Below are 54509 nucleotides of genomic sequence, written 5' to 3' on the forward strand. Positions count from 1 at the left end.
GGTGACGGATTCCACGTTCGTGCCGCTGCCGAAGGCCTCATGGGCGCAGCGATGGGCGCAGACCCGGTATGCGAGCGGCGCCCTGATTCTGCCGGTCGTCATCATCGGCGGAATCTATTTCGGGGTCTTCACCGCGACCGAGGCGGCGGGCGTCGGCGTGCTGTATTCTTTGGTGCTGACCCTGCTGATCTACCGCACCCTGAAGCTGCGGGACCTGTTTTCCGTCTTCATGGACAGCATGACCACCTCCTGCATGATCTTGTTCCTGGTCTCGTGCTCGGTGATCCTCGGCCACGCCGTCACCACGCTTCAGGTCAGCCAGAGCCTGATGTCGCTCATCAACGGCTTCGATCTGTCAGCCACCATGTTCATCCTCGCCGTGATGCTCATGCTGGTCATCCTCGGCTGCATTCTCGAAGTCATCTCGGTGATCTACATCGTCGTGCCGATCCTCTATCCGGCGATGGTGGCACTGGGCATCGATCCGATCTGGTTCGGCATCCTGTTCGTCATCAACATGGAGATCGCCCTGGTGACGCCGCCGGTCGGAATGGTGCTCTATGTGGTCACCGGCATCGCCAGGCGGCCGATCTCCGAAGTCATCTCCGGCGTCATGCCCTTCATCGTCCTGCTTTTCGTGTTCCTGGGACTCATGATCCTGTTTCCGCAGGTCGTGATGTTCCTGCCGGATTCGATCCGATAGGCGCCAGCGCGCCCCCGGAGCCGCAGGCGGTTTCATAAGATCGGCGCGGACATCCCGCATGGCGGGATCCGCAACGGCGCGGGCGCGCGCTGCCGCCCGTTTCGTGGACCAGAAGATGGGCCACGGCACCGGCGCGGCGCGGCGCGACGGCCCTGCCATGCGCTGCCCGGCGCGGCGCCAGCGGCGCATATCGCCACGGCGCCCATTACAATTTGTCATGTCCCGTCGGCCGCAAAGGTCGTTTGAAGCGGCTTGCGCAGGCGCGCAAAGTTGCCGGATGGCGTGGGGTGGCCGTCACCGCGGCCGGCCGCGACGGACGAGGGCCACCACGAGCGCCCGCAAAAAGAAAACGGAGGAAACATGACCCGCCCCTGGTTCGCGATGTCGGCTGCCGCCTTGGCAATGGCGGCATTCCTGCTCGGATCCCCCGTGCGCGCGGAGGAGGCCTACCCCACCAAGCCCATCCGCCTGATCGTCCCGCTGGCCCCCGGCGGCGTGACCGACATGGTCGCCCGTCTCGTCGGCCAGGCCATGACTCGCGACTGGGGCCAGCAGGTCGTCGTGGACAATGTCGCCGGGGCCGGCGGCACGCTCGGCGCCGAAGCGGCCGCCCGCGCCCCCGCGGACGGCTACACCCTGCTCATGGGCACGGTGAGCTCAAACGCCATCAACGCCTCGCTCTACAAGAACCTGCGCTATGACAACATCCGCGACTTCGAGCCGATCTCGCTGGTGGCGATGGGACCCAACATGCTGGTGGTCAATCCCAGCGTGCCGGCGACCACGGTCGCCGAGCTGATCGCCCTGCTGCGCGCGCACCCCAACCAATACAGCTACGGATCGACCGGGGTCGGGACCTCGGTCCATCTCCTGGCCGAGCGCTTCAAGACCATGACCGGCACCACGATGACCCATGTGCCGTACAAGGGCAGCGGCCCGATGACGGTGGACCTCACGGCCGGACACGTGCAGCTGAGCTTCGACAACATGCCGACCGCGCTGGCGCAGGTGAAGGCCGGCAAGCTCCGCGCCCTTGCCGTGACGAGCCCGCAGCGCTGGCCGACCCTGCCCGACGTGCCCACCGTGGCGGAGACGATCCCCGGCTTCGTCGGCATCTCCTGGCAGGGCCTGTTCGCGCCGAAGGGCGTGCCGGAGCCGATCCTCGACAAGCTCTCGGCCGAGGTGCGCAAGATCCTCGCGGAACCCGCCATCAAGGAACGCTTCCTCGAGCTCGGCACCCAGGCCGCCGGCAACACGCGCGCGGAATTCGCAGCCTTCGTTTCGACCGAAACCGGCCGCTGGGCCGAGATGGTCAAGATATCGGGCGCCGGCGTGAACTGAACCCGTCCGGCGGCGTGGCCGCGCGCACCGCGCGGCGGCCTGCCTCACCGATTTGACGTTGCACCCGCGAAGTCGCCCGGCCCAAAATGCCGGGCGAATCTCGGGATGCCAAGAAATCGCGCCGGCAATCGGCGCCATCGGGAGGAAATAGATGAAGTCGCTGCTGTCGGAGCGCGGGACGAAGACCCGTCGCGATGTTCTGGGTGCGGAATGGGTCGACCGCAACCTGGGAAGCACAACCGAATTCGACCGCGCCTGGCAGATGTACGTCACCAACATCAATTGGGCCGGCACCTGGTCACGCAACATCATCCCGCAGCAGCAGCTCAGCCTGATCAATCTCGCCATGCTGGCGGCCTCGGGCCAGATGAAGGAATTCGAGCACCATTTCCGCAACGCGCTGGTGCGCACGAAGGTCCCGCTGCCGCAATTGCGCGAGTTGCTGCTGCACGTGGCCCAGTATTGCGGCATTCCCACCGGCACCGACATGTTTCGCATCGCCCGGCACGTGTTCGCGGAAGAAGGGATCGACCTCTCCACGCTGGAGCCGCTGGACACCGCCTATCTCTACACGCTGGACGCGGACGCCTCCACCTGAGGCGGGGGGGCGGCAGGCCGGCGCGAGACCTCGGAAAGCCATTCGCGGAAGACCTGGATCTTGGGCGCGTCCGCGCGCTCTTGAGGCATCACGAGGTAATAGCCGAGGTCGCGCCGGAGCACGGTGTCGAACGGCTCGATCAGCCTGCCGCTCCTCAGATCGTCCTCCACATAGGAGCGCTGGCCGATGGCGATGCCGAGGTTCGCCCGCGCGCATTCGTAGACGATGCTGAGGTCCTCGAAATACAGATTGTCCCGCTGGTCTTCCGAAAGGTTCGCGCAGCGGCACCATTCGGCCCAGTCGTAGGGACGCAGATTGTGGTGCAGCAGGGTCGCGCCCCGCAGCAGCGCCTGGGGCGAGGTGCAGTCGCGCTGGGCGAAATAGTCCGGACTGCAGATGGGCGACAGCTCGTCGAGGAACAGGAGGTCGCAGCTCCAATGATGCCATTGCCCGCGCCCGTAGCGGATGCCCACGTCGACGGCGTCGCGGTCGAAGTCCACCGGGTCGGACGCCGCGACGAGGCGCACCTCGATCTCCGGATGCTGCCGCTGGAACTGCGGTAGCCGCGGGATCAGCCAACGGATGAAGAAGGTGGTGTAGCCGCGCACCGTGAGCACCGAATGGGTGTGGGTTGCGATCAGGTTGTCGGTCGCGCGGGCGATGCGCCCATAGGCATCCTCCAGCGACTGGGCGAACAGGCGGCTGCCGTGGCTGAGCTGGAGCCCCTGCGCGGTGCGGCTGAAGAGCGGGAAGCCGAGCCGCTGCTCCAAGGCGCGAATGTGACGGCTCACGGCACCCTGGGTGACACCGAGCTCCTCGGCCGCCTTGGTGAAGCTGCAGTGGCGCGCGGCGGCCTCGAACGCCCGAAGCTGGTTCAGGGGCAAAAGACGGCGATGCGGCCTGCTCATGAGTTTAGCTCACATGGTATCGGGACGAAAAATGACTTGTGGCCCCCGCCGATCGCCACCAAACTATTATATATACAACGAAATATCCCACTCAATGGAAAATGTGGGAGCGCGGCAAAGAGCCAGAGGGAAGCATTTTACTCATGCCCGTCGTCATTCAGCCGGGGGAAATGTTGTCCGCCAGAGGGCATCCGCGGGGCGGTGCCTGCCGGCGCCGGATCGGCCCGCGCGCGCTGGCTTCTCCAGCTACGCACTGAATGGAACGCCCAAGCGCACAAGGATCACAGATGCACTCGAACCTCAGCGACGAACAAAGACAGATGGTCTCGACCGTGCGGGATCTGGTCCAATCCGAGTTCAAGCCCGCGGCTCAGAAGTACATGGACGGCACGTTTCCGTGGGAGAATATCCGCAAGCTGGCCGACATCGGTGTGCTTGGCATGTCGGTGCCGCAGGAATTCGGCGGCCTCGGCCTGTCCGTGTTCGACAGCGCCCTGGTGCTCGAGGAGATTGCCAAGGGCTGCTACGTCACCGCCATGGCGGCGCTCGGCGAGGCGGGCGTCCAGACCCGGGTCATCGCCCACTACGCGCCGAAATCGATCCGCGACCGGATCCTGCCGAAGGTGGTGACCGGCGAGTGCATCCTCGCCATCTGCATGACCGAGCCCCATGCGGGCACCGACGTGGCCAATTACCGGACCAATGCGCGCGTGCTCGGCGACCGGGTGGTGCTCAACGGCGTGAAGACGCTCATCAGCCGGGCGCCCGAGGCCGGCATGTTCGTGGTCTTCACCCGCATCGACGGCCGGCCGGGCCGCGAGGGCATCGGCTGCGTGCTGGTGGAGCCCGGCACGCCCGGCTTCGAGGTCACCGGCACCTTCCACACCATGGGCGGCGAGAATCTCCACGAGGTGCAGTTCAACGACTGCGAGCTGCCGCTCGAGAACCTCGCCATCCGCGAGGACGGCTTCAGGAAGCTGCTGTCGGCCTTCAACACCCAACGCTGCCTCAACCCCTCCATCTCGCTCGGCCTCGCCGAAGGCGCGTTCGAGGAGGCGTGCCGCTACGTGCGCGACCGCACCGTGTTCGGCAAGGCGGTGGGCGATTTCCAGGGCGTGCGCTGGAAGCTCGCGGACATGTACCGCGAGATCGAGGCCGGCCGCTCCCTGCTCTACCGGGCCTGCGCGAGCGCCGACCCGTTCCCCGACCCCTTCCTGTCGGCGGTCGCCAAGATCACCTGCAACGAGATGTCGATCCGCGTCACCAGCGAGGCGGTCCAGCTGCATGGCGGCGTCGGCTTCACCGACGAATACGCGGTCTCGCGCTTCTACCGCGGCGCGCGCTACGGCTCGCTCGGCGGCGGCACCTCGGAGACCCTGCGCGATCTGATCGGCAAGAAGATCATGGAGGCCACCGCCTTCGGCGACGACCTGCTGAACTATTGCGCGCCCGGCCAGCGCGTTCCCAGCCCTGCCGAGGCGGCGGGCTTCGTCATGCCGGCGGAGTGAGCCGATGACCGAAGCCGCGGCGCCGCAGCGGACTGCGGCCGACGAGGTGCGGCGCGTGCGCGCCGTGATCGGCGGCGCGGCGGTCGATGGCGAGGAAACCTTCCGGACCATCGACCCCTATCGCCAGACCCCGGTCGCCGAGGTGACGCAGGCGGGCGGGCGCGAAGTGGCGGCCGCGGTCGCGGCTGCGCGGGCTGCGGCGCCCCAGGTTGCGGCCACGCCGGCCCGCGCGCGCGCCGCCATGCTGCGGCGGGCCGCCGCCGCGATCGAGGCCCGCGGCGAGGCCCTCGCCCAGATCATGGCGCTGGAGACCGGAAAGGCGATCCGCGACGCCCGCCGCGAGGTGGCGCGCTGCCCGGGGACCCTGGACTTGTGCGCCGAGGAAGCGGTGCGCATCGAGGGCGCCCACATCCCCATGGATGCGAGCGAAACCGGGGCCGGCAAGCTCGGCGTGGTGCTGCGCTTCCCGCTCGGCGTGGTGGCTGCGATCACGCCCTACAACGCCCCGCTCAACCTCGTCTGCCACAAGGTGGGGCCGGCGCTGGCCGCCGGCAACGCGGTGGTGCTCAAGCCCGCGCCCCAGGCGTCCGCCACCGTGGCGGCGCTAATGGAGGCGTTCCGCGAGGCCGATCTCCCGGACGGCTGGCTGAACACGATCTATGGCGACGCGGCCGGACGCCTTCTGGTGGAGGCGCCCGGCATCGACGCGGTCTCCTTCACCGGCTCGACCGCGGTCGGCGCGCGCATCCGCGCCGCCGTGCCGCTCAAGCCGGTGGTGCTGGAGCTCGGCGGCAACGGCTTCACCATCGTGCATCACGACGCGGATCTCGATGCCGCCGCCGGCCTTTGCGCGTCCAACGCCATGCGCCTTGCCGGCCAGAGCTGCATCTCGGTGCAGAACGTGTGCATCGCGCGGCCCGTGTTCGACCGCTTCGCGGCGCAGGTGCGCGCTCAGGTGGCGCGGCTGAAGGCCGGCGATCCCCTCGATGAGGACACCGATGTCGGCCCGGTGATCTCCGCGTCGGCGGCCGAGGCCATTGCCGCGCGGGTGGAGGCGGCGGCCAAGGCGGGTGCGGAGATTCTGTGCGGCGGCGGACGGCGCGGCGCGCTGGTCGAGCCCACCGTGCTGCGCCTCGGCGCGGCGGGCGGGCCGACGTTCGACGAGGAAGTGTTCGGCCCGGTGATGAACCTCGTCGCCTATGACGATCTCGCCGAGCCGGTCGCTTGGGTGAACCGCGGGCGCTACGGGCTCCAGGCCGGCGTCTTCACCGGCTCGCTCGCCGTCGGCATGCAGCTCGCCCGGTCGCTGCGGGTCGGCGGCGTGATCCTGAACGGCTCCTCGACCTGGCGCTCAGACCAGGCGCCCTACGGCGGCGTCAAGGACAGCGGCTCGGGCCGCGAGGGGCCGCGCTACGCCATCCGCGACATGACGGAAGAGCGCTTCCTCGTCATCAATCATTGAGGACCCGGACATGTTGTTGATCGAATGCGACGGCAAGGCCCTGTTCGAGGCCAGCGGCATTCCCGTTCCCGAACGCGTCGTGGTCACCGGCGGCGCCCGCCCCCCCTTGCCGGGCGAGGGCCCCTGGCTCGTGAAGGCCCAGGTGCCGGCGGGCGGCCGGGGCAAGGCCGGCGGCGTGGTCTTCTGCGCAACGCCGCAGGAGGTCGATCGGGCGCTCGCGCACCTGATCGGTCGCGCCCTGCTGGGCCACGTGGTGCAGGCCTGCCTCGTGGAACAGGCCGCGCGCGGGCGCGAGGCCTATCTGTCCTTGATGGTGGACCCGGCGGAAGGCGCGGCGCGGCTCTCGTTCAGCGACCAAGGCGGCGTGGATGTGGAGGCGGCCGCGCGGGACGGCGGCGCGCTGCTCACCGAGGTCTGCGCGGCCGAGCGGGAGGCGGTCGGCGACGCCATCGAGCGTCTCGCCGCCCGGCTCGGTGCGCAGAGCGCGGCGGGCTTGCGGGCGGTGGGGCCCGCGCTCGCCGACCTGTTCTTCTCCCGCGAACTGCTGCTCGCCGAGATCAACCCGCTGTTCCTCGAGGACGGGCGCCCCTGCGCCGGCGATGCCAAGGTGGTGGTGGATGCCAACGCCATCGGCCGCCAGCCCGAGATCCGGCGCCTCGTCGAGGCACGGCCCGCGGTCTATCCCGACATGTGGCGCAAGCTCAACGAGGGATTCGACTTCATCGACCTCGACCCGGACGGCACCATCGGCCTCGTCACCACCGGGGCCGGCCTCTCGATGATGCTGATCGACGAGCTGACCGCGCGCGGCGGGCGGCCGCTGAACTTCTGCGACCTGCGCACCGGGCAGATGCGCGGGCGCCCCGATCGCCTGATCCGGGTGCTCGACTGGCTCGCCGCCAAGCCGGGGCTCAAGGTGCTGTTCGTCAACATCTTCGCCGGGATCACCGACTTGTCCGAGTTCGCGCGGCTGCTCACCCAGGCGCTGACGCAGTTCCCGCGGCCGGACATTCCCGTCGTCGCCCGCCTCGTCGGCTCCGGCGAGGCCGCCGCGCGCGCCCATCTCGCGGCCGTCCGGCCGGACCTTGCCGCCTATACCGATCTCGACCAGGCCCTCCAGCACGTCATCGCGGTGTCCCGCCCATGATCTCCGCGCTCTTCGCCATCGACCGGAACACACCGGTGATCATCCAGGGCATCACCGGCCGCATGGGCCGGCGCCACGCCGCGCTCATGCGCGCTTATGGCACCAACATCGTCGGCGGCACCTCCGCCCGCGCCGGCGGCATCGCCGAGACGCCGGTGCCGGTCTTCGCCACCTGCGGCGAGGCGGCGGCGGCCACCGGCGCGCAGGCCTCGGTGGTCATGGTGCCGCCCGAGGACGTGCTTGCGGCCGCGAGCGAGGCCATCGCCGCCGGCATCGGTGTGGTGGTGACCGTCGCCGAGGGGGTGCCGGTACACGATGCCCTCAAGCTGAAGGCCCTGGCCGACGCCAGCGGCACGGTCTGGATCGGGCCCTCGACCCCCGGCATGGCCCGGCCGGGGATCGTGAAGCTCGGCTTCCTGCCGGACATCTCGCTCAATCCGGGCGACTGGGCGCTGCTCACCAAGAGCGGGACGCTGTCCTACGAGGTGGGATACCGGCTCGCCGCGCGCGGCCTCGGGCAGAGCATCTGGATCGGCGTCGGCGGCGAAGTGGTGAAGGGCGTGCGCTTCGCCGACCTCGTCGCGCCGCTCGCGGCGGACCCCGCCACCCGCGGCATCCTGCTGGTGGGAGAGGTCGGCGGCACCGAGGAGGAGGAATTCGCCGCGGCCCTGATCCGGCACCGGTTCACAAAGCCCGTGCTCGCCCTCCTCGCCGGCCGCGAGAGCAAGCAGGGCGTCGCCATGGGCCATGCCGGCGCCCTCACCTTCGGCGAGACCGGGACCTTGAGCTCCAAGCGCGACCGGCTGGAGGCAGCCGGCGCCGAGGTGTTCTTCTCCCTCGATGCACTGGCCGCGCGCGCGGCCGCGCTCGCCCCATCGTCCAATCAAGATCAATCCGAGGAACGCGCCCATGGCCGACCTGCAGCAGGCTGACCTCCAGACCGCCGAACCCAACGGCGCCGACGTCATCGTCGAGCACCTGATCGCCGAGGGCGTGCCCTATCTGTTCGGCCTGTGCGGCCACGGCATCGTCGGCCTGATGGAGGCGGCGCGGACGCGGTCGGACCGCATCTCCACCGTCAGCGTCCACAACGAGCAGATCGCCGGCTTCGCCGCGGACGCCTATTTCCGGCTCACCGGCCGCCCGGGCGCCACCTTCACCTCGTGCGGGCCGGGCTCGGTGAACATCCAGATGGCGATCGCCAACGCCATGTTCGATTCCTCGGCGGTGCTCGCCATCACCGGCAACATCCCGACCCAGCAGTTCAACAAGGGGCCGTTCCAGGAATTCGGGCACCACCATCAGGCCGATTTCGTCTCCGCCATGCGGCCCTACGTGAAGCGCAGCTACCAGGCGACGCGGCCCGACATGCTGGCGTCCATGATGCGCCACGCCTTCGGCACCATGCTGGCCGGCCGGCCCGGCCCGGTGCATCTCGACGTGCCGTTCAACGTGTTCCTGGAGACCGCCCCCGCCGCCGCCCCGGACGCGCACGCCTGGCGCGCCGGTCTCGATTTGCGCTCCGCCCCGCCGCCGGAGGCGCTCGACCGCGCGCTCGATTTGCTGGCGGCGGCCGAGCGCCCGCTGATCCTCGCCGGCCATGGCTGCCTGACGGGTGGCGCGGGCGCCGCGCTCGCGGCGCTGGCGCAGGAGCTCGACGTGCCGGTGGCGACGACGCCGCAGGGCAAGGGCGTCCTGCCCGACGACGAGGCGCTGCATCTCGGCCCCACCGGGCGCGACGGCGTCTACCCGGCCAATCGCGCCGCCCGCGGGGCCGACGTGGTGCTGGCGCTCGGCACCCGCTTCGGCGACCGCGGCACCAGCAGCTGGCACCCCGGCGTCACCCACGACTTTCCCCCCGCCCGGCTGATCCATGTGGATTGCGACCCCGCCGTGCTGGGCCGCAACTATCCCACCAGCCTCGGCGTGGTGGCCGACGCCGCGCTGTTCTGCCGGCTGCTGCGCGAGCGCGCGCGGGCGCGCGCCATCGCACCGTCGGCCGCGCGCCGGGCCTGGCTCGCCCGCGCGCAGTCGTGGAAGACACGCTGGCAGGCGGACGTGCAGGGCCAGGCCGCGAGCGCGGACCGCGCGCCCATGCATCCCGCCCGGGTGGTGGCGGAGATCGCCGCCGCGGTGCCGGACCACACGGTGCTGCTCTCCGACATCGGCGCGCACCATTCCTGGTGCGTCCAGCAGATGCCCATGCGGCGCGGCGGGCGCTTCCTGCAGTCGGGGGGCGGCGCGACCATGGGCTTCGGGGTGGGCGGCGCCATCGGCGCGCAATTCGCCATGCCGGACCGCCCGGTGGTGGCGGTGGTGGGCGACGGCGGCATGCTCATGCATGCGAGCGCCATCGCCACCGCCGTGGAGTATGAGCTGCCGGTGGTCTGGGTGGTGTGGAACAATTGCGGCTATGTCTCCATCCGCGACCTGCAGCGCGGCTTCCTCGGCGCCGAGGCGGAATTCCTGACGCGGTTCCGCAACATGCGCACCGGCGAGCTCAGGAGCACCGACTTCGCGGCGCTGGCGCGCGCCATGGGGGCGCAAGGCGTGCGGGCGGAAGCGCCCGCCGATCTCGGGGCCGCCATCGCCGAAGCCCTGCGCGCCGGCGGGCCGACGGTGATCGACGCCGCGGTCTCCGCCGACGCCGCCCGCATGACCGCCGGCAGCTGGGACATGCCGCCGGTCGCCGGGCCCATGCCGAACTATGATCCCGACCCGGTGGAAGGCTGAGCCATGGCGGACACGGTCTCGACTGCCGACGCCATCGCGCCGCCGAAGGGCGCCGCCCGCGCCGCGCCGGACACCGCCCGGACGGAGGTGCCGCGCCATGCCCTCGTGGTGGGGGCATCGGGCCTGCTGGGCGACAATCTCTGCCAGCGCATCGTCGCGACCCCGGGGTGGCAGCTGACGACCCTGTCGCGCCGGCCGCCGGCGGTCCGCGGCTCGGCGCACGTGGCGCTGGACCTGAAGGCGCACGACCACTGCCTCGCGCATGCGGGCGCGTTCGCCGACGTCACCCATGTGTTCTTCTGCGCGCGCGAGCTCTCGAAGGGCTACGGCATCAGCGTCGACGCCAATGGCGAGATGCTCGCCAACCTGATGGACGCGCTCGCCGCCGGCGCGCCCCGCCTGAAGCACGTGCAACTGATGCACGGGCTGAAATGGTACGGCACCCATGTCGGCCCGATCCGGATTCCCGCGCGGGAAACCGACCCGGCGCACACCGATTCGAGCTTCTATCTGCGCCAGCAGGAGGATCTGATCCGCCGCTGCGACAGCGCCGGCTGGAGCTGGTCCACCATCCGCCCGCACTTCCTGTGCGCCTTCGCCACCGGCAGTCCGAGCAACCTCGTTCTTCTGCTCGGGACCTTCGCCGGCCTCCTGCGGGAGATCGGGGACGAGCTCTGGTTTCCCGGCTCGGAAGCCGCATTCGACGCGGTGACCGCATGCGGCGACATCGATCTCGTCACGTCCGCCATGCTGTGGGCCGCCGCGACCGACCGCTGCGCCAACAACGCCTTCAACATCGGCAATGGCGATGTCTTCCGCTGGCGCGACGTGTGGCCGCTGATCGCCGAGACCTTCGCAATGAAACCGGGGCCGGTGCGGCCCACGGACCTGCCGCGCTACATGGCCGACAAGGCGCCGGCGTGGGAACGCATCGTCGCCCGTCACGCTTTGACGCCGACGCCCTTCGGCGAGATGGCGGACTGGAATTTCGCGCAGAACAACGTGTTCGGGCTGGCCTGGGACGTGGTTCCCTCGCTCGTCAAAGCCCACCAATTCGGATTCCACGAGATGGTCGACACCCACGACATGTTTGCGCGCCTTCTCGCCCGCTACCGGGCGGCCGGGATCCTGCCGTGAGCGCCCGCGATGACGCGCCTTTGCGCCTGCCGCGGCTCAGCGCGACCACCTCCACGTTCGGCGGCGCGCTGGAGGGCAAGCTGCGGGCCATGGCGGCGGCGGGCTTCGGCGCCACCGAATTCTGGCCCAAGGATCTGTTCGAGCATCCCGACGGACCCGACGCGGCGGTGGCGCAGCTCAAAGCCTGCGGGCTCGGCGTCTCGGCCTATCAGGCGCTGCGCAACTACGAGGGCGCGCCGGCGCCGGAGCGCGCGCGCAAGCGGGGCATCGCCGCGCAGATGATGGACCAGATGGCGCTTCTCGGCGCGGACCTTCTGGTGGTCGCGTCCAACACGGCCGAAGATGCGAGCCCGGACCGCGCCCGGATGGCGGACGACCTCGCCGGTCTCGGGGATCTCGCCGCCGCGCGCGGCATCCGGATCGCCTATGAGCCCATCGCCTGGGGGCGGCACGTGCGGAGCTTCGAAGACGGATGGGCGGTGGTCCGCGCGGCCAGCCATCCCCAAGTGGGGCTGCTGCTGGACTCGTTTCACACCTTCGTCCTCGATTCGCCGCTCGACGCCCTGTCGGACATCGACGGAGCCAAGATCTTTCTCGTCGAGCTGTCGGACTTCGCCCGCAGCGCGCTGCCCCTGGTCGAGATCGCGCGGCACTATCGCCTGTTTCCCGGCGAAGGCCTCTCGGACGTGAGGCAGTTCGTGCGGCGCGTCCGGGCCACGGGATATGCCGGATGCTATTCGATCGAGATCTTCAATGCCCATTGCCGGGCGTGCGATCCGCCACAGGTGGCGCTGAGGGCGATGGAGGCAACCCGCGCCACCCTCGCCGATATCGCGCCCGAGCTGTTCATCCCGTGAGCCGCCGCCAGCGGCAACCGGGGCGCGCGGCGCCGGGAGCCGGCGCCCGCTTGCCGCGGAAGCGCCGCCTGGCTCCTACTTCTTGACCAGCGGACAGGTGGACAGCGAAAGCGGCTGGAACGCCTGGTCCCCGGGAATGGTGGCGATCAGCTTGTAATAGTCCCACGGGCCCTTGGATTCCGCGGGCGTCTTGACCTGGAACAGATACATGTCGTGGACCATGCGGCCGTCGGCGCGGATCTTGCCGTTCTTGTAGAACACGTCGTTGACCGGGATTTCGCGCATCTTGCGCATCACCGCGTCGGTCTCGTCGGTGCCGGCCGCCTGCACCGCCTTCAGATAGTGCAGCGTCGCCGAATAGGCCCCCGTCTGGAGCATGTTCGGCATCGCCTTCACCTGCTCGAAGAAGCGCCGCGACCATTTCCGCGTGTCGTCATTCATGTCCCAGTAGGAGGCCTCGGTGATGGTGAGGCCCTGCGCCTCCTTCAGGCCGAGGCCATGGACGTCGTTGATGAAGCCGGCGAGCGTGGCGAGCTTCTGGCCGCCTTGGGTGATGCCGAACTGGGCCGCCTGCTTGATCGAGTTGATGGTGTCGCCGCCGGCATTGGCGAGCGCCACCACCTTGGCGCCGGAGCCCTGGGCCTGGAGCAGCGCGGAGGCGAAGTCGGTGGTGCCCACCGGCAGGCGCGTGCTGCCCACCACCTTGCCGCCATTGGCGTTCACCACGTCGCCGGTGTCCTTGGCGAGGCTGTGGCCGAAGGCATAGTCGGCGACGATGAAGTACCAGCTGTCGTTGCCTTGCTGGACCAGCGCGGTGCCGGTGGAATGGGCGATGGCATAAGAATCGTACGCCCAATGGATCACATAGGGGCCGCAGGCGTCGTTGGTGATCCGGATCGAGCCCGGCGAGCTCAAGGCGATGATCTTCTTCTTGTCCTTCGCCACCTCGAGCGCGGCCAGCGCGGGCGAGGAGGAGGCGACGTCGAGGATCGCGTCGACATTCTCGGAATCGAACCACCGGCGCGCAATCGCGCCGCCGATGTCGGCCTTGTTCTGGTGGTCGGCAAACACCACCTCGACGGGCTTGCCGAGCACCTTGCCGCCGAAGTCTTCCACCGCCATCCGGGCGCCGGTGACGGCACCCATTCCGGTGATGTCGGCATAGACGCCGGACATGTCCTCGATCAGGCCGATCTTGACCACGTCGTCGGAGATCTTGGGCGTCTGGGCGCCCGCGGGCGCGGCAGCACCGACGGCCAGCGGCGCCATGGCCGCTGAGACCGCGAGGGCATGGCGAAGGCGTCTCATCCCACGATTTCTCATTGGTGCTTCCCTTTATTGTCGGCCGCAGCAGCCTTCCATCGGCGCTAAGGGGCTGCAGCAATTGCCGGAATCTTAGGGACCGCCAAGCGTGCCGGGCAATGTGCGAAAGCCACAGAGGAAGCGGCCCTGTGTATCCCGCGACGACATAGGGCGACGCTCCTGCCCGGGTCGCTCCGGCCCCGGTTCATCCCTTGGCGCGCGCGGCCCGGCTGGCGAAGGCCGCGAGCCCGCGCCGGGCGTCGTCGCTGGTGAAGGTCCGCTGGCCGATGATTGCCTCGCGCGCGAACGCCTCGTCCCACGGCGCGTCCTGGAGCGTCAGCGCCGCCTCCTTGATGGCCTGGACGGCGGTGGGACTCAAAGCGGCGATCCCGGCCGCCAGCTCCTGCGCCCGCGGCTCGACGCGGTCCGGCTCCACCACCTCGTTGACGACGCCGTAGCGCAGCATCTCGTCGGGCGAGTACCGCCGGGCGGTCAGCATCATCTCCATCGCATGGGCATAGCCGATCTGCCGCACCAGGCGGACCAGCGTGCCCCCGGCCGGAACGAAGCCGTGGACCGGCTCCGGCAATTGGAACACCGCGTCCGAGGAGGCGATGCGGATGTCGCTCGCCAGCAGGATCTCGAAGCCGCCGCCGATGCACAGCCCGCGCACCGCGCAGATGAGCGGCTTGTGGAAGCGCTGGCCCTTGAGATGGGCGCCATCCCACGCGCTGATGTCGAACCGCCCGCTCGCCAGAGCGGGGATGGATTCCGCGAGGTCTGCGCCGACGCAGAAGGCGCGCGCACCCGCGCCCGCCAGCACCACGGCGTTCACCGCCGCGTCGTCCCGCGCCGTGGCGAAGGCGGCGCCGAGGTCTTCGTACATCTTGAGCGACAGCGCGTTCAGCTTGTCCGGGCGGGCGATGCGGATGGTCGCGACGGCACCGGACGTGGTGTATTCGATGGCCACGTCAGATCACTCCATCCTTGGCGAGCCGCGCCAGATCCTCGGCGGAAAGCCCGGCGAGGCGCCCATAGACGAGGGCGTTGTGCTCGCCCACGCCGGGCGCCTTCGCAAAGGTGGTGGCCGGGGTCGCGGAAAGCTTCACCGGCTGGCCGAACATGCGCACCATTTGCGCGCCCATGGGCACCTTCACGATCATGTCGCGGGCAGCGATGTGCGGGTCCTCGACCACTTCCGCGATGGTCTTGATGGCGCTGAGCGGGATGGTGTCGCCGGCCATCTCCTCGAGCTCCGCCTTGGTGTAGGCGGAGAACCAGCGCTCGAGGATCGGGCGCACGCGGGTCTCCGCGACCACCGGATCGAAGCGCTTCTCCATGGTGTCGATCTCGGGGTCGGCGGCCACCTCGGGCGCCCCGAACATCTGGCAGGTGAGGCGCCAGAACTTGTCGGTGTAGCCGCCGAAGAAGACGTAGCCGTCCTTGCAGGGAAACTGGCCGTAGGGCCGCACGAAGGGATGCTCGCTCCCGAGCGGCGAGGCCACCTCGCCCTTGGTGGTGTAGCGCACCACCGCGTTCTCGGTGAGGCTGAGCACGGAATCCTGCTGGGAAATGTCCACCACTTGCCCGGCGCCGCCGCGCTCCACCGCGCGCAGCGCCGCCAACGTGCCGATGGCGGCATAGAGAGAGGCCGCGAGATCGCCGATGATGGTTCCCACCCGGACCGGCGGACGGTCGGCATAGCCGTTCATGGACCATAGGCCGCCCGCCGCCTGCCCGGTATTGTCGAACGCCGGCCGCGCGGAGTTCGGCCCGGTGCGCCCGAAGCCACTGATGGCGGTGTAGATGAGCTTCGGATTCTCCTGGCGCAGCACCTCGTAGCCGAGGCCCAGCTTCTCCATGGTCCCGGGGCGGAAATTCTCCACCAGAACGTCGACCTCGCGCACCAGCCGCTTCAGCAGCGCCTTGCCCTCGGCGGTCTTCATGTTCAGCGAGATGCCGAGCTTGTTGCGGTTGAACTGGGTGAAGAAGGCGCTGAGCTCGGTGGCATCGCTGGAGACGAAGGGGGGAAAGGTCCGCGCATAATCGGGATCGTCCGGATGCTCCACCTTGACCACCGTGGCGCCGAGATCGGCCAGCAGCATGGCGCAATAGGGGCCGGCGACGACGCGGGTGATGTCCAGAACCTTCACGCCCGCCAGCGGCCCCTGCGCGGCTTCCCCCGATGCGGATTCAAGCGCCGCGGCGGCGGGAAATTCGACCGGCATACCTTCCTCCCTCTTGCCCTTGTTGGCACGGCCGTTCGCCGGCCGAGCGGTTTTGAGCCGAATGGATCGGTCTCGATAGCCGGATCCGGCGGCAGGCGCGACGGGGCCGCGCATCCCCGGCCGCGCGGTCGCTCTCGCCAGTGTGGGACCTCCCGGAAGGCGGAGAAATATACCTGGCGCACATTGAGATGCACCCTCTATGTGCGTTACCTACATTTCCGCACGGGTCCGACGTGCGACATTCGTGCAGCGCCCGCGACCGACGCGACAAGAACGACGCGCCAGGGAGGAACAGATGGCCGTCCATCTCACGAAAGCGCCGGCGTCAGGCCCGGCGACGCCCGACCCCATGGCCTCCTACCGGCGCATCCTGCGCCTGCTCAGCGACAACGCGCCCCTCGCCAGCTTCGACCGCCTGGCGGAGGAGATCCGGCGCGGGACGCGCGACGACGACCTCGTCCGCGAAGTGCTGGCCGACATCGCCGTCGCCGCGCGGCTGCGCGAGAATTCGGAGCAGAAGCGCAAGCGCGAGGGAGAGCTCACGGCGCTCTACGAGACCGCGCGCGACCTTGCGGCCCTGCGCGACACGGACCAGGTCCTGCGCGCCATCGTCCAGCGGGCCAAGCAATTGGCGGGCAGCGACATCGCCTATCTGTCGGCGGCCGACGACGAGCACGGCGACTTCTACGTCCGCGCCACCGAGGGCGTGGTCTCGCGCGATTTCGCGACCATCCGCGTGCCGCGCAACATCGGCGTGTGCGGCAGCGTCGCCAAGAGCCGCAGCCCGTTCCAGTCCAGCAACTATCCCGCCGACACGAAGTTCGACCATGACCGCGGCATCGACCGCGCCACCGCCGGCGAAGGCATCGTCTCCATCCTCGGCGTGCCGCTGGCGCTCGAGACCCAGGTGATCGGCGTGCTGTTTGTCGGCGACCGCTATGTGCGCTCCTACACGCCGCACGAGATCGCCGTTCTGTCCTCGCTGGCCACCTTCGCGGCCCTGGCGATCGAGAATGCCCGGCTCCTGGAAGAGGCGCAGCGCGCCTTGCGCATGGCGCGCCAGGCCAATGCGGCGCTGCAGGCCAAAGCGGAGGATGTCGAGGAGGCGGCGATCGCGCACGAGCAGCTGACCGAGCTGATCGCCCGCGGCGGCTCGCTCGAGGACCTGACCCGGCGCGTGTCGAACCTGCTGAAGGGCGAAGCCTGCATTCTGGACGATCGCCGGCGGCTCACCTGCGGCCAGCTTCCGAGCCAGGTGGCGGACGAGGACATCGCCAAGGCGATCCGCGACAGCGCGGTTCTCGGGCGTTCCGTCCCGCTGCGCGGCATCGACGGATCGGTCACCATGGTGGTGGCGGTTATGGGCGGGTCCGCGCGCCTCGGCGCGCTGCTCCTCACGCGGGCGAAGGCGCTCTCGGAATCGGAGATCCGCACGCTCGAGCGCAGCGCCCTCGTGTCGGGCATCGTGCTCATGTCGCTGGAGCGGGTGGCGCAGGCCGCCTACCGCAACGTGTCGGACATCGTCTCCGCGCTGCTGCGCGGCGCCACCGATCCGTTCTCGCCCGAATGCGCGCGGCAGCTGCCGAGCGGCGTCTCCCTCAGCTGGCCGATCACCCTGCTTCTGGTGGACGCGAGCGATGTCCCCGCGACGCGGATCTCCTCCGCCGTGCGCTCGTCCTTGAGCGCCCGCGACACGATCCTCGCCGAGTTCAACGGCGACGTGGTGATCGTCACCAATGCCGGCAATCCCGCCGCCCTCGCCGGCCGCGTCGCCGAGGTGCTGGACGAGGCGTTCCAGACGCGCTTCAGCATCGTCATCACCGCGCCCATTGCCGCGCTGGACCGCGTCCCGGCCGAGTACCAAGCCTTGCGGCGCGCCTGCGGGCTGATGGGCACGCTCGGCCAGAAAGGTCGGATCGTGTTCGAGAAGACCTTGTCCATCTATGCTTTGCTGTTCGACAAGAAGAGCGATGACGCGACCGAGCAGTTCGTCATGTCGGCGGTGGGACCGATCATCGAGCATGACCGCCGCCGCAGGAGCCAGCTCGCGGCGACGCTCCTCGCCTATATGGACAACGGCCACAGCCTGCAGAAGGCCGCCGCCGCCCTGGGCATTCACGTGAACACCATGCGCCAGCGGCTGGAGAGCATCACCCAGATCGCGCCCACCTGGAGCGAGGCCTCGCGCACCCTCGACATCCATCTCGCCTTGCGCCTGCACGCCATCGGCCAGGCATCCTGATGCCGGCGGCCGATGTCGAAAACCCACGCACCAGAGTGACTTAGATGTGAGCGGTCGACATTGTTCGCCGACGCGCCGACCCCTTACGCTCCACCGCAGCACGCTCGGGGAGGCCTCTTCATGTCCGTCAACAGCCGGATTCCGCAGTTCTACAAGCTTTCGCCCGCCCAGCGCTGGGCGAAGGTTCTCGAGGTCTGCGGCCTCACGGACGACGAGCTGACCCGGATCGGACGCACCGACGATGGCATGCTGTCGATCGCCGACCACATGATCGAGAACGTCGTCTCGACGCTGCCTATCCCCCTCGGCATCGCGGCGAATTTCACCGTCAACGGCCGGGACTATCTGGTGCCCATGGCGACCGAGGAGCCGTCCGTCGTCGCCGCGGCGAGCAACATGGCCGCCGTGGCCCGGCTGAACGGCGGCTTCACCACCTCCAGCAGCCAGCCGATCATGATCGCGCAGGTCCAGGTGGTGGACGTCCAGGATCCCCATGCGGCGCGCCTGCGCCTTTACGAGCGCCGCCAGGATCTCCTGGACCTCGCCAATGCGCAGGACGCCTTTCTGGTCAAGGTCGGCGGCGGCGCGAAGGACATCCAGGTCCGCATGGTCGAGGCCGGCGATCGCACGTTCGTGGTGCTGCATCTCATCGTCGACGTGCGCGACGCCATGGGCGCCAACGCCGTGAACACCATGGCGGAGGCCCTGGCGCCGCTGGTGGCCGAGATCACCGGCGGACGGGTGCGGCTGCGCATCCTCTCCAACAAGGCCGACATGCGCCTGGCGCGCGTGCGCGCCACCTATGACCGCGACGCGCTCGGCGGCGCCGACGTGGTCGACGGCATCCTCGATGCCTATGCCTTCGCGGCGGCCGACCCCTATCGCGCCGCGACCCACAACAAGGGCATCATGAACGGGATCACCGCCGTGGTCCTGGCGACCGGCAACGACACGCGCGCGGTCGAGGCGGGCGCCCATTCCCATGCCGCGGCGGGGGGCCGCTACACCTCGCTGTCCCGTTACGAGAAGGATGCGGCCGGCAACCTCGTGGGCACCATGGAGGTGCCCATGGCGGTCGGGCTGGTGGGCGGCGCCACCAAGACCCACCCGGTGGCGCAGGCCTCGGTCCGGCTGCTCGGCGTCAAGAGCGCCAGCGAGCTGGCCGAGATCATCGTCGCGGTGGGCCTGGCGCAGAACACCGGCGCGCTGCGGGCGCTGGCCGCGGAAGGCATCCAGAAAGGCCACATGGCGCTGCACGCGCGCAACATCGCAATGACCGCCGGCGCCCAGGGCGACGAAGTCGAGGCCGTGACGGCGCGCCTGAGGGCCGACGGCCGGGTCCGTCTGGATACGGCGCTGGAAATCCTCGCCGAGATCCGGGGCTGACATGCGCTCGCGGGACCAGGGCGTCGCGGCGCGCCGTCACAGCATCGGCGACGGGCCGCTCGCGCCGATCGGGCCGGGCGGCAGATGGGCGCGGCGGCGCGCCGCCATGGCGCGGTAGAGACCCTCGAGGCCCGCGGTGTAGCCCACCGGGTCGAACAGCGGCGTCGCCAGGCGGTTGGCGGCAAGCCGCGCCCTGACGGCGTCAAGGCGGCCCGGCTCGCGCGCGAGGCCATGAGCGAGCGCGAAATAGTCGTCGGCGCCCGCCGCCACCAGGTCGCCGAGGCCGACCGCATGGAGGATCGAGCCGGCGACGCGCGAGGCGAACGTCTCGCCCGGGCACGTGACCACGGGCACCCCGGCCCACAGCGCGTCGCTCGCCGTCGTGTGGGCATTGAACGGCGCCGTGTCGAGCATCAGATCGGCGAGCTGGAGCCGCGCGAGATGCGGCGCCTGCGGCAGGTTCGCCGCGAACACCAGACGGCGCGCGTCGACGCCGCGGCGGATCGCTTCGCCCCGCAGGTTGCCGGCCGCGCGCGGGTGGTCCGCCAGCCACAGGACGCTGTCCGGCACCTGAGCGAGCAGACGGCACCAGATGTCGAACACCTCGGGCGCGATCTTGTAGGGCTGGTTGAAGCAGCAGAACACGAAGCCGTGCTCCGGCAACCCGGCCTCCCGGCGCCCCGGCCGCGCGCCGAGCGGCGTGCGCCGGCCGTGCGGGTGGTAGGTGTGCGGCATGTAGGCCAGCGCCTCGGCATAGTCGCCCGCGCGCGTTGCCGGCGTGAGGAAGCGGTCGGTCACGAGATAGTCGCAGACCCCCGCGCCCATGGTGCCGGGATAGCCGAGATAGTTCACGATCACCGGCGCCGGGCGCAGCAGCACGATGCCGGTGCGCGCGCGGGCGGTGAAGCCCTTGAGATCGATCAGGATGTCCACCGCGTCGGCGTGGATGGCGCGCGCCGCCGCGCCGTCGTCCAGGCCGCCGACATCGACGAAGCGGTCGCAGGCGGCGGCGAGGCGCCGGCGCATGGCGCGCCCGTCGTCCGCGCCGAAGGAATAGGCGAACACCTCGAAGTCCGCGCGCGCGTGCGCCTCGAGCACCTCCACCAGGAGGTGCGCGGTGGCGTGCTCCTGAAAGTCGTTGGAGAGATAGCCGAGGCGGATCTTGCGCGCGCCGGGATCGGGGAAGGCGAAGTCCAGCTCCGCGCGGGCGATGCGGGCCGCCGCGCGGCGCTCGCGGGTCCACAGCTCCGAGCAGGCGCGCTGCTGAAGCGCGCTGATGCCGGGCACCGACAGCAGGTGGAACGGGGGAAGGCGGTGGCCAATGCCCTCCGCGAGCGCCGCCTCGAGGGTGCGGTCGTCGGCCTCGAGCTCGCTCCACTCGCACATGCCGCGCTTGCGGCCGAAGCTGTCTTTGCGCCTGCTGTCCTTGCGCCCGAAGCTGTCCATGCGTCCTTCCGCTTGGCCGCCGGCCCCCGGCGACGGTCGCGGAAGGCGTCTGTCCCGCCGCACGGACGGCGCCGCGGCCCGCGGATCAGACCCCCCGAGCATAGCAAGAACCGCGCCGCGCCGGGGGAATGGCCTCAAGGCCCCGCCGGGCCGGCGCCGCCTTCGCCCGCGCACGCGGCCAAAGCGCGCGGCAGCACGGCAGCGATGCGCGCGCCCCAGGCCGTCTGGTCGGCGGCGCCGGCGATCAGATCCTGCCGGATCTCGATGCCCACATGGAGGATGCCGCGTCGCTCTCCATGCACGGGGATGGTCCAGTCTGTCGCATCGCCGACATCGTAGGGCGCGTTGTCGCCGACCGTCAGCCCGCCCTCTTGGCGCAGCAGCGCGAGCAGCGGGCGGGCGAGCCGGGCGTCGCGGTGATAGAGCACCCCCACCTCCCAGGGACGCCGCAGGCCGCCGAACACCGGCGTGAAGCTGTGCATGGCGATCAGGACGGCGCGCCGGCGCTGCGCCTGCCGCCGATCGAGCTCGGCGGCGATGCGCGCGTGGTAGGGGGCAAAGATCTGCGCCTCGCGCCCCTGCCGCGCCGCGGCATCGAGGCCGGCATTGCCCGGCACCGCGGACCCGTCGCTCGCCTCCGGGATCGACTGGGGCGTGCCCGGCGGCCGGTTGCAGTCGATGACGAGGCGGGAATAATTCTGTTGCACCAGCGTCGCATCGAGTAGGTCTGACAGGGTGCGGCAGACCCCGGCGATGCCGATATCCCACGCAATGTGGCGCCCGCGGTCCACGGCTCCGAGGCCGAGGTCGCCCACCGCTTGCGGCAAAGCGTTCCCCGCGTGGTCCGCAACGATGAGGAACGCGGAGCCGCCATCGGCATTGAACACGCAGACCGGCGGAACGTCGTCCGCCGCCAGCAAGGAGCCCGTCCCGTTCACGTCATGAAGCCTTTCCGGCATCTGCCGCGCCCATGGCGCGACGTTTCGAGTGGCACGAGGCAGGGCGCGGAACCCGATCCGGCGGCACCCCGCCGGCGCGGCGATCGCGCCCGTTTCGGCCGAAGACTGCACGCCAACACCCGCGGGCCTTGCCCCCATTTCCGAGGTCTCACATGCTCATTCGCGCCGGATACGAGATTTCCTACGCGTGTCCCCAGTCCACGCCCATGATCCTCACCTTGAGCGTGCATCCCTCCCGGATCGCCGATCTGCAGAGCCCGGACCGGGTGATGCTCGATCCGCCGCTTGCCGCCAACACCTACCACGACAGCTTCGGCAATTTCTGCCACGTCATCGAAGCGCCGCCCGGCCAGCTCACCATGCGAACCGATTTCGTCATCCGCGACAACGGGCAGCCCGACGAGGTGGCGCCCGACGCGCCGCAGCATGCGCTCGGCGACCTGCCGGTGAACGTCCTGCTGTTCCTGCTGGGCAGCCGCTATTGCGAGACCGACCGGCTGAGCAACGTCGCCTGGTCGATGTTCGGCCAGGTGCCCAAGGGCTGGCCGCTGGTCCAGGCCATCTGCGATTTCGTCCACGGCCACATCGCCTTCGACTATGCCCATGCGAGCCCGCTGAAGACCGCCTTCGACGCCTACACCCAGAAGCAGGGCGTGTGCCGCGACTTCGCCCACCTCGCCATCACCTTGTGCCGCTGCATGAACATCCCGGCGCGCTACTGCACCGGCTATCTCGGCGACATCGGCGTGCCGGCAGATCCCGCGCCCATGGATTTCAGCGCCTGGTTCGAGGTCTATCTCGGCGGCCGGTGGTACACCTTCGACGCCCGCCACAACAAGCCGCGCATCGGCCGCATCCTGATGGCGCGGGGCCGCGACGCCACCGACGTTGCCATCGTCACCTCGTTCGGGCTCTCGACGCTCAGCTCGTTCAAGGTGATGACGGTCGAGCAGCACTGACGGCGGCGGCCATTCGCTTTGTCGGGCCATCCCCTCTATGATGGCAGAATCCGGTTTCGGCCGGTTCATCCGAGCGAGCGGCCATGTGATGGCCAGGGAATCGGGACGACCTTCAGATTGGATATCTTTTGCAGGTTCTCGTCAGGGACAACAATATCGAGCAGGCTCTCAAGGTTCTCAAGAAGCGCATGCAGCGCGAGGGCGTCTTCCGCGAGATGAAGCAGCGCCGCGCCTACGAGAAGCCGTCCGAGCGGCGCGTGCGCGAGCACGACGAGGCGGTCCGGCGCCATCGCAAGGCGGCGCGCAAGAAGGCCCAGTGGGAAGGATTGATCGCCGCGCCCAAGCGCCGCGTGAAGAAGCCGCTGACGGCAGCGGCGGCGGCACCGAGCCGCTGAAGGCCTTGGCGGACGGGGCGGCCAGCATGGGCGAGCCCATCGTGGCCCGGCATCGCCCCGTCGCCGACGTCACCCCGTCACCGCCGCACGCTTCCGCCTCTATCGGCCCGGCACCTGTGCCGCGGCGCCCGCGCGGCCAGGCTGCGGCCGCGCGCCGTCAGTAGAAGGGCCGGGTGAGCTTGGCGCTGGCCAGCGGCTTGCCGGCGGCGTCAATCGCCTGGACGGTCCAGGTATACATGCCCCCGACGCAGGGGGAGCGAAAGGTGACAGCGCCGCGCGGAATGGTGCCACGGGGCGGCGGGGAAATGTCGGCGCCGCCGAGCTCGCGCCCGCTGGGGCTCGACAGCACGAACCGCAGCTGGCTGGTGCCGGCGGGCATGTTCTCCACCTGGAATTCGGGGCTGTAGGGCGTCGGGGCGCACAGCGTCGTTCCGAGCCACGTGAAGTCGAGCGTCATGTCGGAGGACAGCGCGACGGTGGTCGAGGCGCTCCCGCAGAGAAGGCAGACCACTACGATCAGGGTTTTCATCGCTGCTCCTTGGGCTTCCGGAAAGAAGCCGGCCTAAGGGTAGCACAGCGCGGCGGTGCGGTGGTCGCAGCTTCAGAAAATATAGATCACGATTGGAATTGATCGCGCGCCCACCAGGAAACGTGCTAAGAAAATGCCATGAGTTCCAAATTCAAGATTGACGGATGGGTTGAGTTCGTCGCGGGCTTCCGTTCGCCGCCCGGGCGATTTCGTGTCATTCGGGAATTACCTCCCGACCGGGGCGAGCCGAGCTATCGGGTGAAGGGCGAACACGAGGCGTTTGAACGCGTCGCGCGGGAATCTGAGCTGCGTCGCTTCGGCGCCAAGGCCAGCGCCTCCGAATAAATGCGTTTCGGCCTTGCCATCAACACAATCGGTCTCTATCTTCAAGCAGTCTGATTTTGACGGCTGATTTTCTAGCGCACATCGTGCGTCTGACGATAACTCCCTTCAATATCTAACTTTGTTCTGCCTGATCTATCGGGCGGAGCGCCCATGCGCGATTGAAAGGAAATCGTCATGAATATCGGTACCGTGAAGTGGTTCAACGCCACCAAGGGCTTCGGCTTCATCCAGCCTGACAATGGCGGGACGGATGTGTTCGTTCACATCTCCGCCGTCGAGCGCGCCGGAATGCAGACCCTGTCCGAGGGGCAGAAGCTCCAGTTCGAGATCGTCCGTGACAACAAGTCCGGCAAGAGCTCGGCGGGCAATCTTCAGGCTGCGTGATTTCCCTGCGCCATCGACCACGGATGTACTGGCGACGGCTGAGGACTTCACCTGAAGGCAAAACGGAAGGCTCCGTCTCTGCGAGACGGGGCTTTTTGTTTGTCGGCTTGACGAAACACGGCGGCAAGCAAGGCCCCCCGGGAAATAGTGCTCTGCAGACTCTGGCACCTGTGGTAGCATAAATCATGACATCGACCACGCCCCTCCAAAACCTCTCCACCGCGGAGCGCCGCAGGCAGCTCGAGGAATCCACCTCGCGTGCCATGGAGCGCTACCGGACCGACTTCGAAGCGCAGCGCGCCAAGACCTCGCGGCTGCGCGCCGAGCGCGAGGCCCGCGAGGCCAGCGAGGCGGCAACCCCGCCGAAGCCGGCCCGCGGCCGCCGCGCCGCCGCCTGGGGAAACTGAGCACCGGCCAGCCGGGCGACGGCGCCGCCGCTTTTGAGACCTTGCCACCGAGACCTTGCCACCGAGACCTTGGCGCCGATTCTGTTGGCCTCCTTTAGCCTGCCTCCTTTGGCGCCGTAGCGCCTGACGGTGGCGCCCGCCCAGGGGCGCCGGTGACGGAAGGGCTGCTCGCCTCCCCCTTCCGGCCGCATCTGGCCGCGCGCTCTCGTCCCGCATGCACACCGCACACCGTCGGCGGCGCCGCTTTCCGGCCTGCGCGCGGCATTCCTTGCCGCCGCCACGGCCTTCCCCTGTCCCTCGAGGCGCCCGATCCGCGCGAAGGCGCAAGCCCTCTCAGCGGCGCCGGCTCGGCCCGGCGGCGCGCGCGGCGACCGCCCGTTCCGCCTCGCGCCGCATCAGCGCCACCACGTCCTCGCGCCGGTCCGCCTCCAGGCGGCTCGATATGGCGGCGATGCCGAGCGCCAGCGGCGGCAGGCCCGGCCGCTCGGGAATCACCACGCCGATGCCGCTCACGCCGGGGGTGATGTCGTTGAAGTTCAGCGCATAGCCGAGCTCCCGCGCCCGCGCCACGAGGCGCGCGAGGATCTCCGCATTGATCCGCCCGTAGCGCGGCAGGCGCGGGGCGTTGAAGGCGATCACCTCCCGCGCCTCCTCCTGCGGCAGCGAGGCGAGCAGGGCGATGCCGCCCGCGGTGGTGCCCATGGGCCGCCGCGCCCCCACCTCCACGGTCAGCGCCTTGATGGGATAGGTGCCCTCGCGCCGGTCGAGGCACACCGTGTCGAAGCGGCTGCGCACGGTGAGGAAGGTGGTGTCGCCGCTGGCCTCCGCCACGGCGTCGAGCGCGCGCGCGAACATGCCGCGCAGGTCCAGCTCCGGCGCGGCAGCGAGCCCCAGCTCATAGGCGAACGGGCCGAGGAAGAAGCGCTTGTCCGTGTCCTGACGGGCGAGACCTTCGTGGCACAGCGCCAGCAGCAGGCGGTGCGCGGTCGGGCGCTCCAGTTCCGCCTCGAAGGCGATGTCCGCCACCTTCAGCCCGGCGCGGTTGTTGGCCCCGAGCACGCGCAGGATGCGCGCCACGCGCTGCACCGCCTGGGTCCCGGGAGGGGGAGCATTCGCCATGTGATCTCCATATTATGGACAAACTGAGTGACCTCAAGGTCTTGTTTGTCGATATTTCATGTGATTTCTTTTGCCGCACCCAAAACGAGCCGTTAGGCAATGTCCATAATATGGTCATTTGGCCTTTGCGGCAACAGGCAAGGCACAGGACGGATCCATGCGACATCTCGATACGGACGTGGCGGTCATCGGCGGCGGTGCCGCCGGCATCGGCGCCGCCATCGCCGCGGCCAAGACCGGCGCGCGCACGGTGCTGGTGGAGGCCGGCCCGATGCTCGGCGGCGAGCTGCTCTCTGGCATGTCGGTGGATGGCGTGCTCAATGCGCGCGGCGAGTGGGTGGTGCGCGGCGTCGCCGAGGAGATCTTCGAGGAATGCCGGCAGATGCAGGGCTTCATCGGCCCGCTGCACGACTTCCGGCTGATCTGCTACGTGTGCTGCGACCCGGAGGTGCTGAAGCTCGCCATCCCGCGCGTGCTCGCCCGCTACGGCGTGAAGGTCATCCTCTACAGCCAGGTCAGCGAGACCTATTCCGACAACGGCGAGGTGGAGGCGGTGGTGATCTCCCACCGCGACAGCCGCACGCTGCTGACCGCCCGCTATTTCGTCGACGCCTCAGGCGATGGCGACGTGGCGGTGCAGGCCGGGGCGGCCTATGAGGTCTCCGACGCGTCCGGCGATCTCCAGCCGCTTTCCCTCATGTTCCGCATGTCGGGCGTCGAGAACGCGCCGTTCCTCGACTTCGTGCGCGACAATGCGCCTTCGCTGGCGGTGGGCGAGAGCGACTATATCCGCGCTGGCCGCTCCGACGAGGAACTGGCGCAGGCGATCCACGCCCAGGGCGCCCCCAGCGTGTTCTTCAAGGGCAATGGCCCGTTCCTCGGCGGCGCGATCCAGCGCGGCGACATGTTCCCCACCGCGCTGATCATGATCATGCCCACGTCCGAGGCCCGCAAGGAGGTGTGCGTCAACGCCACCCGCGTCGCCGAGAACATCATGGGCACCGACGCGGCCGCGGTCTCGGCCGCGCTGCCGCAGCTCACCGAGCAGGTCTGGCAGGCGGCGCGCTTCCTCAAGGAGAACGTGCCCGGCTTCGAGAACGCCGCCTTCGCCGGCGTCGCCCCGCGCATCGGCATCCGCGAGACCAGGCGCATCATGGGCGAATACGTGCTCACCGGCGAGGATTGCCGCACCGGGCGCAAGATGCGCGACGTGGTCACCAAGGGCGCGCACCACATCGACATCCACCAGGAGGGCATCAAGCAGGTGCGCATCCCGGTGGAGAATGGCGGCTCCTACGACATTCCCTGGCCGTCGCTGATCCCGCAGGGGCTGAAGAATCTGGTGGTGGCCGGGCGCTGCATGTCCTCCACCCGCGAGGCCAACGGCACCACCCGGATGATGGGCCAGTGCCTCGGCATGGGCCATGCGGCCGGCACCGCCGCCGCCATGGCGGCGGGCGCCGCGCTCGCCGACATCCGCAAGCTGCCGCTCGACCGCCTGCAGGGCGCCCTGCGGGAGCAGGGCGCGGTGCTCGAAGGCACCCACTGACGGCGACGCCGGCCGGCGCGTTCCGGCTGGCGTCGTCGCGGCGCCCCGCGGCATGGCGGGGCGCCAATCGCGCAGGCGGAGCCGCCCGGCCGGGCGGCACCCGCCTGGGCCGCCAGGACCCAAGAAACCGAAAAACATCGCCCTCCCGGATGGCTGCCTCGCTGGCTCCGGGCAGGGTCCTAGGGGAGAAGCCACATGATCAAGCTGAAAGCCGCCCTGGCGCTCGCCGCCGCGCTGCTCGCCGCGCCCGCTTGGGCCCAGACCACCGCCGCGCCGGCCCAACCGGCGGAAGGCTACCCGACCCGCCCAGTCACCATCATCGTTCCGTTCGCGCCCGGCGGCTCCACCGACGTGCTCGCCCGCGTGCTGGCCAACAAGCTCACCAAGGCCTGGGGCCAGCAGGTGATCGTCGACAACCGCACCGGCGCCGGCGGCAATGTGGGCGCCAACGCGGTCGCCAAGGCGGCGCCCGACGGCTACACGCTCGGCATGGGCTCCATCGGCACCCATGCGGTGAATGCCAGCCTCTACGCCTCCATGCCCTACGACACGGTGAAGGACTTTGCGCCCATCACGCTGGTGGCGGAGGTGGGCCTGCTCCTGGTGGTGCATCCGAGCGTGCCGGTGAACAGCGTCGCCGAGCTGATCGCCTACGCCAAGGCCAATCCCGGCAAGCTCAATTATGCCTCCGGCGGCAACGGCGCCTCCCAGCACCTCGCCATGGAGCTGTTCAAGAACATGACCGGTACCGAGATGGCCCACATCCCCTACAAGGGCTCGGGCAACGCCATCGGCGACCTGGTGGGCGGGCAGGTGCAGGTGATGTTCGGCGACATGCCGCTGGTGCTGCCTTACGTGCAGCAGGGCCGGCTGCGCGCGCTCGCCTTCGCCGGCGCCAAGCGCTCGCGCGCCGCGCCCGACATTCCCACCGTGGACGAAGCGGGGGTGAAGGGCTATGCGGCGAGCGCCTGGTACGGCCTGTTCGCCCCCGCCGGCACCCCGGCGCCGGTGGTGGACAAGGTCGGCGCGGCGGTGGTGAAGATCCTCGGCGAGCCTGACACCGCCGAGTTCCTGATGAAGCAGGGCGCCGAGGCGGTGGGCAACAGCCCGGCCGAGTTCACCGCGTTCCAGAAGCGCGAGATGGACAAGTGGGGCAAGCTGATCAAGGTCATCGGCATCCGCAACGAATAGCGGCGCACAAGCGGGCCAGGGGCGCGGCCGCGCCCCTGGCCCGCTGGGCGGCCTCAGGTCATGGGAAGCGAGGGCGGCGTGGCGCCGCGCCCGCGACAGCGGCGCCGTTCCTTGCGGTCGCGGGGTGCGGCGCGCGCGCTGGCGGCCGGCGGTCAGGTCCGCCGCGGCGGCGTCCCGGCGCGAACGGCAGGGCTTGAAGAAGCCCCACCGGAACCACGCGCCGCGCGGCAAAGGCATGGCGTCGGGAGGCAGGCCGGGCCGGCTCAGCCGGCGGCCTGCCGGAGCGCGGCCACAAGCACCTGCACCGGCTGCGCGCCGGCGAGCGCGAGCCCGCTTATGTCGAAGAAGGGCACGCCGTCGACACCCGCCGCCTGCTGCGCCCGCTCGATCGCGCGCACCTCCTGCGCGCCGTCGTCGCCGGACAGGAAGGCCGCCGCTTCGGCCCGGTCGAGCCCGTGTTCGGCGGCGATGTCGGCGAGCACCTGCGCATCGCCGATGTCGCGGCCCTGCTCGAAATAAGCGGCGAACAGCGCGCCCGCCAGCGGCGTCGCCACGCCCTGGCGGGCGGCGAGCCGCATCAGCCGGTGGGCGCGGAAGGTGTTGGGCGTCCGGAGGATCCTGTCATAGGCGAAGGCGATGCCGTCGCCCTGCGCCGCCTCGATGGTCCGCGCGTCGAGCATGCGGCCGCGCTCCACGCTGCCGAACTTCAACGCGCGGTAGGTGGGCCGGTCCATGCCCTCGGCGGGCATGGCGGGATTGAGCTCGAACGGCAGCCATTCGACGGTGACGGCGATCTCCCCCGCGAGCGCGCCGATGGCCCGGACAAGCCGGCGCTCGCCGATCAGGCACCAGGGGCAGACGAAATCCGATGTCACCTTGACCGTCACGCCCATGGGCCCCTCCTCGCGGGCTACCCTGCGATCCGCTGCGCCGGCATCATAGCCGATGCTGCGCCGGGCGCGCGCCACGCCGGCGCTCCGCGCGCGCGGCCCCCCGGCCAAGGCACGGCGAGGGCCATACCGCCCTCACCGGCCGGCGGAGACGTCCCGGCGGATGTGGGCGGCCAGATGGTCGGCCGCGGGCGAGCCCGCCCGGATGGCGCTGCCAGAGCATCAGGTCGACGCTCTCCAGCGCCGGCAGGCCGCCCGAGGGGGCGAGCGCCACGAGGCCGGGCGTGCGCACCGACTGGGCCAGCACGCACACCGCCGCGTCCGCCAGCGCCATGGCCTGGAGCCCGGCGATGCTTTCCGAGATGCAGGCGATGCGCCAGCGGCGGCCGATGCGGTCGAGCGCCGCCAAGGCGAAGTCGCGGTAGAGGTTGCCGTCCGGCAGCATGGCGAGCGGCAGCGGATCGGCGCCGTAGGCCGAGCCGCCCTCGGCGCCGAGCCAGACCAGCGGCTCGGGGCGCAGCAGCGTGCCGATGCCCACCCGCGGCGCCACCCCCGGCATGCGCGTGGCGATGGCGAGGTCGATCAGCCCCTCGGACATGTCTACGGCCAGCTGGCGCGAGAGCGCGCAGCGCACCGTCACCTCCACCGCCGGATAGCTGACGCGGAAGCGCGCCAGCGTCTCGGGCAGGAGGAAGGCGGCATAAAGGTCCGGGCAGCCCAGCATCACGCGGCCCTCCACCTCGTCGGCGGCGAGGCGCAGGCGCGCCTCCTCGTCGAGCCGCAGCATGGTGCGCGCGTGGGGCAGCAGCATCTCGCCGTGGCGCGACAGGCGCAGGTGCCGCAGGTCGGGCTCGAACAGCGGGAAGCCCGCCGCCTCCTCGAGCCGCCGGATCTGCAGGCTGATGGCCGGCTGGGTGCGGTTCAGCCGCCGCGTGACCTTGGTGACACTCTTCTCCTCCACCAGGAGCACGAAGGTGCGCAAGAGGCCGATCTCGAGGCTTCGGGACATGATCTGATAAAGCGCCTTTTTGATATGCATCAAAATCGAAGATTTTGATCAAGAAGTGAACAGATGATCTGCTCGCCTGTTCGCCTCCCTCACCATCGCCGAGAACCTGAAGCTCGCTACCGAGTTCATCCGCGGCCGCGCCGGCGTCGGCCCGGGCCAGCGCGAGCGCGTGCTCGCTCTGTTTGCCGAATTGGGCCTGAGGCCGAAGACGCTCGCCGGCAACCTCTCCGGCGGCCAGCGGCAGATGCTGGCTTTCGCCTGCGCGCTGCTCGCCAACCCCGAGGTGCTGCTGCTCGACGAGCCCTCCGCCGGCCTCTCGCCCAAGATCGTCGGCGAGACCATGGAGGCGGTGGTGCGGGTGCGCGAGGCCGGCGTCACCGTGCTGCTGGTGGAGCAGAACGTCACCGCCGCGCTCGCCATCGCCGACGAGGTGGTGGTGCTGGTGGCCGGCCGCCTCAGCCTGCGCGCCAAGGCGAGCGACGTGAAGCAGGCGGACCTCGCCGGCCTGTTCTTCGGCAAGGAGGCCTGACATGGCGGCCCAGCTGTTCCTCAACGGCCTCGTCACCGGTTTGCTCCTCGCCCTGCCGGCGCTGGCGCTCATTTTGGTCTTCGGCATCCTGCGCTTCGCCAATTTCGCGGTCGGCGCGCTGCTCACCCTCGGCGCCTATGCCGGCTACCTCGCCAACGTGATGTTCGACCTGCCGCTCGCCTTGGCGGCGGCGTTCGCGGCCCTGGCGGTGGGGCTCGCCTGCGTGATCTGCGACGCGCGGGTGTTCGAGCATTCCCAGAGACGACCAGCAACTCTGGGATTGGCTCGTCGGCCTCGACGACGCGCATCGCCTCGCGCTGCTCGCGCATTGCGTCAGCCATGGCGTCAATGCCCTCCATGAGAAGGCGGACCGCTATGGCGGCGGCGCGGTCACGACGCATCGGTGCAGCAGCGCCTGAAGAATGCCGACCGGCTCGCTCGGGCGGTCGGCTTGAACATGGTCGACGCCGGTTGGAAGCCGACCGTCGACAATTATCTCGGTCGCGTGCCGAAGCGGCGAATCCTGGACGCCGTCCGCGAGGCCAAGGGCGAACGAGCGGTCCAGCTCATCGAACATCTGAAAAGGGGCGAGATGGCGATCGAAGCCGAACGCCTGCTCGCCGACACCGGCTGGCTGCCGGAGCCTTTGAGGCTCGACGACGGTCTGCAGGTCGAGCTCTCCGCAGCCGAAGCAACCTACGATTCCGAAGAGCTTCCTGAATTTCTTTCGGACGATGAAGCGAACGAGAGCGCCGATTCCGATTGCGGCTGAATGATCTGTCGGCGGAGCGCTGCAGAGTGCTCCGCCACTTTTCATGCCGGCGATCGAGAGCCCCACTAGGCACTCGCGACCGCATGCACCTTTCGGTCAAGTTCGGAACGTTCCGCAAAGGTGAGGTGACGGGGCATGCAGATTGGTTTGCAGGCCACGGGATCGAAGAATGGATTGTTGAGATAATCCCCGCTGATCCGTGCAGCAGCAATGCGCGACGCCATGCGCCAGAGCATCGCAGGAATACTAACCTGCTTTACCCGCGATAGATCGCCGTGACCGAATTTCGTCCAGACGTGCCCGGAAGATGGACCCAACGCCTCGTCGCGCTGTTCAGCAGGAAGAGCACAGAGCGGAACGGATAGAAACGACAGTTTCGATGTGTCGTACGTATTGGCCACGGGTGTATTGCAGTGTGAGCAGTACCAGCGGATCAGACGCCCGTTTGTCATCCGCACACAGCTAAGGTTATCGAGACCGCGGCTGAACATCAATCGTGAAGCCGGCAATTGGTAGGCGTCGGTGCCCCCGTTGGCATCCAGCACCCTGTTTGCCCGCCCGATAAAGTGCGCGAAAGCTTGGCAATCATCGCAATGACAAAGGTAGCGAATCCCGGTTCGGGGGATTCTTTCATCGATTGACCATGCGATTGCATTGCAATCACAGGCTAGATTGACCATTTTCGCCACCTCTTTTTCGAAATTTATCGAACTTCAGAATATCCCTTTTTACATAATATTTAGGCCTATCGATGGGTTGCCGCTCCGCCTCGGCATTCTGCTTCGCCAACACCGTGAGAGGAAGAGTTTGGCCGGAGGGATTTGAGCCGGGCGGGTCCGAAAGAGAGCGCCAGCCGGCTCGTCCGCTCCCGCTCTCCCGAGACCTCTTCCATGTCCGAAATGTCTGCTCCCGCTGCCGCTAACGCGGCAGTGTCACCCGGCGACCATCGCACGTCTACCCGCTCCGCGATCGCCGGCGCGGCACGCCGCCTTCTTCCCCATCTCGAACAGAGCCGACACGTCGACGCCGCAATCCTGCGTGCGGCGATGGAATCCGCCTTCGGCACGTCGGACGCTTCCGGCGCCTGGGACTGGAAAATGAGCTACGACGTCTGCGAGGCGGCGACGGTCCTTTTCCTGCACAAATACGGAAAGGCGCTTCTCCGCAAAGCCGGATCTCCGGCCGCCGCCCTTCCGATGCTGTCGAAAATCGCAGACCGCTTGCCGACGCATACGCGCCGATCTGAGGAGAGCGAGTCCTTCCAGCAATTCTCGACGCCAATCCCGCTCGGCCTCGCGGTTCTCACCGCGGCGGCGATTTCGCCCGCCGACCGCGTTCTCGAACCTTCGGCCGGCACGGGATTGCTAGCCGTTGTCGCAGAGACAGCCGGCGCATCGGTCATTCTCAACGAGCTCGCCGAGACCCGCGCGGAGCTTCTCTCTCTTCTTTTTCCCTCCGTTCCGGTTGCTCGACCGCGCAGCCGGCCTCTATGCCGACCCGGACAAGGTGCACTACGTGAAGCACGAGGGCCGCTGGTTCCAGTCGCGCGGGCCGCTCAACATCCCGCGCAGCGCCCAGGGCCGCCCGGTGATCGTGCAGGCCGGCTCGTCCGGGCGCGGCAAGCGCTTCGCCGCGCGCTGGTCCGACATCATCTTCGCGCTCCAGCCGAACCTCGAGCGCATGAAGCTGTTCAAGACGGACGTCGACGCCGCGCGCGTCGCGGCGGGCCGCCCGGGCGCGAGCAAGGTGCTGATGGCGGTGATGCCCTTCATCGGCGAAACCCGCGAAAAGGCGAACGAGCTTCTCGCGCTGCACGACAGCCTCGCCGATCCGGTGGCCGGCCTCTCGACGCTCGCCGCCCATGCCAACATGGACTTCTCCGGCCTGCCCATGGAGGCGACCGTGAACGAGATCGCCGCCTCGGGCAGCCAGGGCAACATTGCCGCCCTGCGCTCCATCACCCCGGACGGCTCCATGACCATCGCCGAGGCGGGCGGGGTCTATGCGCGCGGCGTCATGTGCCCGCGCCTCGTCGGCACCGCCGAAGACGTGGCGGACGAGCTGATCGCCATCATCGACAGCGGCGCGGCGCACGGCTTCGTGGTCTCGCCCGCTTTCCTGCCCGACACGTTCGAGAGCTTCGTCGGCGCCGTGGTGCCGATCCTCCAGCAGCGCGGCTATCTGCGCGCCGCCTATGGCGGCGGCACCCTGCGCGACATGGTGAGGGGAGGCGGCGCATGATGGCGGCCGCGTGCCCCGGCACCCTGCGCCCGCCGGCGGTGGACGCGGAGGCCGTCAAGGCCGGCATGCGGGCGCTGGCGGCGGGGGTGACGGTGATCACCACCTGCGCCGACGGGCGGCTCAACGGCATGACCGCCACTGCCGTGTGCAGCGTCAGCGCCAGCCCGCCGCGCCTGCTGGCGGTGGTGAACCGCGCCACCGCCTCGCACGGGCTGATCGCGCGCGGCGCGGCATTCGCGGTGAACATCCTGGCGGCGCACCAGGACCGTCTGGCGGCGCGCTTCGCCCAGAGGCTGGATCAGCCGTTCGAGGGGCTCGCCTTCGCCCACGGCGAGACCGGCTGCCCGCTGCTGGACGAGGCGGCGGCAAGCCTGGAATGCCGGCTCCACGACCGCCACGAGGCCGGCACCCACACCATCTTCGTCGGCGAGGTGGTGCGCGTGCGCACCGCGGATGCCGAGCCGCTGCTCTATTTCGCCGGCGCCTACCGGCGGCTGGCGCCGCAGCGGAGCGCCTGAGGCGGGCGCGCGCCCGCCTCAGGGGTCGTTCCGCTCAGTAGCAGGGCGGGTAGGGGTAGTAGCCGCAATAGGGCGGATAGGCCCGGGGAACGGAGGCCGCGGCCGCCGCCGCCGTGCCGGCCACCGCCGCGCCGGCCACGAAGCCCGCTGCCGCCGCGCCGGCCGCCGGGTAATAAGGGTGGGCATACCAGGCGCCGTGATAGACCGGCGCGTGGTAGTAGCCGCCCACATGAACCGCGCCGCCGCCATAAGGGCCGCGCACCGCCCAGGCGTCGATGAACACCGCCACCGGACCGCCGGCGGTGAGCGTGCCTTCCAGCACCGCGACGTCGAAGGTGAGGGTGGAGCCGTCGAGCTTGGGCGCCTTCAGCGTCACCACCACGTCGGACACCTCGCCGGGATTGGCGCCGAGCACCGAGACGGTGGCGTTGGGCGGGTCCTTGGCGAAGCTGTCCTTGCCCTCGTCCCACTGCATCAGGAACTGCTTGAGGGTCTCGTGGCCGGCCGCGCGCACCGGGCGGTCGGCGAACACGATGGTGTTGGACGACACGCCGGTGAGGGTGAGCTTGGTGCCCTCGAGCTTGGCGCCGGCGGCGTTCAGCACCGCGAGCGAGGGGATCGGCCGGTCGATGTGGGGCACGCCGATGGCCTTCTGCAGCGGCACATGCTGGGGCGGCTTCGGCTGCTGCTGCGCCTGGGCGGAGCCGCAGGCGATCAGGGCGAGCGCGGCCACGAGCCCGAGCGCGGGACTGCGGAACCGCGTCGGGGATGAGGTCACTTCGGTCATTGGCGTCTGCCTCGCATGAGCGGTCGGCCGGCCGGCCGACCGCTGGGGGTGAAGGACCGGGGGACAATGCCCCAAGCGGAGCGCGGGGAGAAGGACCCTTTGCGGCCGCTTTTCCCGCCCGGTTGGGTGCCCTGCCCCGCCCCGCAGTGCAGCAAAGCGGGCGGCCCAGGGCGGGACCGCGCGGATGCCGCTACCGCACGCAGGCCTCGATGAACTTGATGCGCTCGAACAGATCGAGGCCCTTGTCCTGCGCCTGCGTCCGGCACGCTTGCAGCTTCTCGCGCCGGGTGGCGACCGGGGCGATGCCGCCGAGCGGGTTGGCCGCGTGCGCCTCGCCGGGCGCCGGACCGTCCTTCGCCTTCGCCGCGGCATCGCGCAGCTTGGCGATGTCATCGGCGGTGAGCTTGGGACGGTCGATGGCGAGCGTGATCTTGCCGATCTTGCCGGTGAAGGCGAACGGCACCTGGTAGTCGGCATCGTCCACCGGCGTGCCGGTGTCGGCGCCCACGTCGAGATTCTCGTCCCAGGCGAGGATCAGCGGAATGGTGTGCGGCATGGTGATCTTCGCCACCTCCTTGCCGTCCACGCTCAAGGTGCCGGTGCCCGGCCGGCCGATGCCGCTCACCGAGCCGTAGGCCAGCGTGCCGATGCCCAGCCCGTCATACTTGAAGTCGAAGACGAGGGTGTGCTTGCCGGGCGGAAGCGCCTCGGGGGCCTGCCATTTGATGCGCTTCAGTCCGACCAGGTTCCAGGTGAAGGTGGGCTTGCCCTTCAGGACATAGAGCCCGTAGCCGGCGAACCGGCCGCCTTGGGTGATGAGCATGCCCTCGCCGCCGCCCTCGGGCACCGTGATGTCGGCGGTGAAGGTATAGGAGGTGTTTAGGATCGAGGGCGCATCGCCGTTCGGCGTGCCGGTGAGCGGGCGGGTCCAGCTGAACACGTCGCGGCCGGCGGTCACGCTCGGGCGCGGCGTGACGAGCCTGGTGGCGACCGTCGCGTCGAGCGGCAGCACCTGGTACTTCTTCGCCTCCTGCCAGAAGATCGCCTCCAGCTCCTTCACCTTGGCGGGGTTCTTGGCGGCCACGTCCTCGAACTGGGTCCAGTCGTTCCTGAGGTCGAACAGCTCCCAGGGATATTTGACCGGATCCGCGCCGAGGCCGCCGGAAATCACCCACGGCGGGCGCATCACCTTGGTCGAGAGGATCCAGCCGTCGTGATAGAGGGCGTGGTCGCCCATCATCTCGAAATATTGCGTCGTGCGGGTCGAGGCCGCGTTCGCCGCCGCCGGCTCGAAAGTGTAGGCCATGCTCACCCCTTCGATGGGCGACTGCCTGATGCCGTCCACCACCTGCGGCGCCTTGATGCCGACGGCCTCCAGGATGGTGGGCACGATGTCGACCACATGGTGGAACTGGGTGCGGATGCCGCCTTTGTCCGTGATCACCTTGGGCCAGGACACCGCCACGCCCTGCCGGGTGCCGCCGAAATGGGAGGCCACCTGCTTGGTCCAGGAGAAGGGGGTGGAGAAGGCCCAGGTCCACGGCACCGCCATGTGGTTGTAGGTCCGGTCCGAGCCCCACACGTCGTAGAAATACTTGAGCTGATCCTCCACCGGCACCTCGACGCCGTTGAACATGGCGACTTCGTTCGGGGTGCCGATGAGCGTGCCTTCCGCGCTCGAGCCGTTGTCGCCCGAGATGTAGATGATCAGCGTATTGTCGAGCTTGCCCATGTCCTCGACCGCCTGGATGACGCGGCCGATCTCATGGTCGGTATACATCAGATAGGCGGCATAGACGTCCACCTGGCGCTTGAACATCTTTTTCTCATCGTCGGAGAGCTGCTCCCAGCGTTTGAGTAGATCATCCGGCCAGGGCGTGAGCTTGGCATTCTGCGGAATCACCCCGAGCTTCTTCTGGTTGGCGAAGATCTCCTCGCGCAGGGCGTTCCAGCCCTTGTCGAACAGGTTCAGCCTGGTGGCCTTCTCGATCCATTCGGGGGTGGGATGGTGCGGGGCGTGGGTGCCGCCGGGCACGTAATAGACGAAGAAGGGCTGGTCGGGCGTGAGCGTGTTGACCTTGTTCATGTAGCCGATGGCCTCGTCCGCCATGGCCGTGATCAGGTTGAAGGAGGGGTTGCCCTGGAAGGGATAGATGTAGGTGGTGTTGCGGGCGAGGTTGTCCGGCTGCCACTGGCTCGTGTCGCCGCCCATGAAGCCGTAGAAATATTCGAAGCCCATGCCCGTCGGCCACTGGTCGAACGGGCCGGTGGAGAGCGCCTGGAAGGCCGGCGTGTTGTGGTTCTTGCCGAACCACGAGGTGCGATAGCCGTTGTCCTTCAGGATCTTGCCGATGGTGGCCTTGTCCTTGGTGATGACGCTGTCATAGCCGGGATAGCCCGTCGCCTGCTCGGCGATGACGCCGAAGCCCACCGAATGGTGGTTGCGCCCGGTGATGAGCGCCGCGCGCGTCGGCGAGCACAGCGAGGTGGAGTGGAAGTTGGTGTAGCGCAGGCCGTCATTGGCGATGCGGTCGAGCGCCGGGGTGGGGATGACGCCGCCGAAGGTGGAGGGCGCGCCGAAGCCCACGTCGTCGGTCATGATCAGCAGCACGTTGGGCGCGCCCGGCGGCGGCACGATGCGCGCCGGCCAATAGGGCTTGGAGTCCTGGGCCAGGTCCTTGATCTCGCCGCCGAACGCCTGGGGCGGCGCGGGAATCTGGGCGTCGTCGATGACGATGGTGGAATCGGGCGCCCCGGGCGTGCCGATGATCTTCTGCGCGGCGGCGGGGCCGGCCGCGAACGGACCGGCGGCAAGCGCCGTGAGCCCCGCGGCTACCATAAGGGAAGCAATGCGCGACATGGCCGTCTCCTCGTCTTGCGCGGACTGCCGCATGGCGAGGAAAGCCGGCCCGGCCCCTGCTCCAGGTCCGCGTGGGTCAACACTTGCTCTTGCGCAACGGCTTAGCCTATGACGCAGATCAATGCTTGCCATTGGAGGACAGGGGGACGCCAAATTGCAGCGCGCGCCGATGCAGCGGGTGGGGCCGCTGGCGTTCCTGCCGCAGGCCCTGGCCGAGTTCGACGTTCCGCTCGGCGATGTCCTTTCGGGGTCCGGCATCGCCGCCGGCGACCTGGTTCCCGAGGCGCGGCTGCCCATGCCGGCCTTGCTCGCCATCCTGGAGCGCGCGGCGGTGCTCACCGGCTGCCCCACGCTCGGCCTGCGGCTCGGCGCCGGGCTCGACCACCGGGTGCTCGGCGCCATGGGCGAGCTGATGACGCGCGCGCCCACCCTCGGCGATGCCCTGCGCGACTATGTGGGGCTCCAGCTCGGCTACTCCCGCAGCGCCACCGTCTATCTCCAGCGCATGGGCGAGGATTATGCCCTCGGCTACGGCATCTATGACGGCCCCTCGCCCGGTGGCCGGCAGGTCTATGATCTGGTGCTGGCAATCGGCTGCAACTTCGTCCGCAACCTGACGGAAGGGAAGGCGCGTCCGGTGCGGATTTTGCAGTGCTGCCGCCTGCCGCAGGATCCGGCGGCCCATATCGGCGTGCTCAGGGCGCCGGTGCTGTTCGACCAGGAGCAGTGCTGCATCGTCCTCTCGCCGGGCGACATGGCGCGTCCTTTGCCCGGCGCCGATCCCGCCGAGCGCACCCGGCTGCGGAACCTGATGCGCAACCAAGCCCGCGGCGACCTCGACGACCTCTCGGCGCGGGTGCGGCACGTCCTGCGGCCGCGCCTGATGACCGGGGAATCGGGCCGGGACCACGTGGCGCGAGAGCTTGCGGTGAGCACACGCACGCTGGCGCGCCAGCTCGCCGCGCGCGGCACCAGCTTCGAGGACATCAAGGACCAGGTGCGCGGCACCGTGGCGCGCGAGCTGCTCGCCCTCACCACCCTGCCGGTGGGACGGGTGGCCGAGGCCCTCGACTACACCACCCACAGCGCCTTCAACCACGCCTTCCAGCGCTGGACCGGCACGACGCCCAGCCGCTGGCGCGCCGCCCGGAGCGAGGCCTGAAGGAGAACGCGTCCTCCGATCGGCCTGCGATGCCGCTGGCCGGCGCGTGACCTAGCGCACCCGCGCCGCCGCCGCGGCGATGGCGGCGAGCTTGTCGCCGGCGGCGGCGGTGCAGCAAATGGGATTGTCGGCGAAGGTGGCGAAGCCGCAATCGGGGTGCAGCAGCACCCGCTCGCGCCCGAACAGGTCGATCGCGTGGGCGATGCGCGCCGCGACCGTGTCCACCGCCTCCAATTGCGGGTCCTTCTGGTTCACCACGCCGACGCCGATGCGGGCGTCCTGCGGCAGCGCCGTCAGGATCTCCATCTCGCCCGCGCGCGGCGTGCACATCTCCAACAGGTAGGCGCCCACCTTCACCTGCGCGAGCGTCGCCACCAGCGGCGCATAGGAGCCCGACAGCGCGACGCGCTCGTCCGGCGTCCAGTTGCCCCGGCACACATGGAGCGCGGTGCGCTCCTTCGGGGCACCCGCCAGCACCGCGTTGAGCAGATCGCGGGCGAAGGCCAGCTCCTGCTCCGGCGCGAGCGATTCCGACAGCGCGCCGCACATGAAGGAGCGCTTGCTCTTGGCGCCCGAGAACACCACCTCGGACAGCACCGGCTCGTCGAACTGGACCAGGGCCGCGCCGGCCTCCATCAGCTCGAAGAGCTCCTCGCGCAGCACCCGCACGATATCGGCGGCCAGCTGCTCGCGGCTGTCATAGGCGCGGTCGGAGATGCACTCCATCCACATGGTGCGGGTCAGCAGATAGGGGCCCGGCAGCGCCACCTTCACGGGCTTGGCGGTGACCGTGCGGGCGAAGTCCACCTCGTGGGCCACCAGAGGGCGCGAGCGGGAAAGCCGGCCGAACACCGCCGGGTGGCGCACCTCGCCGGCCGGGATGTCGAGGGCGCGCAATTCGGCCTCGAACTCCTCGGGATGGTCCACCAGCGGCAGCAAATCGGTGAGCGGGATCAGCTGGCAATTGTCGAGCCGGCTGGCGACGAAGCTGGCATAGCTGTCGCGGCGCTGCTCGCCGTCGGTCACCACGTCGACGCCGGCCCTCTCCTGGGCGGCGATGGCGAGGCGCACGGCATCGTCCGCGGTCTCGTGGAACGCCGCTTCCGGCAGGCGGCCTTCCACATAAGCGTGCATGGCGTCGATCATCCAGCGCGGGCGCGGCCAGGAGCCGATGCCCATCACCGCCAGCGCGGGAATGGCGGGCGCGGCCACCGGCACGCGGGCCGGACGCGGTTCGGCCGGCACGCCCATGGCCGGCGCGGCGGCGGGCGGCGGCGCCGGCGCGCGTTCCTCAAGGCGGCCCTTGCAGACCAGGAAGGAGCGCTGGCGGCCCTCCTTCAGGAACGAGACCATCTCGTTGCCGGTGAGCCGGCACCAGGCGGGCAGGTCGTCGTCCACCGAGATTTCCGTCGAGCGGATCTCCAGCAGCCCGCCGCGCGGCAGCGGGTCGATGTGCCTGCGGATCAGCAGCAGGAGCCCGTTGCCGCAATCAAGGTCGCCGCCGTCGAAGGCGACGTCGGCGGCGTGGTCGTGGCGCAGAAGGGTCTCGGTCATGGCAGCGCTCTCGCGTTCGATGAGGGGCGCGGGAGGGGCCACGCGCGCCCTGAAGGGAAGCGCCGGTTCCGGCCCTGACCGGAACCGGCGCCGCCGCGCCGGGGCGCGGCCTTCGGATCAGCCGGCCTTGCGGCGGCGGCCGATCTCGAAGCCGATGGCGCCAGCGCCGATGGCCATGACGCCCACCGCCAGCGCCAAAGTCGGCGAGTAGGACGCATCGGCGGGCTTCGCCGCCGCCGCGTGCGGTGCCGCGGCGGGCGCGGCGGCGGGCTGGACGGACCCGGCGCCCTTGGCCATGTCCTTGGCCGCGTCCTTGGCGGCGAGGCTCGCGGTTTCGAGCCGCACCATGGTGTCGTAATTGCGCGCCAGCATGGCGCGGCCCACGTCCTTCAGGATCGCCTGGCCGGCGACGCGGCCCTGGCCGAGCACGAGGTCGACATTGGTCACCGCCGGGCCGCCGAGGTCCACCGAGCGATTGCCCTTGGCATCCTCGATGCGCCAGGAGAGCACCTTGTCGCCCTCCACCTTCTCCACCACCACGCGGAAATAGCCCTCGGGGCCGTCCACCGTGGTGCCGGGCTGCAGGCGGATCTCCGCCTTGTTGACCAGCATGAACCCGAAATTGTGCCCGGTGGGGCAGCCCACGGGATAGACCGCAAAGCGCGTGTCGCCGGCGAAGTCCGCGCCGTACTTGAGGCTGTAGGCGCCGCCATAGACCTTGAGGTTGGCCTTGCCGCCCTCGAAGGCGCTGGGCCAGGGGGAGAGGAAGGCCACCATGTCGGCATCTTCGAAGACGAGCGCCTTGCGGGCGGCGGTGTCCTCGATCAGGAGCTCGCCCTTCACCGGGCCGAGGGTGCGGGTGGCGGTGACCTTGTCGCCGGCCAGCAGTTCCAGCGTCACCGAGCCGGCAGCGGGATCGACGGCGGAGACGCGCACCGTGCGATCCCCCACCTTCCAGCTCTCGCCGGCCCCGGCGAGGCCGGAAAACACCTTGTCCTGCGCCAGCAGGATGCGGTCCATGCGCACCCCGCTCAGCCAGTCGAAGGTGATCTGCTTTCCCGTGATCTCCCGCGCCTTGCCCTGGTTGTAGAGCTGGGCGAAGCGGTCGCCGAACCAGCCGGTCTCGGTGGCGGAGAAGGCCGGGGCGCCGAACGCCCATTCCCAGTCGGTGCCGGCGATGGTGCGCACGTGAACGGTGTGGTTGGCCATCTTCTCGTGGCCGACCGTCGCGTAATAGTTGAAGACCTGCCCGCCCACCGCGACGCTGCCGCCGGCGGGGATGGTCACGTCCTTCTTCACGACGATGGTCATGTCGTAGTCCACATAGGTGGGCAGGCGCGAGAGCACCGGCACCTGCTCGCCGCGCAGCGCCACCTCCCCGCCCCAGGTGTCCTCCATGAAGACCAGGCCGCCCGGCGGGATCACCACCGCGCCGTTCTCCACCCGGCTCCTGCGGATGAAGACGCCGTCATATTTCGGCGGCTTGCGGCCGAAGTCGTCGCTCACCAGCCGCCCCTGCGGCAGGCCGGGCAGGCCCGGCACATAGGCCGGCTTCACCGGGCGGTCCGCCAGCAGCGAGAAGGGCGGGGGCGGGATGTCTGTGGTGGCGATGGGATGGGCGAGCGGCCAGCCGGGCTTGGCTGGGGTGAGGAGGCTTGCGTCGTCGGCGGCGGCCGGACCTGCGAGCACGGCGGCGAGCGCGGCGCCGGCGAAGAGACGCGGAAGCGAACGGGGCATGGCGTGTTCCTCCGGATCTAGCTTTGGCTATGGGCGAGCGCCCCGTCCGCCTGCCGCGCAGGCAGCGGGCAGGTGGCCAGGCGCCGCGAGAGATAGAGCGTGCCCCACAAGGTGAGCAGCGCGGTGTTGAGCGTCAGCAGCCACTTCGGCACGTCCGCAAGGAGGCTGCCGGCGATGCCGAGCCCCACCAGCGACAGCACCGGGGCCAGGCAAGAGATGCACAGGGCCGAGAGCGCCAGCACCCCGCCCCCCGCCGCCATGCCGGCCCCCGCCGCCCCGCCGCGGCGCCCGGCGATGAGCGCGAAGGCGAGGAAGGCGAACGCGAAGCCGACCGTCGCGGCGGTGAAATACTCCTGCTTGCGCAGGAAGCTGACCGCGAACGCCTGGGTCCGCTCATAGGTCAGCGTGCCCGCCGAGACGAACTCGTCGGCCAGGAAGCCGCATTCCTCCGCCGCCGCCGCGGTCTGCGGCATCCGGAAGAGGCCATAGCTCAGCGCCCCGTAGCCGAGGGCGGCGGCGAGGAAGGCCGCGATCATGGTGCGGTAGGGGATCATGGCACGGTCCTCCACGGGTCAAAGTGGGCAGCGGGACCGGCCGCCGGTCCCGCCGCGCGGCGTCAGTAGGAGATCGAGGGCGCGCCCTCGCCCATGAATTCCACCAGCTTGGCGCCGCCGACGATCTTGGCGCCCGCCACCAGGTTGTTCTCGTCGAGCCCGCGCTTCTTGAAGCAGGGCGAGCAGACATAGATCGTGCCGCCGGCCTCGGCGAAGGCGCTCATGAGATCCTTCAGCGCGGCGAACCCCTCCTCGTGGATGTCGTCCGAGTATCCCTTCTGGGACAAGCGGGTGCCCTCGATGGAGAGGAACACCACGGTCTCCTTGTCGGAGGCGACGGCGGCGTTGGCGATCACGAAGCCGACGGTCGCCTTGTCGGTGTCGTTCTTGGCGCAGCTGATGGAGACGACGAACTTTCCGGGCATCTTTGCTCTCTCCCTCCTTAGGTCGCGCCGGCCGCGCCGGCGGTCTCGATGGGGCCGAGCGGGCATCGCCCCGGCCGGCATTCAGCTCCAGTCCGTGCGGGAGCGGATCCAGAAGCACTTCGCCTCGGGATCGTGATGGATCAAGGTGTTGCGGGTCATCCGGCACCAGGAGGGCAGGTCCTCCGGCGCGCCGGGATCGCGGGCGGTCAGGCGCAGGACCTCGCCTGGCATGGCCTTCAGGCGCAGGCGCAGAAAGATGACGAGTTCGCCGCAGCCCATGTCCGCGGCGTCCCATTCATCGACCGCGCCGAACGGATCGGCGCGCCCCTGGCGTTCGGCCATGGCCCCTGTCCCTGCTGGACGGCGCACGTCCGCGACGCGTCGCGCACGGTCCCGCATCTGTCACCGAAATGGGAAGGGAGCTGACGGTCACCCTGTGCGCCTGCAGGCTTCCACTGCAGAGGACCAGCCCTCCCGGGGCATGGCGTCGGGCGTGCGTCACCGCTCGCGGCCAGACTAGGACCCGCCTTCCCGCCCCGTCAAGGCGCGGTGCCGCATCGGCGCGGCGGCAGCGGCGGGACACTGACTTGCATTATTGAACTGAACTCGCCATCCTCAAGGCAGGCTAACGCTCCGGAGGCATGCGGAATGATAGAGGTAGGCGCCCGCAGCCGGCGTCGCGTCGTGGTGGACGATGCGCGCGCCATTACGTTCATGGGTCCGACGCTCAGGGTCTACGGCACGCCCAACATGCTCTACGACGTGGAGATGGTGTGCCGCGACATGCTCCTGCCCATGCTCGATCCGGGTCATGACAGCGTGGGTGCCCAGGTCCGTCTCGTCCATTCCGGCCCCGCCATCATGGGCGCCGAGGTCGACGTGGAGGCGGAGATCACCGCCGTCGACGGACGGCGGGTCTCGTTCGAGGCGGTCGTCCGCACCGAGGGAGCCATTGTCGGAACGGTCACCCATCAGCGCGGCGTGGTCGAGGTCGCGCGTCTGCAGGGTCGGGTCGACGAGATGCGCGAGCGTCTCGGCACGCCGCAATCCTGCGCCGACTGACGGCGCGGCCGCGCTCAGGCCTCGGCCCGCATCGCCGCCGCCAGTTCGCCGACCAGCCATTTCAGACCCGCGTCGCGCTCCGCGCGCTGGTGCCAGATCGCCTCCACCGTCACCTCCAACGGCGCGTAGGGCAGATCGAGCATCACATGCGCGCCCGCCTCCTCCAGAGGGAGCGCCATGCGCGCGGGCAGCGTCGCCACCATGTCGGTGCAGGAGAGGATCGCCGCCACCGAGGCGTAATGGGGCAGCGAGACCGCCACGTGGGCGACCGCAGCCGCGTCGTCGTCCGCCTCCATCAGCAGGCGGTCGATCCACACCCGGCGCCAGACCCCGCGATCATCGAGAAAGCCGTCGGAAGCCTGGTCGCCGCTGCCGGTCAGCTCCACCACCACGAAGGGATAGGCGAACAATGCCTCGCGCGTGACCGGCTGGCCGACCAGCGGATGACCGCGGCGCACCACCAGCGCCTCCCGGTCCCTCACGAGGTCCGCGCGGCGCACGCGCTCGGGCAGGTCCGAGAACCAGCCGACCACCAGATCGAGCCGCCCCTCGTCCAGCTGCTGGACCACGTCGAGCCGGCTGTAGGGGAAGATGCGCAGTTCGAGCTGCGGCGCGTGCTGCGCCAGCCGTTCGATGAGGCGGGTGAGCACCACGCTGGTGCCGTATTCGCTGGCGGCGATGCGGAAGGTGCGCGCCGCCTCGGCGGGCACGAACGGCTTGGCGGCGATGGCCTCCTCGATCCGCTCCAGGCCTTCGCGGATCGCCGGGGCGATCGCCAGCGCCCGCGCGGTCGGCACCATGCCCGCCTCGCCATAGACGAACAGCTCGTCGCCGACCGCGAGGCGCAGCCGCGCGAGGGCATGGCTCACCGCCGACGCGGTCACGCCCAGATCCTTGCCGGCCCCGCTGACGCTGCGCGACTGCATTACGGCCTCGAATACCCTGAACAAATTCAGATCAACTCGCTTCAGCGACATGCGGCTGGCCTTCGTGAGTGGATTTCACCGCCGCTCTGAAGAAAATTCAGCGTTTACGGCTCAGCTTCACATTGGCATGTTTCGGCCGCGAGCGGAACGCGGCCGGCAGCCCGCGACCGGCCGCGGACCTGTTTCAAGCCCCGGGTGCTGCACGCGAGGCCTCCCCTGATTCGTCGCCTTCTTCGGCCTCAAAAGCACGCCGCACCAACGGGTTGGCAAGGAGGCCGATCGCAACCTTCGGGGCGCCGGGAGACCGCCGGACGGGTGGTTGGCTCGACGCGGTACGATCATAAGCACATCCCGCCCCCAGATCTCCGAGCGGCTCTAGTTTTCGAGGTTTTATCTTGCAGGACGGAATATTTTATTGCATTGCACTAAAATTGCGAAAAACATCCAAGTTATAATCCGACGTTTTTCTTGAGACGCGCAAGCGCAAGCCCTAAGGTTGACGGCGATCCGCAGCCTGCCTGCGGGACCGGCGGACGGACCCACCGTGCCGCTTCCCGGGCGGCCGCATGGGCGAAAGGGACGATGCTCCGTCCGGGAAATCACGCCGCGAGGGCGGGGCACCGCCTGGACGCGGCGCGCCCTGGGTGGCCCCGACGCAGCTCCCGCCGACAGACGCCCATCACCGCAAGAACGAGGACGCCACCGATGTTCCGAGACGACGATCTGGCCACCCCCTACATCTCCACCGGCCACCTGCCGGAGGCCGAGCAGATCGAGCGCCTGGTGCAGCGCGCATATGCGCGCTTCAAGGACAATGACGCGGGCGAGAACTCCAAGGTCTATCCGGCGCTCGAGCGGGTTCCGCGCGACTTGTTCGGCATCTGCGTCGTGGGCACCAGCGGACGGGTCTACGCCGCCGGCGACGTCGCCCACGAATTCTCCATCATGAGCGTGTCCAAGCCGTTCTTGTTCGCGCTGGTGTGCGGGATCATCGGCCCCACGGAGGCGCGCGCGAAGCTCGGCGCCAACGCCACCGGGCGGGCCTTCAACTCGCTCGCGGCGATCGAGGCGATGCCGGGCGGCATCACCAATCCCATGGTCAATCCCGGCGCCATCGCCACCACCAGCCTGGTGCCCGGCGCCGACGCCGATGAAAAGTGGGCGTTCATCCATGACGGGCTCTCGCGCTTCGCCGGCCGCAGCCTGCCGCTGAACGAGGAGGTCTACGCCTCCGCGCTCGCCACCAACTTCCGCAACCGCGCCATCTCGCGCATGCTGCAGAGCGTCGGCGCCATCTATTGCGACCCCGACGAGGCGACCGAGCTCTACACCCGGCAATGCTCGCTCAATGTCAGCGCCGAGGACCTCGCGGTGATGGGCGCGACGCTGGCGGACGGCGGCGTGAACCCGGTGACGCGCCAGCGCGTGGTGGAGCCGGACGTGTGCCACTACGCTTTGGCGGTGATGGCCACCGCCGGCCTCTACGAGACCTCCGGCGACTGGCTCTACGAGATCGGCCTGCCGGGCAAGAGCGGCATCGGCGGCGGCATCGTCACGGTCTCGCCGGGCAAAGGCGGCCTCGGCACCTTCGCGCCGCCGCTCGACGCCGCCGGCAACAGCGTGAAGGGCCAGCTCGCGGCGCGCTACCTCTCCCAGCAGCTCGGCATGGACCTGTTCGTCTCCCGCCCCGAGGACTGACGCGCGCCGCAGGTGCGTCCCGGAACAAGAATCAGAACGCAGAAGGAAAACGCCCATGACCAATACCACGGCGGCCGGCCCGCGCGCCGGACTGGAGGCGCAGGAGGTCAAGGAGTCCTGGGTGCCGATGATCGCCATCGCGCTCGGCCAGGTGCTGATGTCGTTCAATGTCGCCTCGCTCCCCGTGGCGCTCGGCGGCATGGTGAAGAGCTTCAACGTGCCGCCCACCACGATCGCCACCGGCATCGTCATGTATTCCATGCTGGTGGCCGGCTTCGTCATGCTCGGCGCCAAGCTCAACCAGCGCTTCGGCGCGGTCCGGGTGTTCCGCGCCACGGTGCTGCTGTTCGGCTGCGCGCAGGTGCTGATGACCTTCAGCCCCAACGCCACCATGATGATCGCCGCCCAGGCGCTGTCGGGCGCCGCGGCGGCCGCCATCGTGCCCTCGCTGGTGGCGCTGATCGCCGAGAACTATCGCGGCCGACAGCAGGCCACGGCGCTGGGCGCGCTCGGCTCGGCGCGCGCGGCGGCGGGCGTCGCCGCGTTCCTGATCGGCGGCGTGCTCGGCACCTTCATCGGCTGGCGCCCGGCGTTCGGCATCCTGATCGCGCTCTCGGCCATCGTGTTCGTGCTGAGCTTCCGCCTGCGCTCCGACACCGGCCGCCCGGAGGTCCAGATCGACCTTCTCGGCGTGGTGCTGGCGGCCGCGGCGATCGTGCTGATCTCGTTCGGCTTCAACAATCTCAACCGCTGGGGCATGGCGGTGGCGACGCCGGGCGCGCCGTTCAACATCGCCGGGCTCTCGCCGGCGCCGGTGTTCATCGTCGTCGGCATCGTGCTCGGGCAATTGTTCGTGCGCTGGACCCGGCGGCGCCAGGAGGCGGGCCGGACGCCGCTGCTGGCGCTCGAGGTCATCACCTCGCCCAAGGAGTGGGCGGCGGTGATCGCCATGTTCGCGGTGGTGGCGCTCGAGGCGATGCTGAACTTCTCGGTGCCGCTCTACATCCAGATCGTGCAGGGCCGCTCGCCGCTCGCCACCGCGGTCGCCATGCTGCCGTTCAACCTCACGGTGTTCTTCTCGGCGATGCTGATCGTGCGCTTCTACGACAAGCTCACGCCGCGCCAGATCGGCCGCTACGGCTTCATGCTGTGCACCGTGGCGCTGGTGTGGCTCGCCTTCGTGGTGCGCAACGACTGGAGCGCGGTGCCGGTGATGCTCGGCCTGATCGTCTTCGGCATCGGCCAGGGCTCGCTGGTGACGCTGGTGTTCAACGTGCTGGTCACCGCCTCGCCCAAGGCACTGGCGGGCGACGTCGGCTCGCTGCGCGGCACAACCAACAACCTCGCCTCGGCGGTCGGCACCGCGGTCGCCGGCGCGCTGCTGGTGACGCTGCTGTCCACCGTGGTCCTCGGCCGGATCGCGGCCACCCCGGCGCTGACCCCCGAGGTGCAGGCGATGGTCAACCTCGACAGCATCAACTTCGTCTCCAACGACCGCCTGAGGGCGACGCTCGAGACCGCCGGCGCCACCGCCGAGCAGGTGACGGCGGCGGTGGCGGTGAACGCCGAGGCGCGCCTGCGCGCGCTCAAGATCGGCCTCCTGCTGATGGCCGGCATCGCGCTGCTCAGCATCCTCCCGGCGGGGCGCCTGCCGGACTACAAGCCCGGCGAGATCCCCGACCCGGACAAGCTGCCGCCCGCCAAATGAGGCGGTCCCTGCCGGGGCGCAGCCCCCCCGAAAGCGCCCCGGCAGGCGTACCACCACGGCGTTGCGTGCCAGGGCGCGCAAAGCCGTGCCGAGTATCGGGCACTTTTCGCCCTCCCAGGCGTTGTTGAGTTGCCGGCAGAAGATGACACCGGCCGGATGAGTGTGGAGGACGTCGTGCCCGTCACTGCCAGCAAGAGAGGCTCGCCGATCAAGGCGGGCAAGTTTGGACGGGTCCTCATGGCGAGCGTCTTCGCCTGGTCCACGGCTGCCTTCCCCATCGCCGCCGGGGCGCAGAACCCGTCTCCCGCCGAGCCGCAGGCCCAGCCGACGCCGCCCCAGCCGCCACCGCCGCCCGCGGCGCCGGTGCCCCAGGCCGCGCCCGATCAGCAGGACCGCCCGGCCTATTCGATGAGCGACCTCGAATACATTTTCGGCCCGGTCGCGCTCTATCCCGACCCGCTGCTCGCCATCCTGATGCCGGCGGCGGCCTTTCCGGACCAGCTGGTCGAACTCGACAAATGGATGAAGGCCAACCCGCGCGACACCGCCGCGGGCCGCTTCGCCGGCATCGACAACAAGCCGTGGGACGCCTCGGTGAAGGCGCTGGCGCGCTTCCCGGACGTGGTGGCGCTGCTCGCCGCGCACATGGAATGGACCGAATCCATCGGCTACGCCTTCGTCACCCAGCCGGAGGACGTGTCGACCGTGATCCAGTTGCTGCGCGCCAAGGCGCAGAAGGTCGGCAACCTGAAGACCACCGAGCAGCAGGTGGTGACCACCCGCGAGAGCGGCGGCCGTGAGGTGATCTACATCGCCCCGGCCAATCCCGAGCGCATCTACGTGCCGGTCTATGACAGCTCCAACGCCTTCGACACCTTCGCCACCGGCGCGCTGGTGTTCGGCACCGGCGTCCTGGTCGGCTCGGCCTGGAACAACCGCTGGGGCTGGAACAACCGCGGCTGGAACACGGTGTGGGTGGTGCCCCCGGGATGGCGTCGGCCGCCGCACTGGGGCTGGCGTCCGGGCGTGCGGCCGCCGGCCTGGGGTCCGGGACCCTGGCGCCCCGGCCGGCCCGGCGGCCCTGGTGGTCCCGGCGGTCCTGGTGGACCTGGTGGACCTGGCGGGCCTGGTGGGCCTGGCGGGCCCGGCCGTCCCGACCGCCCCGGTGGTCCGGGTGGTCCCGGTGGTCCCGGCATGGGTCCGGGACGGCCCGACCGGCCCGGCATCGGCCCCAACCGTCCCGGCATCGGCCCTGACCGGCCCGGCCCGCGCCCGGATCGCCCCGGCCTCAGGCCCGACCGCCCCGGCGGCCCCGACCGTCCGGGCGCCCGCCCGGACCGGCCCGGCAGGCCCGACGGCGCCCGTCCCGAGCGGCCCGATCGTCCCAGTGCCCGTCCCGAGCGGCCGGCGGCGCGGCCCGACCGCCCGGCCAACCGCCCCGGCCAGGGCACGCGGGAAGGCGCCCGCAATCGCGGCGAGGGAGCCCGGCAGCAGCAGCAACAGCGGGTGCGCCAGCAACAGCAGCAGCGGGTCCGGCAGCAGCAGCGGGTGCGCCAGCAGCAGCAGCAGCGCGTTCGGCAGCAGCAGCAGCGCGCCCGTCCGCAGCAGAACGTGCGGCCCCATCAGAACGTCCGGCCCCGTCAGAACGTCCGGCCGCGGCCCAATGCACGGCCGGCACAGCGCGGGACCGCCCCACTGCAGCGCAACCGCTGAATCGGCGCGGCGGCGCGCTCCGGCGCCGCCCGTCCGGCGGCCGGACGCCGCCACGCCCGCGCTTTCGTCCGCCGGAACCGGCGGCTATCATGCGCCGCACGTCGCGGGCCGAATTCCGCGCCGGCGGGCGCGGCGGGCAGGGAGCTATGGGGGAACTCTTCACGGCGCACGGCGTCACGCGATGGCTCGCTTTCCTCGCGGGATGGGGGGTGCTCGCGGGCATGGACGGGCCCGATGTCGCCGCCGGCCTCCTGGTCGCCGCCCTCGCCGCGCGCCTCAGCCTCGCCCTGCTGCCGCCCGCCGGCGCGCACCTGCGGCCGAGCGGCGTCGCGGCCTATCTGGCGCGCTTTTCCGCCGGCGCGCTCCGGGCTGGATGGGACGCCGCGCGCCGGGTCGCGGCGCGCCCGCCGCGCGTCGCGCCGGGCATCCTCACTTTGCCCTGCGCGGTGCCGCAGGGCCTGCCGCGCGACGCCTTCCGCGCGCTCGCCAGCCTCCAGCCCGGGACTCTTCCTTTGGCGGCGCCGGGGCCCGACCTCGTGGTGCACTGCCTCGACGTGACGGCGCCGGTGGCGGCGGCGCTCGCCGCCGACGCCGATGCCTTCCTCGCCATGGGCGAAAGACGCGGCCATGGCTGACCTGCTGTTTTCCGCCGGATCGGCGCTGCTGCTTTTGACCGCGGTCGGCCTCGCCGTCCTGTGGCGCGGCGGCGGGCGCAGCGACCTCGACCGCATGCTCGCCATCCAGCTGCTCGGCGCGGCGTCGATCGCCATCCTCCTGCTGCTGGCGCCCGCCATGGGCGAGCCGGCGCTGCTGGACGCGGCGCTGCTGTTGGCGCTGCTGGCGGCGCTTGCCGCCTGCGCCTACCGCGCGGCGCTGGGGCCGCCGGAGCGCGCGCCCGCGGCTGCGGCGGAGCGCCGGCCATGAGCCTTTTGCTCGATGCCGGCACGGTGGTTCTCGTCGCCGCCGGGCTCCTGTTCTTCGCCGCCGGAACGCTGGGGCTGGTGCGGCTGCCCGACGGGCTCTCGCGCATCCATGCGCTCACCAAGGCCGACAATGTGGGCCTTGCGCTGATCGTCCTCGGCCTCTTGCCGCAGGCGCCGAGCCTGCTCGCGGCGGTGAAGATGGCGGCGGTCTGGCTGCTCGCCCAGTTCGCCTCCGGCGCGGTGGCGCAAGTGATGGCGGAAGCAGCCATGGCGGAGGCGCCGATGGCGGAAGCGGCGATGGCCGAGGCGGCGGAGCAGGAGGCGCAGCGTTGAGCCTGCTGTTCGACGGCCTGCTCTGCCTGCTGCTGGCGGGCGGCGCCCTCGCCGCGGTGGCGAGCCCGGCGCCGCGCGCGGCGGTGCTCGCCTTCATGGGCTATGGCCTGCTGCTGGGCCTTGCCTGGGCGCGCCTGAAGGCGCCCGACGTGGCGCTCACCGAGATCGCCATCGGCAGCGGCATCTCCGGCATCGTCCTGTTGCGCGCGGCGGCCGGCGCGCGCCCGGCGGACGCCGCCACCGCCGGCCCCGGCGCGACCGGCAGGGCGCTCGCCGCCGCCGTCTCCGTTGCGGTCGCGCTCGCGCTCGCCGCCATGGTGCTCGCGCTGCCGGAGCCCGCGCCCTCCCAAGCGGCGGACGCCGCCGCCGCGCTCCCCGCCACCGGCCTCGGCAATCCGGTGACCGGCGTCTTGCTGGCGTTCCGCGCCCTCGACACGCTGCTGGAGAAGATCGTGCTGCTGCTGGCGCTGGTGGGGGTGTGGGCGCTGGCGCGCGATCCCAAGTGGCGCGGGCGGCCGGCGCCACTGTTCGAAGGCGCCGCGCCCGCGCCCTCCGCCTTCCTCGCCCGCATTCTGGTGCCCATCGGCGTGCTGGTGGGCATCTATCTCTTGTGGACCGGGGCCGACGCGCCGGGCGGCGCCTTCCAGAGCGGGGCGACGCTCGCCGCCATGGGGCTGCTGGCGCTCATGGGCGGGATCGCGCCGCTGCCGGACGCCGGCAGCCGGCGGCTGCGCGCGGTGCTGCTCGCCGGCCCGTTCGGCCTGCTCGCCGTCGGCTTCCTCGGCTGGGCGAGCGCCGGCGCCTTCCTCGCCTTCCCGCCGGGGATCGAGAAGCTGGTCATCAAGACCGTGGAGGTGGCGATCACCGCTTCCATCGCCCTGACGCTGATCCTCGTGGTGCTCGGCCCGCCGGCCGGCGAGGAGCGGCCATGAGCGTCGCTTGCGGCGCGAGGCGGCCGGCATGACGGATGCGCTGCTCTACGGCCTCGCGGGCGCGGCGCTCGCCGGTGCCGGCACCTACGGCCTGCTGACGGCGGCGGGCGCGCTCGGCCGCATCCTCGGCTTCAACATCCTCGGCGGCGGCGTGTTCCTGATCTTCGGCGCGGTGGCCCGGCGCGGAGCGGGCGCGGGCCTTGCCGCCGATCCGGTGCCGCAGGCCCTGGTCATCACCGGCATCGTCGTGGCGTTCTGCGCCACCGCGCTCGCCGTCGCCCTGCTGCTGCGCCTCGATGCCGCCCGCGCGGCGCCGGACCAGGACGACGGCGAGAAGCGGGGGGAGGCGCCGTGAGCGCGCTCCTGGTCCTCGCTCTGACGGTGCCGCTGATCGGCCTCGTGCCGCTGCTGCTGCTCGGCCCGCGCGCGGGCGAGCGCGCCGCTTTGCTGTTCCTGGTGCTAGGCTCCGGCGTCTCCATCGCCGTCGGTGTCGTGGTGGTGCGCACCGGCCATGCGCTCGAATATTTCATCGCCGGCCTTGCCCCGCCGCTCGGCATCGGACTGAGGGCGGACGGCTTCTCCGCCGCCATGATGGGCATGTGCGCGGTGGTGCTGCCCCTCACCGCTTTCTACGCCATGCGCGCGCCCGGCGCGCCGGCGGCCCGCATGCCGGGCGCCTTCTTCATGCTGCTGCTGGCGCTTTCCAGCGCGCTCAACCTCGCCTTCACGGCGCAGGACCTGTTCACCCTCTACGTGGCGCTGGAGCTGCTCACCTTCGCCGCCGTGCCGCTGGTGTGCCTCGACGGCAAGCCGGGCCAGCTCTCGGCGGCGCTCACCTATCTCTTGTTCGCGCTGTTCGGCTCGGTGCTCTACTTGCTCGGCGCGGTGCTGATCTACGGGCTCTTCGGCACGCTCGATCTCGCCCACATCTCGGCCGCCCTCGCCAAGGCGCCGCCCGGCTGGAGCTTCGGCGCCGCGCTCGCGCTCATGAGCGCCGGGCTGATGGCGAAGGCGGCCCTGTTCCCGCTCCATCTGTGGCTGCCCGCGGCCCATTCCGGCGCGCCGCCGGCGGCGAGCACGGTGCTCTCGGCGGTGGTGATCAAGGCGCCGCTGTTCCTTCTGGTGCGCCTGTGGGCGGACCTTGCCCCCGAGCCCATGGCGCAGGCGGCGGCGCCGCTGCTCGCCGCCTGCGGGGCGGGCGCGATCCTGTTCTGCGGCGTGGTGACGCTGGCGCAGGAGCGATTGAAGCTGCTGATCGCCTATTCCACTGCCGCGCAGATCGGCTATCTCTGCCTGATGTTTCCGCTGGTGGCGGGCACCGTGCCCTATTGGAGCGCGCTC

At 70.1% G+C, this 54509-nt stretch carries 54 protein-coding genes and 1 pseudogene (2 of these 55 running past the window's edge); 36 read left to right on the plus strand and 19 right to left on the minus strand.

The annotated features are described in order from the left end of the window. The 3 genes from ABLE88_RS06540 to ABLE88_RS06550 all read left to right on the plus strand — a co-directional run. Positions 1 to 703, plus strand: the 3' portion of a protein-coding gene (locus ABLE88_RS06540) for a TRAP transporter large permease (RefSeq protein ID WP_348830631.1). The gene continues 578 nt to the left of window position 1, outside the view; only the last 703 of its 1281 coding nucleotides appear in the window; the start codon falls outside the window, past its left edge; the stop codon is at positions 701 to 703. Positions 704 to 1063: 360 nt separating this feature from the next. Then, entirely contained in the window at positions 1064 to 2044 is a 981-nt protein-coding gene (locus tag ABLE88_RS06545) for a Bug family tripartite tricarboxylate transporter substrate binding protein (RefSeq protein ID WP_348830632.1), read from the plus strand. 151 nt (positions 2045 to 2195) lie between these two features. Beyond that, positions 2196 to 2642: a carboxymuconolactone decarboxylase family protein gene (locus tag ABLE88_RS06550; protein WP_348830633.1), complete on the plus strand. Its 447-nt coding sequence runs from the start codon at positions 2196 to 2198 to the stop codon at positions 2640 to 2642. On the opposite strand, the gene gcvA is transcribed toward ABLE88_RS06550, so the two are convergent. Beyond that, complete coding sequence (gene gcvA / locus ABLE88_RS06555; RefSeq protein ID WP_348830634.1) at positions 2612 to 3550, minus strand: transcriptional regulator GcvA; 939 nt, start codon at positions 3548 to 3550, stop codon at positions 2612 to 2614. The two genes, ABLE88_RS06550 and gcvA, sit on opposite strands and share 31 nt — an antisense overlap. Before the next feature lie 287 nt (positions 3551 to 3837). Between gcvA and ABLE88_RS06560 the strand changes: the two genes are divergently transcribed. Genes ABLE88_RS06560 through ABLE88_RS06590 form a run of 7 tightly spaced genes read left to right on the plus strand, consistent with a single transcriptional unit; the run spans position 3838 to position 12394 of the window. Next, entirely contained in the window at positions 3838 to 5058 is a 1221-nt protein-coding gene (locus ABLE88_RS06560) for an acyl-CoA dehydrogenase family protein (RefSeq protein WP_348830635.1), read from the plus strand. Between the two features lie 4 nt (positions 5059 to 5062). After that, positions 5063 to 6520 carry an aldehyde dehydrogenase family protein gene (locus tag ABLE88_RS06565; RefSeq protein WP_348830636.1) on the plus strand — a complete coding sequence of 486 codons (1458 nt, stop codon included), beginning with the start codon at positions 5063 to 5065 and terminating at the stop codon, positions 6518 to 6520. A 10-nt stretch (positions 6521 to 6530) separates the two neighbouring features. Next, positions 6531 to 7667, plus strand: coding sequence for an ATP-grasp domain-containing protein (locus ABLE88_RS06570; protein ID WP_348830637.1), 1137 nt, complete (start codon positions 6531 to 6533; stop codon positions 7665 to 7667). After that, positions 7664 to 8599 carry a succinate--CoA ligase subunit alpha gene (locus tag ABLE88_RS06575; protein ID WP_348830638.1) on the plus strand — a complete coding sequence of 312 codons (936 nt, stop codon included), beginning with the start codon at positions 7664 to 7666 and terminating at the stop codon, positions 8597 to 8599. Before ABLE88_RS06570 ends, ABLE88_RS06575 begins: the two co-directional genes overlap by 4 nt. After that, complete coding sequence (locus tag ABLE88_RS06580) at positions 8577 to 10400, plus strand: thiamine pyrophosphate-binding protein (RefSeq protein WP_348830639.1); 1824 nt, start codon at positions 8577 to 8579, stop codon at positions 10398 to 10400. The genes ABLE88_RS06575 and ABLE88_RS06580 overlap by 23 nt, the downstream gene beginning before the upstream one ends. A gap of 3 nt (positions 10401 to 10403) precedes the next feature. Beyond that, on the plus strand, positions 10404 to 11537 hold the full coding sequence (locus ABLE88_RS06585) for an NAD-dependent epimerase/dehydratase family protein (RefSeq protein ID WP_348830640.1): 1134 nt from the start codon (positions 10404 to 10406) through the stop codon (positions 11535 to 11537). After that, the gene (locus tag ABLE88_RS06590) at positions 11534 to 12394 is read left to right on the plus strand and encodes a sugar phosphate isomerase/epimerase family protein (RefSeq protein ID WP_348830641.1); all 861 of its coding nucleotides are present in this window, start codon (positions 11534 to 11536) and stop codon (positions 12392 to 12394) included. Before ABLE88_RS06585 ends, ABLE88_RS06590 begins: the two co-directional genes overlap by 4 nt. Positions 12395 to 12469: 75 nt before the next feature. Here ABLE88_RS06590 and ABLE88_RS06595 read toward each other — a convergent pair whose 3' ends face one another. The 3 genes from ABLE88_RS06595 to ABLE88_RS06605 form a co-directional block, all read right to left on the minus strand. Continuing rightward, positions 12470 to 13702 carry an ABC transporter substrate-binding protein gene (locus ABLE88_RS06595; RefSeq protein WP_348830642.1) on the minus strand — a complete coding sequence of 411 codons (1233 nt, stop codon included), beginning with the start codon at positions 13700 to 13702 and terminating at the stop codon, positions 12470 to 12472. 199 nt (positions 13703 to 13901) lie between these two features. Beyond that, positions 13902 to 14666, minus strand: a complete 765-nt coding sequence (locus ABLE88_RS06600; protein WP_348830643.1) for an enoyl-CoA hydratase/isomerase family protein — start codon at positions 14664 to 14666, stop codon at positions 13902 to 13904. Between the two features lies 1 nt (position 14667). Continuing rightward, the gene (locus ABLE88_RS06605) at positions 14668 to 15924 is read right to left on the minus strand and encodes a CaiB/BaiF CoA transferase family protein (protein ID WP_348830644.1); all 1257 of its coding nucleotides are present in this window, start codon (positions 15922 to 15924) and stop codon (positions 14668 to 14670) included. A 295-nt stretch (positions 15925 to 16219) separates the two neighbouring features. On the opposite strand from ABLE88_RS06605, the gene ABLE88_RS06610 reads away from it, so the two are divergent. Beyond that, on the plus strand, positions 16220 to 18166 hold the full coding sequence (locus ABLE88_RS06610) for a helix-turn-helix domain-containing protein (protein ID WP_348830645.1): 1947 nt from the start codon (positions 16220 to 16222) through the stop codon (positions 18164 to 18166). A gap of 120 nt (positions 18167 to 18286) precedes the next feature. Continuing rightward, a complete protein-coding gene (locus ABLE88_RS06615) occupies positions 18287 to 19552 on the plus strand; it encodes a hydroxymethylglutaryl-CoA reductase, degradative (protein WP_348830646.1) in 1266 nt (421 codons plus the stop codon). A 36-nt stretch (positions 19553 to 19588) separates the two neighbouring features. On the opposite strand, the gene ABLE88_RS06620 is transcribed toward ABLE88_RS06615, so the two are convergent. Then, the gene (locus tag ABLE88_RS06620) at positions 19589 to 20998 is read right to left on the minus strand and encodes an O-linked N-acetylglucosamine transferase, SPINDLY family protein (protein WP_348830647.1); all 1410 of its coding nucleotides are present in this window, start codon (positions 20996 to 20998) and stop codon (positions 19589 to 19591) included. A gap of 134 nt (positions 20999 to 21132) precedes the next feature. After that, positions 21133 to 21957 (minus strand): N-formylglutamate amidohydrolase, encoded by an 825-nt coding sequence (locus ABLE88_RS06625; protein WP_348830648.1) that lies wholly within the window; start codon positions 21955 to 21957, stop codon positions 21133 to 21135. A gap of 152 nt (positions 21958 to 22109) precedes the next feature. On the opposite strand from ABLE88_RS06625, the gene ABLE88_RS06630 reads away from it, so the two are divergent. Next, complete coding sequence (locus ABLE88_RS06630) at positions 22110 to 22916, plus strand: transglutaminase-like domain-containing protein (RefSeq protein ID WP_348830649.1); 807 nt, start codon at positions 22110 to 22112, stop codon at positions 22914 to 22916. A 128-nt stretch (positions 22917 to 23044) separates the two neighbouring features. Continuing rightward, positions 23045 to 23311, plus strand: a complete 267-nt coding sequence (gene rpsU / locus ABLE88_RS06635) for a 30S ribosomal protein S21 (RefSeq protein ID WP_348830650.1) — start codon at positions 23045 to 23047, stop codon at positions 23309 to 23311. A 157-nt stretch (positions 23312 to 23468) separates the two neighbouring features. Here rpsU and ABLE88_RS06640 read toward each other — a convergent pair whose 3' ends face one another. Continuing rightward, complete coding sequence (locus tag ABLE88_RS06640) at positions 23469 to 23840, minus strand: hypothetical protein (protein WP_348830651.1); 372 nt, start codon at positions 23838 to 23840, stop codon at positions 23469 to 23471. A 138-nt stretch (positions 23841 to 23978) separates the two neighbouring features. Here ABLE88_RS06640 and ABLE88_RS06645 point away from each other — a divergent pair, with 138 nt between their 5' ends. The 3 genes from ABLE88_RS06645 (at position 23979) to ABLE88_RS06655 (ending at position 24976) form a co-directional block, all read left to right on the plus strand. Beyond that, a complete protein-coding gene (locus ABLE88_RS06645; protein ID WP_348830652.1) occupies positions 23979 to 24185 on the plus strand; it encodes a hypothetical protein in 207 nt (68 codons plus the stop codon). Positions 24186 to 24359: 174 nt separating this feature from the next. Next, positions 24360 to 24569 (plus strand): cold-shock protein, encoded by a 210-nt coding sequence (locus ABLE88_RS06650; RefSeq protein ID WP_348830653.1) that lies wholly within the window; start codon positions 24360 to 24362, stop codon positions 24567 to 24569. A 185-nt stretch (positions 24570 to 24754) separates the two neighbouring features. After that, positions 24755 to 24976: a hypothetical protein gene (locus ABLE88_RS06655; RefSeq protein WP_348830654.1), complete on the plus strand. Its 222-nt coding sequence runs from the start codon at positions 24755 to 24757 to the stop codon at positions 24974 to 24976. 333 nt (positions 24977 to 25309) lie between these two features. Here ABLE88_RS06655 and ABLE88_RS06660 read toward each other — a convergent pair whose 3' ends face one another. Continuing rightward, positions 25310 to 26095 carry an IclR family transcriptional regulator gene (locus ABLE88_RS06660; RefSeq protein WP_348830655.1) on the minus strand — a complete coding sequence of 262 codons (786 nt, stop codon included), beginning with the start codon at positions 26093 to 26095 and terminating at the stop codon, positions 25310 to 25312. 157 nt (positions 26096 to 26252) lie between these two features. Here ABLE88_RS06660 and ABLE88_RS06665 point away from each other — a divergent pair, with 157 nt between their 5' ends. Both ABLE88_RS06665 and ABLE88_RS06670 read left to right on the plus strand, forming a co-directional pair. Next, positions 26253 to 27644: an FAD-dependent oxidoreductase gene (locus ABLE88_RS06665; protein ID WP_348830656.1), complete on the plus strand. Its 1392-nt coding sequence runs from the start codon at positions 26253 to 26255 to the stop codon at positions 27642 to 27644. A gap of 195 nt (positions 27645 to 27839) precedes the next feature. After that, complete coding sequence (locus ABLE88_RS06670; protein ID WP_348830657.1) at positions 27840 to 28835, plus strand: Bug family tripartite tricarboxylate transporter substrate binding protein; 996 nt, start codon at positions 27840 to 27842, stop codon at positions 28833 to 28835. A gap of 263 nt (positions 28836 to 29098) precedes the next feature. Here ABLE88_RS06670 and ABLE88_RS06675 read toward each other — a convergent pair whose 3' ends face one another. Together ABLE88_RS06675 and ABLE88_RS06680 are read right to left on the minus strand one after the other, a co-directional pair. Further along, entirely contained in the window at positions 29099 to 29728 is a 630-nt protein-coding gene (locus tag ABLE88_RS06675) for a DsbA family oxidoreductase (protein WP_348830658.1), read from the minus strand. 43 nt (positions 29729 to 29771) lie between these two features. Beyond that, complete coding sequence (locus ABLE88_RS06680; protein WP_348830659.1) at positions 29772 to 30734, minus strand: LysR substrate-binding domain-containing protein; 963 nt, start codon at positions 30732 to 30734, stop codon at positions 29772 to 29774. 76 nt (positions 30735 to 30810) lie between these two features. On the opposite strand from ABLE88_RS06680, the gene ABLE88_RS06685 reads away from it, so the two are divergent. Genes ABLE88_RS06685 through ABLE88_RS06695 form a run of 3 tightly spaced genes read left to right on the plus strand, consistent with a single transcriptional unit; the run spans position 30811 to position 32035 of the window. Beyond that, positions 30811 to 31263 (plus strand): ATP-binding cassette domain-containing protein, encoded by a 453-nt coding sequence (locus ABLE88_RS06685; RefSeq protein ID WP_348831102.1) that lies wholly within the window; start codon positions 30811 to 30813, stop codon positions 31261 to 31263. A gap of 1 nt (position 31264) precedes the next feature. Beyond that, a complete protein-coding gene (locus tag ABLE88_RS06690; protein ID WP_348830660.1) occupies positions 31265 to 31624 on the plus strand; it encodes an ABC transporter permease subunit in 360 nt (119 codons plus the stop codon). A gap of 42 nt (positions 31625 to 31666) precedes the next feature. Beyond that, positions 31667 to 32035, plus strand: a complete 369-nt coding sequence (locus tag ABLE88_RS06695) for a hypothetical protein (RefSeq protein ID WP_510182856.1) — start codon at positions 31667 to 31669, stop codon at positions 32033 to 32035. 65 nt (positions 32036 to 32100) lie between these two features. Here the strand turns inward: ABLE88_RS06695 and ABLE88_RS06700 are convergent, their stop codons facing one another. Beyond that, positions 32101 to 32715 carry a DUF6151 family protein gene (locus ABLE88_RS06700; protein WP_348830661.1) on the minus strand — a complete coding sequence of 205 codons (615 nt, stop codon included), beginning with the start codon at positions 32713 to 32715 and terminating at the stop codon, positions 32101 to 32103. Positions 32716 to 32925: 210 nt separating this feature from the next. Here ABLE88_RS06700 and ABLE88_RS06705 point away from each other — a divergent pair. The 3 genes and pseudogenes from ABLE88_RS06705 to ABLE88_RS06715 form a co-directional block, all read left to right on the plus strand. Beyond that, positions 32926 to 33507 (plus strand): annotated as a pseudogene (locus ABLE88_RS06705) (methylase); the annotation flags it as partial. 43 nt (positions 33508 to 33550) lie between these two features. Beyond that, positions 33551 to 34276: an LLM class flavin-dependent oxidoreductase gene (locus ABLE88_RS06710; RefSeq protein ID WP_348831103.1), complete on the plus strand. Its 726-nt coding sequence runs from the start codon at positions 33551 to 33553 to the stop codon at positions 34274 to 34276. Beyond that, positions 34273 to 34794 (plus strand): flavin reductase family protein, encoded by a 522-nt coding sequence (locus tag ABLE88_RS06715; RefSeq protein WP_348831104.1) that lies wholly within the window; start codon positions 34273 to 34275, stop codon positions 34792 to 34794. Before ABLE88_RS06710 ends, ABLE88_RS06715 begins: the two co-directional genes overlap by 4 nt. A gap of 34 nt (positions 34795 to 34828) precedes the next feature. Here ABLE88_RS06715 and ABLE88_RS06720 read toward each other — a convergent pair whose 3' ends face one another. Next, entirely contained in the window at positions 34829 to 35581 is a 753-nt protein-coding gene (locus ABLE88_RS06720) for a hypothetical protein (RefSeq protein ID WP_348830662.1), read from the minus strand. 190 nt (positions 35582 to 35771) lie between these two features. Then, entirely contained in the window at positions 35772 to 38441 is a 2670-nt protein-coding gene (locus ABLE88_RS06725) for an arylsulfatase (protein WP_510182857.1), read from the minus strand. A 154-nt stretch (positions 38442 to 38595) separates the two neighbouring features. Between ABLE88_RS06725 and ABLE88_RS06730 the strand changes: the two genes are divergently transcribed. Beyond that, positions 38596 to 39603, plus strand: a complete 1008-nt coding sequence (locus tag ABLE88_RS06730) for an AraC family transcriptional regulator (RefSeq protein WP_348830663.1) — start codon at positions 38596 to 38598, stop codon at positions 39601 to 39603. Between the two features lie 51 nt (positions 39604 to 39654). On the opposite strand, the gene ABLE88_RS06735 is transcribed toward ABLE88_RS06730, so the two are convergent. The 5 genes from ABLE88_RS06735 to ABLE88_RS06755 form a co-directional block, all read right to left on the minus strand. Next, entirely contained in the window at positions 39655 to 41157 is a 1503-nt protein-coding gene (locus ABLE88_RS06735) for a 5-methyltetrahydropteroyltriglutamate--homocysteine methyltransferase (protein ID WP_348830664.1), read from the minus strand. 117 nt (positions 41158 to 41274) lie between these two features. Beyond that, the gene (locus ABLE88_RS06740; RefSeq protein WP_348830665.1) at positions 41275 to 42894 is read right to left on the minus strand and encodes a hypothetical protein; all 1620 of its coding nucleotides are present in this window, start codon (positions 42892 to 42894) and stop codon (positions 41275 to 41277) included. Positions 42895 to 42911: 17 nt separating this feature from the next. Beyond that, positions 42912 to 43448 (minus strand): hypothetical protein, encoded by a 537-nt coding sequence (locus ABLE88_RS06745; RefSeq protein ID WP_348830666.1) that lies wholly within the window; start codon positions 43446 to 43448, stop codon positions 42912 to 42914. 62 nt (positions 43449 to 43510) lie between these two features. Further along, complete coding sequence (locus ABLE88_RS06750) at positions 43511 to 43873, minus strand: DsrE family protein (protein ID WP_121624640.1); 363 nt, start codon at positions 43871 to 43873, stop codon at positions 43511 to 43513. A gap of 81 nt (positions 43874 to 43954) precedes the next feature. After that, positions 43955 to 44215, minus strand: coding sequence for a sulfurtransferase TusA family protein (locus ABLE88_RS06755; RefSeq protein WP_348830667.1), 261 nt, complete (start codon positions 44213 to 44215; stop codon positions 43955 to 43957). 306 nt (positions 44216 to 44521) lie between these two features. Between ABLE88_RS06755 and ABLE88_RS06760 the strand changes: the two genes are divergently transcribed. Next, on the plus strand, positions 44522 to 44935 hold the full coding sequence (locus tag ABLE88_RS06760; protein ID WP_348830668.1) for a thioesterase family protein: 414 nt from the start codon (positions 44522 to 44524) through the stop codon (positions 44933 to 44935). A 14-nt stretch (positions 44936 to 44949) separates the two neighbouring features. Here the strand turns inward: ABLE88_RS06760 and ABLE88_RS06765 are convergent, their stop codons facing one another. Next, positions 44950 to 45912: a LysR family transcriptional regulator gene (locus ABLE88_RS06765; protein WP_348830669.1), complete on the minus strand. Its 963-nt coding sequence runs from the start codon at positions 45910 to 45912 to the stop codon at positions 44950 to 44952. A gap of 654 nt (positions 45913 to 46566) precedes the next feature. Between ABLE88_RS06765 and glsA the strand changes: the two genes are divergently transcribed. The 9 genes from glsA to ABLE88_RS06810 all read left to right on the plus strand — a co-directional run. After that, on the plus strand, positions 46567 to 47559 hold the full coding sequence (glsA, locus tag ABLE88_RS06770; protein ID WP_348830670.1) for a glutaminase A: 993 nt from the start codon (positions 46567 to 46569) through the stop codon (positions 47557 to 47559). A gap of 55 nt (positions 47560 to 47614) precedes the next feature. After that, positions 47615 to 49267 carry an MFS transporter gene (locus tag ABLE88_RS06775; protein WP_348830671.1) on the plus strand — a complete coding sequence of 551 codons (1653 nt, stop codon included), beginning with the start codon at positions 47615 to 47617 and terminating at the stop codon, positions 49265 to 49267. 237 nt (positions 49268 to 49504) lie between these two features. Next, entirely contained in the window at positions 49505 to 50980 is a 1476-nt protein-coding gene (locus ABLE88_RS06780) for a DUF3300 domain-containing protein (protein ID WP_348830672.1), read from the plus strand. An 89-nt stretch (positions 50981 to 51069) separates the two neighbouring features. After that, positions 51070 to 51615: a Na+/H+ antiporter subunit E gene (locus ABLE88_RS06785; RefSeq protein WP_348830673.1), complete on the plus strand. Its 546-nt coding sequence runs from the start codon at positions 51070 to 51072 to the stop codon at positions 51613 to 51615. Further along, positions 51608 to 51904 carry a monovalent cation/H+ antiporter complex subunit F gene (locus ABLE88_RS06790; protein WP_348830674.1) on the plus strand — a complete coding sequence of 99 codons (297 nt, stop codon included), beginning with the start codon at positions 51608 to 51610 and terminating at the stop codon, positions 51902 to 51904. Before ABLE88_RS06785 ends, ABLE88_RS06790 begins: the two co-directional genes overlap by 8 nt. Continuing rightward, positions 51901 to 52236: a cation:proton antiporter gene (locus tag ABLE88_RS06795; protein ID WP_348830675.1), complete on the plus strand. Its 336-nt coding sequence runs from the start codon at positions 51901 to 51903 to the stop codon at positions 52234 to 52236. The genes ABLE88_RS06790 and ABLE88_RS06795 overlap by 4 nt, the downstream gene beginning before the upstream one ends. Beyond that, on the plus strand, positions 52233 to 53168 hold the full coding sequence (locus ABLE88_RS06800; protein ID WP_348830676.1) for a hydrogenase subunit MbhD domain-containing protein: 936 nt from the start codon (positions 52233 to 52235) through the stop codon (positions 53166 to 53168). Before ABLE88_RS06795 ends, ABLE88_RS06800 begins: the two co-directional genes overlap by 4 nt. A 28-nt stretch (positions 53169 to 53196) precedes the next feature. Next, entirely contained in the window at positions 53197 to 53523 is a 327-nt protein-coding gene (locus ABLE88_RS06805) for an NADH-quinone oxidoreductase subunit K (RefSeq protein WP_348830677.1), read from the plus strand. After that, a protein-coding gene (locus tag ABLE88_RS06810) for a complex I subunit 5 family protein (RefSeq protein WP_348830678.1) crosses the window boundary here: on the plus strand, positions 53520 to 54509 show its 5' portion. Its footprint extends 492 nt past the window's final position; only the first 990 of its 1482 coding nucleotides appear in the window; it begins with the start codon at positions 53520 to 53522; its stop codon lies off the right edge, out of view. The genes ABLE88_RS06805 and ABLE88_RS06810 overlap by 4 nt, the downstream gene beginning before the upstream one ends.

Origin of the sequence: Xanthobacter luteus, from assembly GCF_040049235.1 — a bacterium.
Taxonomy (GTDB): domain Bacteria; phylum Pseudomonadota; class Alphaproteobacteria; order Rhizobiales; family Xanthobacteraceae; genus Xanthobacter.

Excerpts from the sequence above, each read along its gene's own strand:
- ABLE88_RS06765 (WP_348830669.1), bottom strand. The coding sequence starts at position 45,912 with ATGTCGCTGAAGCGAGTTGATCTGAATTTGTTCAGGGTATTCGAGGCC.
- ABLE88_RS06585 (WP_348830640.1), top strand. The coding sequence starts at position 10,404 with ATGGCGGACACGGTCTCGACTGCCGACGCCATCGCGCCGCCGAAGGGC.
- ABLE88_RS06595 (WP_348830642.1), bottom strand. The coding sequence starts at position 13,702 with ATGAGACGCCTTCGCCATGCCCTCGCGGTCTCAGCGGCCATGGCGCCG.
- ABLE88_RS06615 (WP_348830646.1), top strand. The coding sequence starts at position 18,287 with ATGTCCGTCAACAGCCGGATTCCGCAGTTCTACAAGCTTTCGCCCGCC.
- ABLE88_RS06575 (WP_348830638.1), top strand. The coding sequence starts at position 7,664 with ATGATCTCCGCGCTCTTCGCCATCGACCGGAACACACCGGTGATCATC.
- ABLE88_RS06690 (WP_348830660.1), top strand. The coding sequence starts at position 31,265 with ATGGCGGCCCAGCTGTTCCTCAACGGCCTCGTCACCGGTTTGCTCCTC.
- ABLE88_RS06670 (WP_348830657.1), top strand. The coding sequence starts at position 27,840 with ATGATCAAGCTGAAAGCCGCCCTGGCGCTCGCCGCCGCGCTGCTCGCC.
- gcvA (WP_348830634.1), bottom strand. The coding sequence starts at position 3,550 with ATGAGCAGGCCGCATCGCCGTCTTTTGCCCCTGAACCAGCTTCGGGCG.
- ABLE88_RS06650 (WP_348830653.1), top strand. The coding sequence starts at position 24,360 with ATGAATATCGGTACCGTGAAGTGGTTCAACGCCACCAAGGGCTTCGGC.
- ABLE88_RS06760 (WP_348830668.1), top strand. The coding sequence starts at position 44,522 with ATGATAGAGGTAGGCGCCCGCAGCCGGCGTCGCGTCGTGGTGGACGAT.
- ABLE88_RS06720 (WP_348830662.1), bottom strand. The coding sequence starts at position 35,581 with ATGACCGAAGTGACCTCATCCCCGACGCGGTTCCGCAGTCCCGCGCTC.
- ABLE88_RS06655 (WP_348830654.1), top strand. The coding sequence starts at position 24,755 with ATGACATCGACCACGCCCCTCCAAAACCTCTCCACCGCGGAGCGCCGC.
- ABLE88_RS06570 (WP_348830637.1), top strand. The coding sequence starts at position 6,531 with ATGTTGTTGATCGAATGCGACGGCAAGGCCCTGTTCGAGGCCAGCGGC.
- ABLE88_RS06665 (WP_348830656.1), top strand. The coding sequence starts at position 26,253 with ATGCGACATCTCGATACGGACGTGGCGGTCATCGGCGGCGGTGCCGCC.
- ABLE88_RS06605 (WP_348830644.1), bottom strand. The coding sequence starts at position 15,924 with ATGCCGGTCGAATTTCCCGCCGCCGCGGCGCTTGAATCCGCATCGGGG.
- ABLE88_RS06560 (WP_348830635.1), top strand. The coding sequence starts at position 3,838 with ATGCACTCGAACCTCAGCGACGAACAAAGACAGATGGTCTCGACCGTG.
- ABLE88_RS06745 (WP_348830666.1), bottom strand. The coding sequence starts at position 43,448 with ATGATCCCCTACCGCACCATGATCGCGGCCTTCCTCGCCGCCGCCCTC.
- ABLE88_RS06785 (WP_348830673.1), top strand. The coding sequence starts at position 51,070 with ATGCGCCGCACGTCGCGGGCCGAATTCCGCGCCGGCGGGCGCGGCGGG.
- ABLE88_RS06565 (WP_348830636.1), top strand. The coding sequence starts at position 5,063 with ATGACCGAAGCCGCGGCGCCGCAGCGGACTGCGGCCGACGAGGTGCGG.
- ABLE88_RS06750 (WP_121624640.1), bottom strand. The coding sequence starts at position 43,873 with ATGCCCGGAAAGTTCGTCGTCTCCATCAGCTGCGCCAAGAACGACACC.
- ABLE88_RS06625 (WP_348830648.1), bottom strand. The coding sequence starts at position 21,957 with ATGCCGGAAAGGCTTCATGACGTGAACGGGACGGGCTCCTTGCTGGCG.
- ABLE88_RS06680 (WP_348830659.1), bottom strand. The coding sequence starts at position 30,734 with ATGTCCCGAAGCCTCGAGATCGGCCTCTTGCGCACCTTCGTGCTCCTG.
- ABLE88_RS06725 (WP_510182857.1), bottom strand. The coding sequence starts at position 38,441 with ATGTCGCGCATTGCTTCCCTTATGGTAGCCGCGGGGCTCACGGCGCTT.
- ABLE88_RS06610 (WP_348830645.1), top strand. The coding sequence starts at position 16,220 with ATGGCCGTCCATCTCACGAAAGCGCCGGCGTCAGGCCCGGCGACGCCC.
- ABLE88_RS06620 (WP_348830647.1), bottom strand. The coding sequence starts at position 20,998 with ATGGACAGCTTCGGGCGCAAGGACAGCAGGCGCAAAGACAGCTTCGGC.
- ABLE88_RS06740 (WP_348830665.1), bottom strand. The coding sequence starts at position 42,894 with ATGCCCCGTTCGCTTCCGCGTCTCTTCGCCGGCGCCGCGCTCGCCGCC.
- ABLE88_RS06630 (WP_348830649.1), top strand. The coding sequence starts at position 22,110 with ATGCTCATTCGCGCCGGATACGAGATTTCCTACGCGTGTCCCCAGTCC.
- ABLE88_RS06700 (WP_348830661.1), bottom strand. The coding sequence starts at position 32,715 with ATGGTCAATCTAGCCTGTGATTGCAATGCAATCGCATGGTCAATCGAT.
- ABLE88_RS06790 (WP_348830674.1), top strand. The coding sequence starts at position 51,608 with ATGGCTGACCTGCTGTTTTCCGCCGGATCGGCGCTGCTGCTTTTGACC.
- ABLE88_RS06580 (WP_348830639.1), top strand. The coding sequence starts at position 8,577 with ATGGCCGACCTGCAGCAGGCTGACCTCCAGACCGCCGAACCCAACGGC.
- ABLE88_RS06660 (WP_348830655.1), bottom strand. The coding sequence starts at position 26,095 with ATGGCGAATGCTCCCCCTCCCGGGACCCAGGCGGTGCAGCGCGTGGCG.
- ABLE88_RS06775 (WP_348830671.1), top strand. The coding sequence starts at position 47,615 with ATGACCAATACCACGGCGGCCGGCCCGCGCGCCGGACTGGAGGCGCAG.
- glsA (WP_348830670.1), top strand. The coding sequence starts at position 46,567 with ATGTTCCGAGACGACGATCTGGCCACCCCCTACATCTCCACCGGCCAC.
- ABLE88_RS06735 (WP_348830664.1), bottom strand. The coding sequence starts at position 41,157 with ATGACCGAGACCCTTCTGCGCCACGACCACGCCGCCGACGTCGCCTTC.
- ABLE88_RS06640 (WP_348830651.1), bottom strand. The coding sequence starts at position 23,840 with ATGAAAACCCTGATCGTAGTGGTCTGCCTTCTCTGCGGGAGCGCCTCG.
- ABLE88_RS06805 (WP_348830677.1), top strand. The coding sequence starts at position 53,197 with ATGACGGATGCGCTGCTCTACGGCCTCGCGGGCGCGGCGCTCGCCGGT.
- ABLE88_RS06780 (WP_348830672.1), top strand. The coding sequence starts at position 49,505 with ATGGCGAGCGTCTTCGCCTGGTCCACGGCTGCCTTCCCCATCGCCGCC.
- ABLE88_RS06715 (WP_348831104.1), top strand. The coding sequence starts at position 34,273 with ATGATGGCGGCCGCGTGCCCCGGCACCCTGCGCCCGCCGGCGGTGGAC.
- ABLE88_RS06795 (WP_348830675.1), top strand. The coding sequence starts at position 51,901 with ATGAGCCTTTTGCTCGATGCCGGCACGGTGGTTCTCGTCGCCGCCGGG.
- ABLE88_RS06550 (WP_348830633.1), top strand. The coding sequence starts at position 2,196 with ATGAAGTCGCTGCTGTCGGAGCGCGGGACGAAGACCCGTCGCGATGTT.
- ABLE88_RS06645 (WP_348830652.1), top strand. The coding sequence starts at position 23,979 with ATGAGTTCCAAATTCAAGATTGACGGATGGGTTGAGTTCGTCGCGGGC.
- ABLE88_RS06545 (WP_348830632.1), top strand. The coding sequence starts at position 1,064 with ATGACCCGCCCCTGGTTCGCGATGTCGGCTGCCGCCTTGGCAATGGCG.
- ABLE88_RS06755 (WP_348830667.1), bottom strand. The coding sequence starts at position 44,215 with ATGGCCGAACGCCAGGGGCGCGCCGATCCGTTCGGCGCGGTCGATGAA.
- ABLE88_RS06675 (WP_348830658.1), bottom strand. The coding sequence starts at position 29,728 with ATGGGCGTGACGGTCAAGGTGACATCGGATTTCGTCTGCCCCTGGTGC.